The 57,671-nt window shown below is 47.5% G+C and carries 53 protein-coding genes and 1 tRNA gene (2 of these 54 cut by a window edge); 33 read left to right on the top strand and 21 right to left on the bottom strand.

Features of this window, described 5'->3' with window-relative positions:
* A protein-coding gene (locus tag DYA43_RS08950) for a YeaH/YhbH family protein (RefSeq protein WP_020327781.1) crosses the window boundary here: on the bottom strand, positions 1 to 365 show its 5' portion. The gene continues 904 nt to the left of window position 1, outside the view; the window shows 365 of its 1,269 coding nt (coding positions 1–365); the start codon lies at positions 363 to 365; its stop codon lies off the left edge, out of view.
* A 134-nt stretch (positions 366 to 499) separates the two neighbouring features.
* Entirely contained in the window at positions 500 to 2,434 is a 1,935-nt protein-coding gene (locus DYA43_RS08945; RefSeq protein WP_020327779.1) for a PrkA family serine protein kinase, read from the bottom strand.
* Between the two features lie 336 nt (positions 2,435 to 2,770).
* On the opposite strand from DYA43_RS08945, the gene DYA43_RS08940 reads away from it, so the two are divergent.
* Positions 2,771 to 3,526, top strand: coding sequence for a MipA/OmpV family protein (locus DYA43_RS08940; RefSeq protein WP_020327778.1), 756 nt, complete (start codon positions 2,771 to 2,773; stop codon positions 3,524 to 3,526).
* A 63-nt stretch (positions 3,527 to 3,589) separates the two neighbouring features.
* Here the strand turns inward: DYA43_RS08940 and DYA43_RS08935 are convergent, their stop codons facing one another.
* The 3 genes from DYA43_RS08935 to pflA all read right to left on the bottom strand — a co-directional run bounded on the left by DYA43_RS08935 (position 3,590) and on the right by pflA (position 5,765).
* Entirely contained in the window at positions 3,590 to 4,090 is a 501-nt protein-coding gene (locus DYA43_RS08935) for a YfbU family protein (RefSeq protein WP_020327777.1), read from the bottom strand.
* 205 nt (positions 4,091 to 4,295) lie between these two features.
* Positions 4,296 to 4,958, bottom strand: coding sequence for an energy-coupling factor ABC transporter permease (locus DYA43_RS08930; RefSeq protein WP_020327776.1), 663 nt, complete (start codon positions 4,956 to 4,958; stop codon positions 4,296 to 4,298).
* Between the two features lie 66 nt (positions 4,959 to 5,024).
* Positions 5,025 to 5,765 (bottom strand): pyruvate formate lyase 1-activating protein, encoded by a 741-nt coding sequence (gene pflA / locus DYA43_RS08925; RefSeq protein ID WP_020327775.1) that lies wholly within the window; start codon positions 5,763 to 5,765, stop codon positions 5,025 to 5,027.
* 226 nt (positions 5,766 to 5,991) lie between these two features.
* Here pflA and DYA43_RS08920 point away from each other — a divergent pair, with 226 nt between their 5' ends.
* A complete protein-coding gene (locus DYA43_RS08920) occupies positions 5,992 to 7,872 on the top strand; it encodes a methyl-accepting chemotaxis protein (RefSeq protein ID WP_020327774.1) in 1,881 nt (626 codons plus the stop codon).
* A gap of 10 nt (positions 7,873 to 7,882) precedes the next feature.
* Here the strand turns inward: DYA43_RS08920 and DYA43_RS08915 are convergent, their stop codons facing one another.
* The 3 genes from DYA43_RS08915 to DYA43_RS08905 all read right to left on the bottom strand — a co-directional run bounded on the left by DYA43_RS08915 (position 7,883) and on the right by DYA43_RS08905 (position 13,187).
* Positions 7,883 to 8,869, bottom strand: coding sequence for a lipid A deacylase LpxR family protein (locus tag DYA43_RS08915; RefSeq protein WP_061056667.1), 987 nt, complete (start codon positions 8,867 to 8,869; stop codon positions 7,883 to 7,885).
* A 204-nt stretch (positions 8,870 to 9,073) separates the two neighbouring features.
* The gene (gene pflB / locus DYA43_RS08910) at positions 9,074 to 11,350 is read right to left on the bottom strand and encodes a formate C-acetyltransferase (RefSeq protein WP_020327772.1); all 2,277 of its coding nucleotides are present in this window, start codon (positions 11,348 to 11,350) and stop codon (positions 9,074 to 9,076) included.
* Between the two features lie 292 nt (positions 11,351 to 11,642).
* A complete protein-coding gene (locus tag DYA43_RS08905) occupies positions 11,643 to 13,187 on the bottom strand; it encodes a DUF3360 family protein (protein WP_024373518.1) in 1,545 nt (514 codons plus the stop codon).
* Between the two features lie 611 nt (positions 13,188 to 13,798).
* Here DYA43_RS08905 and DYA43_RS08900 point away from each other — a divergent pair.
* The 4 genes from DYA43_RS08900 (at position 13,799) to DYA43_RS08885 (ending at position 16,998) form a co-directional block, all read left to right on the top strand.
* Positions 13,799 to 14,569 (top strand): ABC transporter ATP-binding protein, encoded by a 771-nt coding sequence (locus DYA43_RS08900; RefSeq protein WP_020430058.1) that lies wholly within the window; start codon positions 13,799 to 13,801, stop codon positions 14,567 to 14,569.
* Positions 14,570 to 14,675: 106 nt separating this feature from the next.
* On the top strand, positions 14,676 to 15,452 hold the full coding sequence (locus tag DYA43_RS08895; protein ID WP_020327769.1) for an ABC transporter substrate-binding protein: 777 nt from the start codon (positions 14,676 to 14,678) through the stop codon (positions 15,450 to 15,452).
* Between the two features lie 121 nt (positions 15,453 to 15,573).
* Positions 15,574 to 16,314, top strand: a complete 741-nt coding sequence (locus tag DYA43_RS08890; protein ID WP_020327768.1) for an ABC transporter permease — start codon at positions 15,574 to 15,576, stop codon at positions 16,312 to 16,314.
* A 6-nt stretch (positions 16,315 to 16,320) separates the two neighbouring features.
* Positions 16,321 to 16,998: an ABC transporter permease gene (locus tag DYA43_RS08885; protein ID WP_020327767.1), complete on the top strand. Its 678-nt coding sequence runs from the start codon at positions 16,321 to 16,323 to the stop codon at positions 16,996 to 16,998.
* An 80-nt stretch (positions 16,999 to 17,078) separates the two neighbouring features.
* Here the strand turns inward: DYA43_RS08885 and xthA are convergent, their stop codons facing one another.
* Positions 17,079 to 17,888, bottom strand: coding sequence for an exodeoxyribonuclease III (xthA, locus tag DYA43_RS08880; protein WP_020327766.1), 810 nt, complete (start codon positions 17,886 to 17,888; stop codon positions 17,079 to 17,081).
* Between the two features lie 203 nt (positions 17,889 to 18,091).
* Between xthA and DYA43_RS08875 the strand changes: the two genes are divergently transcribed.
* Positions 18,092 to 20,209, top strand: coding sequence for a methyl-accepting chemotaxis protein (locus tag DYA43_RS08875; RefSeq protein ID WP_061056666.1), 2,118 nt, complete (start codon positions 18,092 to 18,094; stop codon positions 20,207 to 20,209).
* Positions 20,210 to 20,225: 16 nt separating this feature from the next.
* Here the strand turns inward: DYA43_RS08875 and rsmS are convergent, their stop codons facing one another.
* The 3 genes from rsmS to dinG are packed head-to-tail and all read right to left on the bottom strand — an operon-like array spanning position 20,226 to position 23,055.
* A complete protein-coding gene (rsmS, locus tag DYA43_RS08870; RefSeq protein WP_020430064.1) occupies positions 20,226 to 20,393 on the bottom strand; it encodes a pleiotropic regulatory protein RsmS in 168 nt (55 codons plus the stop codon).
* Positions 20,394 to 20,942, bottom strand: coding sequence for a primosomal replication protein PriC (gene priC / locus DYA43_RS08865; protein WP_061056665.1), 549 nt, complete (start codon positions 20,940 to 20,942; stop codon positions 20,394 to 20,396).
* Positions 20,943 to 20,979: 37 nt separating this feature from the next.
* Positions 20,980 to 23,055 (bottom strand): ATP-dependent DNA helicase DinG, encoded by a 2,076-nt coding sequence (dinG, locus tag DYA43_RS08860; RefSeq protein ID WP_061056664.1) that lies wholly within the window; start codon positions 23,053 to 23,055, stop codon positions 20,980 to 20,982.
* 419 nt (positions 23,056 to 23,474) lie between these two features.
* Between dinG and DYA43_RS08855 the strand changes: the two genes are divergently transcribed.
* Together DYA43_RS08855 and DYA43_RS08850 are read left to right on the top strand one after the other, a co-directional pair.
* Positions 23,475 to 24,509, top strand: coding sequence for a porin (locus tag DYA43_RS08855; protein WP_081094774.1), 1,035 nt, complete (start codon positions 23,475 to 23,477; stop codon positions 24,507 to 24,509).
* Positions 24,510 to 24,574: 65 nt separating this feature from the next.
* Complete coding sequence (locus tag DYA43_RS08850) at positions 24,575 to 25,282, top strand: DUF2057 family protein (protein ID WP_123946165.1); 708 nt, start codon at positions 24,575 to 24,577, stop codon at positions 25,280 to 25,282.
* A 56-nt stretch (positions 25,283 to 25,338) separates the two neighbouring features.
* Here the strand turns inward: DYA43_RS08850 and DYA43_RS08845 are convergent, their stop codons facing one another.
* The 4 genes from DYA43_RS08845 to DYA43_RS08830 all read right to left on the bottom strand — a co-directional run bounded on the left by DYA43_RS08845 (position 25,339) and on the right by DYA43_RS08830 (position 28,471).
* A complete protein-coding gene (locus DYA43_RS08845; protein WP_081094773.1) occupies positions 25,339 to 25,806 on the bottom strand; it encodes a YchJ family metal-binding protein in 468 nt (155 codons plus the stop codon).
* 81 nt (positions 25,807 to 25,887) lie between these two features.
* On the bottom strand, positions 25,888 to 27,102 hold the full coding sequence (locus tag DYA43_RS08840) for an EAL and HDOD domain-containing protein (protein ID WP_020327758.1): 1,215 nt from the start codon (positions 27,100 to 27,102) through the stop codon (positions 25,888 to 25,890).
* A 98-nt stretch (positions 27,103 to 27,200) separates the two neighbouring features.
* On the bottom strand, positions 27,201 to 27,932 hold the full coding sequence (gene lpxH, locus DYA43_RS08835) for a UDP-2,3-diacylglucosamine diphosphatase (protein ID WP_061056660.1): 732 nt from the start codon (positions 27,930 to 27,932) through the stop codon (positions 27,201 to 27,203).
* 44 nt (positions 27,933 to 27,976) lie between these two features.
* On the bottom strand, positions 27,977 to 28,471 hold the full coding sequence (locus DYA43_RS08830; protein ID WP_020327756.1) for a peptidylprolyl isomerase: 495 nt from the start codon (positions 28,469 to 28,471) through the stop codon (positions 27,977 to 27,979).
* 146 nt (positions 28,472 to 28,617) lie between these two features.
* Here DYA43_RS08830 and cysS point away from each other — a divergent pair, with 146 nt between their 5' ends.
* From cysS to nadA, 16 genes are all read left to right on the top strand, one after another.
* Positions 28,618 to 30,000 carry a cysteine--tRNA ligase gene (gene cysS, locus DYA43_RS08825; RefSeq protein WP_024374576.1) on the top strand — a complete coding sequence of 461 codons (1,383 nt, stop codon included), beginning with the start codon at positions 28,618 to 28,620 and terminating at the stop codon, positions 29,998 to 30,000.
* A 105-nt stretch (positions 30,001 to 30,105) separates the two neighbouring features.
* Complete coding sequence (gene ruvC / locus DYA43_RS08820; protein WP_024374575.1) at positions 30,106 to 30,627, top strand: crossover junction endodeoxyribonuclease RuvC; 522 nt, start codon at positions 30,106 to 30,108, stop codon at positions 30,625 to 30,627.
* Positions 30,628 to 30,741: 114 nt separating this feature from the next.
* The gene (gene ruvA, locus DYA43_RS08815; RefSeq protein WP_020327753.1) at positions 30,742 to 31,359 is read left to right on the top strand and encodes a Holliday junction branch migration protein RuvA; all 618 of its coding nucleotides are present in this window, start codon (positions 30,742 to 30,744) and stop codon (positions 31,357 to 31,359) included.
* A gap of 142 nt (positions 31,360 to 31,501) precedes the next feature.
* Positions 31,502 to 32,506 carry a Holliday junction branch migration DNA helicase RuvB gene (ruvB, locus tag DYA43_RS08810; protein WP_020327752.1) on the top strand — a complete coding sequence of 335 codons (1,005 nt, stop codon included), beginning with the start codon at positions 31,502 to 31,504 and terminating at the stop codon, positions 32,504 to 32,506.
* A 460-nt stretch (positions 32,507 to 32,966) separates the two neighbouring features.
* Complete coding sequence (gene cydA, locus DYA43_RS08805; RefSeq protein WP_020327751.1) at positions 32,967 to 34,553, top strand: cytochrome ubiquinol oxidase subunit I; 1,587 nt, start codon at positions 32,967 to 32,969, stop codon at positions 34,551 to 34,553.
* 17 nt (positions 34,554 to 34,570) lie between these two features.
* Positions 34,571 to 35,707 carry a cytochrome d ubiquinol oxidase subunit II gene (gene cydB, locus DYA43_RS08800; RefSeq protein WP_020327750.1) on the top strand — a complete coding sequence of 379 codons (1,137 nt, stop codon included), beginning with the start codon at positions 34,571 to 34,573 and terminating at the stop codon, positions 35,705 to 35,707.
* Between the two features lie 12 nt (positions 35,708 to 35,719).
* Positions 35,720 to 35,827: a cytochrome bd-I oxidase subunit CydX gene (gene cydX / locus DYA43_RS08795; RefSeq protein WP_000270284.1), complete on the top strand. Its 108-nt coding sequence runs from the start codon at positions 35,720 to 35,722 to the stop codon at positions 35,825 to 35,827.
* Positions 35,820 to 36,125 carry a cyd operon protein YbgE gene (gene ybgE, locus DYA43_RS08790; protein WP_038127007.1) on the top strand — a complete coding sequence of 102 codons (306 nt, stop codon included), beginning with the start codon at positions 35,820 to 35,822 and terminating at the stop codon, positions 36,123 to 36,125. The genes cydX and ybgE overlap by 8 nt, the downstream gene beginning before the upstream one ends.
* A gap of 173 nt (positions 36,126 to 36,298) precedes the next feature.
* Positions 36,299 to 36,706 (top strand): tol-pal system-associated acyl-CoA thioesterase, encoded by a 408-nt coding sequence (ybgC, locus tag DYA43_RS08785; RefSeq protein ID WP_020327748.1) that lies wholly within the window; start codon positions 36,299 to 36,301, stop codon positions 36,704 to 36,706.
* A complete protein-coding gene (gene tolQ, locus DYA43_RS08780) occupies positions 36,696 to 37,379 on the top strand; it encodes a protein TolQ (RefSeq protein WP_020327747.1) in 684 nt (227 codons plus the stop codon). The genes ybgC and tolQ overlap by 11 nt, the downstream gene beginning before the upstream one ends.
* A gap of 3 nt (positions 37,380 to 37,382) precedes the next feature.
* On the top strand, positions 37,383 to 37,826 hold the full coding sequence (gene tolR / locus DYA43_RS08775; protein ID WP_061056659.1) for a protein TolR: 444 nt from the start codon (positions 37,383 to 37,385) through the stop codon (positions 37,824 to 37,826).
* A 14-nt stretch (positions 37,827 to 37,840) separates the two neighbouring features.
* Entirely contained in the window at positions 37,841 to 38,914 is a 1,074-nt protein-coding gene (gene tolA, locus DYA43_RS08770) for a cell envelope integrity protein TolA (protein ID WP_061056658.1), read from the top strand.
* Positions 38,915 to 38,942: 28 nt separating this feature from the next.
* Positions 38,943 to 40,280 (top strand): Tol-Pal system beta propeller repeat protein TolB, encoded by a 1,338-nt coding sequence (tolB, locus tag DYA43_RS08765; RefSeq protein WP_206384191.1) that lies wholly within the window; start codon positions 38,943 to 38,945, stop codon positions 40,278 to 40,280.
* A gap of 31 nt (positions 40,281 to 40,311) precedes the next feature.
* Entirely contained in the window at positions 40,312 to 40,851 is a 540-nt protein-coding gene (pal, locus tag DYA43_RS08760) for a peptidoglycan-associated lipoprotein Pal (protein ID WP_020327743.1), read from the top strand.
* A 15-nt stretch (positions 40,852 to 40,866) separates the two neighbouring features.
* Positions 40,867 to 41,649 carry a tol-pal system protein YbgF gene (gene ybgF / locus DYA43_RS08755; RefSeq protein WP_024374571.1) on the top strand — a complete coding sequence of 261 codons (783 nt, stop codon included), beginning with the start codon at positions 40,867 to 40,869 and terminating at the stop codon, positions 41,647 to 41,649.
* Between the two features lie 151 nt (positions 41,650 to 41,800).
* Entirely contained in the window at positions 41,801 to 42,862 is a 1,062-nt protein-coding gene (gene nadA / locus DYA43_RS08750; protein ID WP_032079980.1) for a quinolinate synthase NadA, read from the top strand.
* A gap of 56 nt (positions 42,863 to 42,918) precedes the next feature.
* On the opposite strand, the gene DYA43_RS08745 is transcribed toward nadA, so the two are convergent.
* Positions 42,919 to 43,488: a UPF0149 family protein gene (locus tag DYA43_RS08745; RefSeq protein WP_020327740.1), complete on the bottom strand. Its 570-nt coding sequence runs from the start codon at positions 43,486 to 43,488 to the stop codon at positions 42,919 to 42,921.
* Positions 43,489 to 43,686: 198 nt separating this feature from the next.
* Here DYA43_RS08745 and DYA43_RS08740 point away from each other — a divergent pair, with 198 nt between their 5' ends.
* The 4 genes from DYA43_RS08740 (at position 43,687) to DYA43_RS08725 (ending at position 48,765) form a co-directional block, all read left to right on the top strand.
* A complete protein-coding gene (locus DYA43_RS08740) occupies positions 43,687 to 46,110 on the top strand; it encodes a hybrid sensor histidine kinase/response regulator (protein ID WP_024374826.1) in 2,424 nt (807 codons plus the stop codon).
* Positions 46,111 to 46,349: 239 nt separating this feature from the next.
* A complete protein-coding gene (locus DYA43_RS08735; protein ID WP_032079983.1) occupies positions 46,350 to 46,799 on the top strand; it encodes an L-alanine exporter AlaE in 450 nt (149 codons plus the stop codon).
* 136 nt (positions 46,800 to 46,935) lie between these two features.
* Positions 46,936 to 47,023: transfer RNA gene (locus DYA43_RS08730), tRNA-Ser, on the top strand.
* Positions 47,024 to 47,313: 290 nt separating this feature from the next.
* Positions 47,314 to 48,765 (top strand): NAD-dependent succinate-semialdehyde dehydrogenase, encoded by a 1,452-nt coding sequence (locus tag DYA43_RS08725; RefSeq protein WP_061056656.1) that lies wholly within the window; start codon positions 47,314 to 47,316, stop codon positions 48,763 to 48,765.
* Between the two features lie 5 nt (positions 48,766 to 48,770).
* Here DYA43_RS08725 and DYA43_RS08720 read toward each other — a convergent pair whose 3' ends face one another.
* Together DYA43_RS08720 and DYA43_RS08715 are read right to left on the bottom strand one after the other, a co-directional pair.
* Positions 48,771 to 49,040: a YnjH family protein gene (locus DYA43_RS08720; RefSeq protein WP_020430104.1), complete on the bottom strand. Its 270-nt coding sequence runs from the start codon at positions 49,038 to 49,040 to the stop codon at positions 48,771 to 48,773.
* A 24-nt stretch (positions 49,041 to 49,064) separates the two neighbouring features.
* Complete coding sequence (locus tag DYA43_RS08715; protein WP_061056655.1) at positions 49,065 to 49,976, bottom strand: 1-aminocyclopropane-1-carboxylate deaminase/D-cysteine desulfhydrase; 912 nt, start codon at positions 49,974 to 49,976, stop codon at positions 49,065 to 49,067.
* A 392-nt stretch (positions 49,977 to 50,368) separates the two neighbouring features.
* Between DYA43_RS08715 and psrA the strand changes: the two genes are divergently transcribed.
* The 3 genes from psrA to fabV all read left to right on the top strand — a co-directional run bounded on the left by psrA (position 50,369) and on the right by fabV (position 54,744).
* Positions 50,369 to 50,995, top strand: coding sequence for a TetR family transcriptional repressor PsrA (gene psrA, locus DYA43_RS08710; protein ID WP_024374313.1), 627 nt, complete (start codon positions 50,369 to 50,371; stop codon positions 50,993 to 50,995).
* Between the two features lie 56 nt (positions 50,996 to 51,051).
* Positions 51,052 to 53,334, top strand: a complete 2,283-nt coding sequence (locus DYA43_RS08705) for an acyl-CoA dehydrogenase (protein WP_047458749.1) — start codon at positions 51,052 to 51,054, stop codon at positions 53,332 to 53,334.
* A 207-nt stretch (positions 53,335 to 53,541) separates the two neighbouring features.
* Positions 53,542 to 54,744, top strand: a complete 1,203-nt coding sequence (fabV, locus tag DYA43_RS08700; protein ID WP_024374315.1) for an enoyl-ACP reductase FabV — start codon at positions 53,542 to 53,544, stop codon at positions 54,742 to 54,744.
* 100 nt (positions 54,745 to 54,844) lie between these two features.
* Here the strand turns inward: fabV and DYA43_RS08695 are convergent, their stop codons facing one another.
* The gene (locus DYA43_RS08695) at positions 54,845 to 56,527 is read right to left on the bottom strand and encodes an aspartate:alanine antiporter (RefSeq protein WP_020327721.1); all 1,683 of its coding nucleotides are present in this window, start codon (positions 56,525 to 56,527) and stop codon (positions 54,845 to 54,847) included.
* A gap of 167 nt (positions 56,528 to 56,694) precedes the next feature.
* Positions 56,695 to 56,961 carry a GrxA family glutaredoxin gene (locus DYA43_RS08690; protein ID WP_020327720.1) on the bottom strand — a complete coding sequence of 89 codons (267 nt, stop codon included), beginning with the start codon at positions 56,959 to 56,961 and terminating at the stop codon, positions 56,695 to 56,697.
* A 308-nt stretch (positions 56,962 to 57,269) separates the two neighbouring features.
* Here DYA43_RS08690 and DYA43_RS08685 point away from each other — a divergent pair, with 308 nt between their 5' ends.
* Positions 57,270 to 57,671 carry the beginning of an iron-containing alcohol dehydrogenase gene (locus tag DYA43_RS08685; RefSeq protein ID WP_061056654.1) on the top strand. Its footprint extends 849 nt past the window's final position, so only the first 402 of its 1,251 coding nucleotides appear in the window; its start codon is at positions 57,270 to 57,272; its stop codon lies off the right edge, out of view.

Raw genomic sequence — 57,671 nt, 5'->3', positions numbered from 1 at the left:
TCGTCTTTTGAAATCTGAAATACAAAATCATCCTGACCTTCGCCGTCGGGACTCGCTTCACCTTCACCTGAACCGCCTCCCTGACCGCCTTTCGGGCGTTCGATTTTGTCGCCGCGAATGAACTGGTCGTTACCCGGATGCACGCGTTCACGCAGGCCGCCTTTGCCTTGATGGAAAACCGGTTCCTTAATGTCACGATGCGGAATGGAAACATCTTCGCCCGTTTCTGTGTTGGTGATGGAACGACGATTTACGGCATCGGCGACCGATTCCTTGATCTGCTCTTTGTAACGGCGTAAGAAACGCTGTCTGTTGACTGCGCTCTTGTTCTTGCCGTTCAACCTTCTGTCGATAAATTGCGCCATGAGATTCTCCCTGTAAACGTCCCCCAGTGAGCGTTGTTCGCTCATACGACTTCGGGCCTGCCCTGAGTGTTAGACCAGCAGAAGTGGCATCCTATCCGAATGCCACCGCCACTTATGCCAGGGCTGATTGACTGTTAAGAGGATTTACGAACGCGTAAATACCACTCAGACAGCAATCGGACTTGCTTCTCTGTGTAGCCCTTCTCCATCATACGGGCGACAAAGTCGTCGTGTTTCTTCTGATCATCAGAAGAGGTTTTCGCATTGAAGGAGATAACAGGAAGTAACTCTTCGGTATTCGAGAACATTTTTTTCTCGATCACGGTGCGTAGTTTTTCGTAGCTGGTCCAAACCGGGTTCTGACCATTGTTGTTGGCACGGGCACGCAACACGAAATTGACGATTTCGTTGCGGAAATCTTTCGGGTTACTGATGCCTGCGGTTTTCTCAATTTTCTCCAGTTCACTGTTCAGGGCTGAACGGTCAAACAGCTGGCCGGTTTCAGGGTCGCGGTATTCCTGATCCTGAATCCAGAAGTCAGCGTAGGTGACATAACGGTCGAAAATATTCTGACCGTACTCCGAGTAAGACTCGAGGTAAGCGGTCTGAATTTCTTTGCCAATAAATTCCACATAACGCGGAACCAGATAGCCTTTGAGGAATTCCAGATAGCGATCGGCGGTTTCTTGCGGGAACTGCTCACGTTCGACTTGTTGCTCAATAACGTAGAACAGATGAACCGGGTTTGCGGCCACTTCGCTGTGGTCGAAGTTGAACACGCGTGACAGGATCTTGAACGCGAAACGGGTCGACAGACCGGACATCCCTTCATCCACTCCGGCGTAATCGCGATACTCCTGATAGCTTTTCGCTTTCGGGTCGGTATCTTTGAGTGTTTCACCATCGTAGACTCGCATTTTGGAGAACACGGACGAGTTTTCTGGTGTTTTCAGACGAGAGAGCACGCTGAACTGGGCCAATAGATCCAAGGTACTTGGCGCGCATGGCGCTTGCGACAGTTCACTATGGTCGAGCAGTTTCTGATAAATTTTGACTTCTTCCGATACACGCAGACAGTAAGGCACTTTGACGATGTACACACGGTCAAGGAAGGCCTCATTGTTTTTGTTGTTGCGGAAAGTTTGCCATTCAGATTCGTTCGAGTGCGCCAGAATCATGCCATCAAACGGCAGGGCAGACAGGCCTTCAGTACCGTTATAGTTGCCTTCCTGCGTTGCGGTCAGCAACGGGTGGAGGACTTTGATTGGTGCTTTGAACATCTCAACGAATTCCATCAAGCCTTGGTTGGCTCGGCATAGCGCACCTGAGTAGCTATACGCATCCGGGTCATCCTGAGAGAAATGTTCCAGTTTACGAATGTCGACTTTACCCACCAGTGATGAAATATCCTGATTGTTCTCATCGCCCGGCTCAGTTTTGGCAACCGCGATTTGGTCCAGAATGGAAGGGCGCACTTTGACGACTTTGAACTTAGTAATATCACCACCGAATTCATGCAGGCGTTTTGCCGCCCAAGGAGACATGATGGAGCGCAGGTAACGTTTCTCGATACCATATTCCTGTTTCAGCAGGTCGCCGTCTTCGTTGACGTCAAACAGACAGAATGGATGATCGTTTACCGGGCTGCGTTGCCCGTTGACTGACAACACATAAATTGGCATTTGCTGCATCAGAGCTTTCAGCTTTTCTGCCAGCGATGATTTACCGCCGCCCACCGGGCCGAGTAAATACAAGATCTGTTTACGCTCTTCCAGTCCTTGGGCAGCGTGTTTGAGGTAAGAAACGATTTGTTCGATAGCGTCTTCCATACCGTAGAAGTCTTCGAACGTTTTGTAGCGAGAAATCACACGGTTTGAAAAAATTCGACTGAGACGCGGGTGTTTTGATGTATCGACAAACTCGGGTTCGCCGATAGCGATTAGCAAGCGCTCCGCTGCGTTGGCGTAAGCACTTTTGTCTTCTTTACACAGAGCTAGAAATTCCTGAATGGAAAGCTCTTCGTCCTTGGCTGCTTCATAGCGTGCCTGAAAGTGGTCAAAAATACTCATAGTGATTCCCCTCTGAAAATGTCGTGATGACATACAACCGCTTAAAAACACAAATCCCTAACGATCTAAGCCTAGTTCGCAATTGTCTATTTTGCTTAGAGATTATGTGTTTATTTCAAAATCGTGACTGATTTAGCGCCTTTTCTTACGTGTATTTTTACGGTGAATGTTCACAGATCGTTCAATAAGATTTTCGAAGGATTAAGAGAGTTAACAGAAGATAGGTCGAGAATCGATGGCGAAAAACGGTGAAAGTCCGAGCAAAGATTGTGAGTGGAACGCACTCGTCGTATCATCAAAATCCAATTTTAATTAGAACGATTTCACAAGGTCAGTATGCGTTATTCAATTTTTAAGGCAGCCTGGGCACTACCTGTCCTGGCTGTATCTACCTTTGCGCACGCGGAAATGTCTCAGTGGTCACTGGGCGTTGCGGCGGCGTATTCACCCGCAGTGTACAAAGACACTCCATCAGACCGCACCGTTATCCCCTTGATTGGTTACGAAGGAGAACATCTGTTCCTGCGCGGGTTTACCGCAGGCTATCGCTTGTTTCCCATGGGTTCAGACCACAATATCGTGTTTCGCTTGGCGTATGATCCTCGGACACTGAAGCCGGAGGACTCGGATGATCCACAAATTCGTTTGCTGGATAAACGTAAGTCAACGGTGCTGGGTGGTGTGAGTTATCAAATGCGCACCTTCGTGGGTATGTGGGAAGCCTCAGTTGGCGCTGATGTCGCTGGGCGTCATGACGGTATGTATGCGGAGATAGCCTGGCGTTTACCCTTGCGGTTTGATAACTGGGGCATTACTCCGGCGATTGGTTACTCGTACAATTCTGACAAACTGAATAATCACTTGTATGGCGTCTCGGCCGAAGAGTCTGCGCGCAGTGGTTTGGCGGAATATGAAGCCGATTGGGATGGTCAGTACTTTATTGGTGCCACGGCATACTGGTCAGTGACCCGAAGCATTCGCGTCAGCGGTGGCATTCGTTATTCGAACTTAGACGGCGATCTGTCGGCGAGTCCGGTCGTTGGCCGTGACACCAGCACGATGGGAACGCTGGGTATTGCTTACGTCTTCTAAACGTAAGATCGTTGCTAGGTCAGGCATGAAAAAGGCTGGTTAAACCAGCCTTTTCTCATTGATTTATGCGTTGAAAATTTGTCTTAACTCGCTCGCAGACAAATGGTACTGACGAGGGCAGTTGCGCCAGGTAGTCAGCATGCGGCGGTATTTTTCCTGCATTGGCGTTTGGCTATTAAAGTGATGGTCGCCTTTGTCAAACTGCGGATACAGACCTTCAGAATTGGTCAGGAAGCGGACGTAATTCACCAATTGCGATTCTGAAGCGTTGTCGTAGCCCAGGAAGTTCAGGCGGCGAGCATCCACGTCTTTACGTTCATGCTCTTCAAGCATGTTGAAGGACTCTTGCATCGCGTGGTACATCTCCATGATGTCGATGACTTCACGGCATTGTGCTTCAGAGATGCAGCCAAATTCTTTGTTGAGCTCGCACATTTGCAGCTCATAACCGCGCTCAACGATCGTTTGTAGGCGTTGGTACTTGGCTGCATTTTCCGGATCAAGCTGAGACATTAATGTGTACTGGTTAGACAGGATCAGACGTTGTGCGTTTGTCATTTCCATAGCTGGCCTCACTAAAGTTAAACTGTGTAATTTTTCTGAGTTAAGGTTAACAGCATTGGGTAACTCTGAAACATGATCTCAACACGGATTTAATGGAGAAAGTACAAAATATCTGCAACTTTTCTTATCAAAGTTTAGTCCCGCGCGCTGAAGTATCTGAGCGGTGATATCTCTTTCAATGTGAGATTGGTGCGTATCAGTCTCATTACTTATGGTAGTGGTTGTAGATATAGTCTCTGTCAGAGAAAACGCGCAACCATTCCGGCTTAAATACCGACAAAATGGCCAGAGCCATGCCATTAAGTAACCCTTCAGGAAAGGCCAGCAAAGGGACGAAGATGAGGTAGTTATCGTAAATGGTGTGCCAGTCGTGTGAGCCAAACGTGAGTTGGTAAAGCGTGTTGAGCAGCAGATGTAAACTCCCCGTCATGCCGCCGTTAAAGAAACCTGCAACAAAAATAAACACAAAAATGTTCCGTGGCAGGTAATGATAACTCAGGGCAAAAATGGCGTAACTGATCAAAATTGGCAGCAGGACGGACAGTAGCAGATATTCGGGGACATCATAGAGCCCAAGCTTGCCGACAACGACCAGCGCGACGGTGACAGGTAGTGTTAACACAAATGCACAGCGCCAGCCATACATCATGGTTAACGTTGTCAGTGCGAGAAAATGAATCTGCAAGCCTTCTTTGACACTGGCCTGAGCCGACCACAGCAAAAACAGCGCAAAAATCACGAAGTAGGTGAGATGTTGGAAAGATTTCTCGTGAGTAAATTTGGGCCAGAAGGTGCTCCTGACATCGCGTAAAGCCAGAGCGAGAAAGATTAAAACAATGATTAGGGATGCCAACTCTTCTAACTGCACATGAAATCCTCAAAAAAATACCAGCTCGACAGCTGGTATTTTTTACGATTCATGCAGCAGATTGAATCAGTATTTTACGTTTGAGTGATACTGCTCAAGGATTGAAACGATTTTGTCCATCGTTTCTTTGCTTGGTGGGTTCACTCCCTCAAGAGGATATTCTTCACCCATCGCTTCCCACTTGTGTGCGCCAAGTTTGTGATACGGCAACAACTCAATTTTCTCAACGTTGTCCATGTCCTGAATAAACTGGCCAAGCAGATGCGCTGATTCATCATCATCGGTATAGCCGGGAACGACTACGTAACGAATCCAGGTCTTCTTACCCAACTTTTGCAGGTAACGGGCAAAATCCAAAGTGCGTTTGTTGGAAACACCAATCAGGTCCTGATGAATTTCATCCTGCATCTGTTTGATATCCAGCATCACCAGATCAGTGGCTTCCAGTACTTCATCAATAACAGGGGTGTATTTGCGAATGTAGCCGTTGGTGTCAAGACAGGTATGAATCCCTTCCGCTTGCGCTGCGCGGAAAAAATCGCGCACAAATTCTGGTTGCAGCATAGATTCGCCACCCGAACAGGTCACGCCGCCGCCTGACGCGTTCATGAAATGGCGGTAGGATTTCGCTTCTGCAATGATCTCATCCACTGACACTTCTTTACCAATATGAGTGTCCCATGTATCGCGATTGTGGCAGTACTTACAACGGAATAAGCAACCTTGGAGGAAGACAATAAATCGAATACCGGGGCCATCGACAGTGCCGCAAGATTCAAACGAATGGATACGACCAATAGTAGACATAAGTTGCTCTCATTTGCTGAGTGTGTTCGTTATTTTATTACAAAAGGTAGGGTTTAAATAGGTTTTCCTTACTCAATCTGTGGGCTACTTACAACTGGTAGAAAAACAATCGATTTTGTACAAAACTGTGTTATAAGAATGTTGCAAATTATAAGAATATTTACACAAAGCACACACGTTTTCCTTGATGTCGATAGTCACTTGCACAGTGGTAAGGAATCATTACATGGAAGTACTTAATCTTTCTCAGAAACAAAAAATCAGCGTATTTATCGTTGTTCTTTGCATCGGTTTCATCGCTTTAGGACTCTATACTGCCTCGAGTCTGAAAAGCATGAGCAGCCAGTACCAAAACAGCAGTAACATCAGTTCTGGTACCGTCGCAATCCATTCAACTCAGGCCAAATTATTAACGCTGGCCGCCGAGCGTGACGACCTCAATGCCACGCAAATTGGTGAAACAACCACCCAGTTAAAAGAACTGATGATCGAAGTGGACAAAGACGTCCAGTTCCTCAAATCCATTGGTTTTGACAATGAAGCCAACCAGCTTGGTCAGGCGATTCAGTCTTTCGATGGCGCACTGCGTCCATGGATGGCGATCAAAGCCGAGTTGGGTTTCAATGTTGATGAAGGCAAACTGGGCGAGTTGAAATCATTGGCGACAACGATTGAAAAGAAAATTGAAGAAACCGGTATGGTGACCATCAATTCTGATTTTCAGGCGATGATCAAAACTCAGCAGAATTACTTACTTCAACCGAACGAACAAAATCTGAAACTCTTTAACCGTGCGATGGCGGGATTTGTCAGCTCCTCGAATTCCTATGCGATGTTGGAGCTGTATAAAAAAGAAATCGAACAGTTCAAAACCACCTTTGCGCGTGTGAGCGAATTATCCCAGCAGGTTAAAGAGCAGGAAGCGGCATTAGTCGGCAGCGAAACTCAGGCTCGCGAATTGATTGAAACAATTTCTGAAAAATTGGAGTCCATGAGCACGCAATTCCGCAATGCCGCGGAGAGTTCTGGTAACAAGACATTGTGGTCTGTGCTGGTGGCTTGTGCAGCGCTGGCGGTGATTACTATTTCTATCTTTGTCATGCTGAGCCTTTCACTCTCACGCTCTTTGGCGCAAACCAAAGCGATTCTTGAACGTTTGTCTGCCGGTGATTTGTCCCAGCGCTTGGCGATTACACGCAACACCAATGATGAGTTTAACCAGCTGGCGGTGGCCATTAACCAGAGCTGCGAAAACTTAGGCGAGCTGGTCAAGGCGGTTCAGGATCGCAGCCAAGCTTTGTCTGGTGACGCAGCTGAGCTCAATTCAGGCATCGATAACCTGGCACGCAGCCAATCCGATATTCTTGGTCAGACGCAATTGTTGGCTTCTGCGACTGAAGAGGTGAGTGTGACGACTCAAGAAGTGTCGAACTCTCTGGAGTTTGTGTCTGATGTCAGTAAATCTTCCACTCAAGCTGCGGAAGACGGTTCGAAAGTCATTGCCGCCGCGATCGGTTCGCTGGAGGAAGTGGGTAAGATCCTTAACTCCGCAGCAGGTCATATTCAGCAGTTAGAACAAGCATCGTCTAAAGTCGATTCGGTGATGGAAATCATCAATGGCATCGCTGAACAAACTAACTTGCTGGCTCTCAACGCTGCGATCGAAGCAGCGCGAGCAGGTGAGCAGGGACGCGGCTTTGCCGTCGTGGCGGATGAAGTTCGCAGCTTGGCGGTGCGCACGGTGAATGCGGTGACCGAAATTTCCGGAACGATTGAAACCATGAAAAAAGAGAGCGCCGAAGTGATTCAGTTTATCGGGCAATCTGAACACAGTATGAAAGTGGGACAGGAGCGTGGACTCGAAGCAATGGAAGCGCTGACTCACATTACGGAAAAGGCTGAACAAGCAGCGCACCAGACGGAAGTGATTTTTGCGTCGATGAAAGAGTTAGCGACCACCAGTCAGTCCATGGCAGACAGTATGATTCAGATTTCGGTGGCAATGAAACAATTGGAAGACAATAATGAGCAGTTACGCTCGACCAGCCAAGTGGTGGATCAGCGTTCAACCAGCCTCAATAGCGATTGTCAGCGATTCACCATTTAGCGATTACCGATCAGAAAAACGCATAAAGCGTAAATGAGCCAGTACCGTGGATATTGCGAGAGCTTTCTTTGTACTCTGCGGTATTGGCCGTTGTTGCGATACTCGCGCCAATCAGTGACCCATACCAAGCGGCACCCAGTACCGCAGTGGCCTGCCAAGGTTCTAAAGTCACATCATAGTAGTTCGCTTCATGTTCCAACCCATTCAGCGGACGATTGCCTTCAATGGTAAGGTCGTTGAACCGATAACGCCCTTCCACACCACCAAACAGGAACCAGCCGTGGGTTGAAGCGCCAATCATACCGGGAAGAAAAGGCTTTTCCGCGGAAATTTGTGCACTGCCAAAGTTGCCGGCCAGATCTTGCCCCCATCTGAGCATCACTCCGGTCGATGCATCGCTGCGAAAGTTACCCACATTCACTTCTGACACATTAGCAATGTCCCATTCGAGCCCTCCCAAAGAACGGGTGCGTATCCAGTTAAAGTGGCCAAGATAGCCGACGCTGCCAGCGATTTTGTTTTCGACCTGATAGTCCCAACCGTTGGGATCGTCTGATTTGGTAATGCCATGTACCAGTATCTGCGCTTTCTCTGCCATTGAGTTTTCACCTGTGGTGCCAATGGTTAAGTTGAATCGCTGCGCCTGCTGCGGATGCAAACTCAGATAATTGAACTCAGCATGTAAATAACCGGCGTATGGGCGTTCGTTGGGCTGCGGGGTTTCGAGAGTGATGTCTGACGGTGTCCACATCTTATGGCCGACGCTGATCTCCCACTTATCTAAGCTGTTTGCGCCCCAGGCTGAAAGACTGAGCGGTTTAGCCCACCAATATGGAGTGATGCCTTGAGAGGTGTAAGTCAGGAAAATCCCGTTGGTGTATTCTTCGTCAACACCAAAAACACCATCGTTATCTAAATGGAGTGAAAACGTTGCCTGAGAAGAGGCAATCGCAGCGCTTGAAAACAGGGCAATAGGAAACAGGCGAAAAAACTTCATAAGGTAGCTACATCATTCCGTCATTGAACGAAGATAGTAACGCAATTTACTGAATTATTGAGGAAAAGTGATATTTGAACGACAAATTTGCGGGCGGGATTGTGTTGATATGCAAGCGATTTAATTGGTCTGCGATAGGTTTGGACAGAAATGAAAATCCCCGCTCAATGAGCGGGGATTGGTTTTATCGACTCAGACTCAATCTTATAGAGATTCAGTGAAAGTACGTGCGATAACATCTTGCTGCTGTTCAGCAGTCAGAGAGTTAAAGCGAACTGCGTAACCTGATACACGGATAGTCAGTTGTGGGTACTTCTCTGGGTTCTTCACTGCGTCTAGCAGAGTGTCACGGTTCAGTACGTTCACGTTCAGGTGTTGACCACCTTCGATACCAGTCTCGTGGTGGAAGTAACCATCCATCAGACCAGCAAGGTTAGCGCGTTGTGAACCTTCGTCTTTACCCAGTGCATTTGGCACGATAGAGAAGGTGTAAGAGATACCGTCTTTAGCGTGAGCAAATGGTAGTTTACCTACTGAAGTCAGAGACGCGACTGCACCTTTCTCATCACGGCCGTGCATTGGGTTTGCACCAGGACCGAATGGAGCGCCAGCACGACGACCGTCAGGAGTGTTACCTGTTTTCTTACCGTATACCACGTTTGACGTGATAGTCAGGATAGACTGAGTTGGAATCGCGTTGCGGTAAGTTTTCAGTTCACGAATCTTGTTCATGAATACTTCAACCAGTTTGCATGCGATGTCATCAACGCGTGAATCGTTGTTACCGAATTTAGGGTAGTCACCTTCGATTTCGAAATCGACTGCAACGCCATCTTCGTCACGGATTGGTTTCACTTTAGCGTACTTGATAGCAGACAGTGAGTCAGCCGCTACAGACAGACCAGCGATACCACAAGCCATAGTACGAGTGACGTCACGATCATGCAGAGCCATCAGAGACGCTTCGTAGCTGTACTTGTCATGCATGAAGTGGATAGCGTTCAATGCAGTGACGTATTGTTTTGCCAGCCAGTCCATGAAGTGGTCCATTTTTTCCCACACTTCATTGTAATCCAGAACGTCTGAAGTGATTTTTGGCATTTTAGGACCAACTTGTGCTTTAGATTTCTCATCAACACCGCCGTTGATGGTATAAAGCATAGTTTTCGCCAAGTTTGCACGAGCACCGAAGAACTGCATTTGTTTACCAACAACCATTGGTGATACACAACATGCGATTGCGTAGTCATCAGAGTTGAAGTCTGGGCGCATCAGATCGTCGTTTTCATATTGAATAGAAGACGTGTCGATAGATACTTTTGCACAGAATTTCTTGAAGCCTTCAGGCAGTTTTTCAGACCAAAGCACAGTGATGTTTGGCTCTGGAGAAGGGCCCATGGTGTACAAGCTGTTCAGGAAGCGGAAGTTAGATTTACTAACTAGAGTACGACCGTCAAGCCCCATACCACCGATAGACTCAGTTGCCCAAATTGGGTCGCCAGAGAACAGTTCATCATACTCAGGAGTACGCAGGAAACGCACCATACGCAGTTTCATGACGAAATGGTCGATCATTTCCTGAGCTTCTGCTTCGGTGATCTTGCCTGCTTTCATGTCGCGTTCGATGTACACGTCTAGGAAAGTCGAAGTACGGCCCAGAGACATTGCAGCACCGTTTTGAGATTTCACTGCAGCCAGGTAGCCGAAGTAAGTCCACTGAATTGCTTCTTGCGCGTTTTCAGCTGGGCGACCGATGTCGCAACCGTATTTCGCTGCCATTTTCTTCATTTGGCCAAGCGCACGGTGTTGTTCTGCGATTTCTTCACGCAGTTGCATGGTCATTTGCAGATCTTCGCCGTTTTCAAATTTCTCTTGAAGAGAAGTGAATTGAGCGAATTTGTCTGCCATCAGGAAGTCGATACCGTAAAGAGCCACACGACGGTAGTCACCGATGATACGGCCACGGCCGTATGCGTCTGGAAGACCAGTCAGTACGCCTGATTTACGACACGCCATGATTTCTGGAGTGTAGATGTCAAACACGCCTTGGTTGTGTGTTTTACGGTATTCAGTAAAGATTTTCTTAACTTGAGGATCCAGTTCGCGACCGTAAGCTTGGCAAGAACTTTCAACCATGCGAATACCACCGTTAGGGATGATCGCACGTTTCAGAGGTTTTTCAGTTTGAAGACCTACGATTTTTTCCAGGTCTTTGTTGATGTAGCCTGCATCGTGAGCAGTGATGGTAGAGATAACAGAAGTGTCGAAATCAACAGGAGCGTGAGTAGAGTTCTCTTGTTTGATGCCTTCCATTACTTGTGCCCAAAGCTTGTTCGTTGCTTCGGTACCTTCAGAAACTAGGAAAGATTCGTCGCCTTCATACGGTGTGTAGTTCTTTTGAATAAAATCACGAACGTTTACTTCGTTTTGCCACTCACCTGCCGCAAAACCTTCCCAAGCTTTAGCAAATTGCTCTGCCATGACATACCTACCTTTTTAGTAGAAAAAACACGTACTGTTCGCCGTTGAGCCAGCTATCCTGCATGAGTACAGGAGTCAGTACACTCTTTGAATAACAATATCTATATTCAATCTATGTTCGAAAATTATACTCATCCGTTTGAATATAGATATTGTTATTTGTTCCCCTTGATTTTCAATTTAAGCTAAAAAAAACTCGCAAACCTTAAACTAAATCAATAAATCTTAAAAAATTAAAATAAAGTTTGGGTAGTGCAATGCACTACCCAATATTTTTTTGAATCTGGCTTACTTAGTGTAGCCAAGCTTTCAGACCGTATTGGCTTTCCAACATACCTACAGCAAGCATAGCAATTAAACAGATAACCAACACACCGCCAGGAATAACGATTTTATCGACAAACGAAAGTTTAGATGCGCGCTCTTTGTCACCGATCAGGCCGTTGTTATCCAGAAGCATGGTCAATGCCCACGCCAGTACCGGGTTGACGACCGCAGAACCAAAGATACAGATACCAGCGGCTTGTGAATCTTTTGTGTCTTTAACCATCTGCATACCGGCTTCTAATAAAGGAAGGAATACACCCACCAACAGAGCACAGCGCATCACCGGAGGCCAGACCGCGACGTCCATAGGGAAACCCAGAATCGCAATGGTCATCACCAGCAGGCCAAGAATGATCGCACCACCAGGGATTGGACGCTTCGCGATCGCTGCAGGGATCATGTACGTACCCCAAGAAGAGGTGATGTTACCGCCACCCAGAGCTGTACCCACCATCTGACGGATAGAACACATGGTCATGGTGTCATCCACATCCATCAGCACTTTTTCAGTTTTACGAGGGTAGTTCAGTTCTTGGAAGATACGGTGGCCCAGGAAGTCTGGTGACCACATCGCAACCGCCAGAATGGCAAATGGCAGTGACGCAATAAAATGCTCTACCGTTGGCATGCCTAGCATCCAGCCTTCAGTGGTTGATCCCCACCAGTACACCGGGTTCAGGTTAGGCAGACCCATTTGCGTTTCGAAACGCAGGTCGAAACCTGCCCCGAACAACAAAGCGATGATCAGTCCAGTGAATGCACACACCGGAATGGCCAGCCAGCGCAGGTTCAGCTTGGCCAGAATCGCATAAATCACGATATTCACGCCCAGAACGACAAGGCCGACATAACCCATGCTGCCCGCGACAACGTCAGCAGAATGCAGGCTGGTTGCCCATTCCTGAATGGAGGTGATCTGGCTCATGGTCCCGGTAAAACCGAGGAAAATCAGTAAGCCCCCGGCGGTCCCTTCCGAAGTGAGGTTGACCAGCTTGGAGCCGCCTTTGAAATAGCTCAGCAGCAAGCCGAACACACCAAGCAAAATTGCCAATGCAAGAGGGTGAGCACCGGCCAGTGCAATTGAGCCGATAAGAGGAATCATTGGACCATGGTTGCCTGCCAGGTTCGCACGCGGGTTTAAAAAGCCCGACGCGATGACACAGAAGAACAGAGCAGGGAATAGCATTTCTACACGCGCGACTTCAATCGCAAACTCTTTACCCAGAGTAATGTGGTCCCACGCTTGCGTCAGACCGTCGGCCCAAGACATCATAACAGCGGAGTACATCGCGATAATGCCGATGGTCCCTGCCAGTGCCGGAACTAAGTCTTCAAGTTCAAAGCGGAAGTCACGACCTGGCAGGTTCAAACCGAAGCGACGTGGCTTCATGATCTGCAGTTCGTGGTCTAGGTAATCGGAGCGGCTTGCAAACTCAGATGATGGACGGTGGAGCTCACTGTAGCTCTTTGTCTCGATGTCTGAGCGCTCTTTATTGACTACGTCTGACATAGATTCCTCATATTTATAAAAGTAAGTAATTCTTTGTTGAATTCTATAAAACTTGCCGAAGCGAAAAGGTTGAAACTGCATAACTGTTCATTTTAGCAACAACAATGCATAACCAACTGATTGAATACAGAGTTTTTATTTACTCTTTTATTTGTTGGCGAGTTTAACGTGCTAACTCTTTAGGGTGATTGATCTTGATCACTTTAAGAATAGATATGAAAGAAAACTACATTACGTAAGTAAAATCAGCCAGATAGCGGCAAATGTGAATGAAATTTTTTTTCATAATGTAAGGTTTCCTACCGGGAAAAAGTACAGTTTGAGAGATGCGTCACTAGGTGACAAATGTTGCCCAGAAATCTTGCGGCAGGTCTTGTTTTTATAAAAATGTTAATAAAGTTCGATGGGTTTTTGTTCTGATGTAATGTGATTCTATGCGTTGTTTGGAGAAGAATTGGCTAAATTATGAATTTATACTCAGATAAAACAACTAAATATCCCGCTTTTATAGGTTAATAATTTGTTGCATGTTCCTGGGGAGAGTGCTAGTTTGTATCGGAAATTGGGCTGGAATGCTCGGCAGTGATAAAAAATACAGGGAGTTAGAGCGCATGACTGATGTACCAGCGCTGGATATAAAAAACCTGCACAAAACATTTGGCCAGAACGAAGTACTGAAGGGCATTTCACTTCAGGCTCACAAAGGTGACGTGATTTCTATCATCGGCTCATCCGGTTCAGGCAAAAGTACCTTTCTTAGATGCATTAACTTACTTGAAACCCCAACCGCAGGTGAAATCTGGGTGAAAGGTGAAATGATCCAGATGAAGAAGAACCGTCAGGGTGAATCTTCTCCTGCCAACGAAAAACAGGTTCAGCGCATCCGTTCGCGCCTGGCTATGGTTTTTCAGGGATTCAACTTATGGTCACACATGACGGTGCTTGAGAACGTTATCGAAGCGCCAGTTCATGTTCTGGGTGTTCCTAAAGCTCAAGCCATTGAGAATGCAGAGATGCTGCTCAAGAAAGTGGGCCTTTATGAGCGTCGTGACTACTACCCGGGACACTTATCGGGTGGTCAGCAACAGCGTGCGGCTATCGCCCGTGCATTAGCCGTTGATCCGGAAGTGATGCTGTTCGATGAGCCGACTTCTGCGCTCGACCCGGAACTGGTTGGTGAAGTTCTTGGGGTTATGAGAGATTTGGCAGAAGAGGGGCGAACCATGTTGGTGGTGACACACGAAATGGCCTTTGCCCGCGATGTGTCTAACCATGTGATGTTCCTACATCAGGGCCTGGTGGAAGAGCAAGGCGATCCGACGAAGCTATTCAGCAATCCGGACTCGGAGCGACTCAAACAGTTTATTTCATCGATTTACTGATAATGCCCAAGATTGTGCAGTCGGACACCCTTTGATTGGTACCGTGATGCAGACTCTTCGCTGACAGAATTAACAAACACAACAATACAATCACAGGAGTATGGAAATGAAAAAGTGGTTATTAGTGACGGCTTTAGCTGCAACTGCAGTAACTGGTGTAGCCCAGGCGAAAGAATGGAAAACCGTTCGCTTTGGTATTGAAGGCGCATACCCTCCATTTAGCTGGACGGAAGCCGATGGCTCTCTAAAAGGCTTCGACGTTGATATGGCGAACGCATTGTGTAAAGAGATGCAGGTTGAATGTAAGATCGTTCCTCAAGATTGGGACGGCATCATTCCTTCTCTGCTAGCACGTAAATACGATGCGATCATCGCGGCGATGTCTATCACTGAAGAGCGTAAGAAGAAAGTCGATTTCACTCACAAGTACGCTCTGATCCCGAACAAATTTATCGCAAAGAAAGGGGCTAATCTGGACTTCACCAAAGAAGGCCTGAAAGGCGTGAAAATTGGTGTGCAACGCGCAACGACTCACGACAAATACCTGACTGATAACTATGGTGATGCCGTTGAGATTGTTCGTTACGGTTCATTTGATGAAGCGTACCTGGATCTGGCGAACGGCCGTATCGCAGCGGTTCTTGGCGATGCGTCAGCGTTGGAAGACGGCGTTCTGAACAAACCAGGTGGTGAAGGTTACGAATTCGTTGGTCCTTCTCTGACTGATCCTAAGTGGTTCGGTGATGGTTTCGGTATCGCAACACGTAAGCAAGACAAAGATCTGACTGAGAAACTGAACGCAGCGATCGATGCTCTGCGCGCGAAAGGCGAGTACCAGAAAATCGAAGCGAAATACTTCAAGTATGACGTTTACGGCCAATAATAAGCCTGACGCAACCCAACGATTCACGTTGGTATAAAAAACAAAAAGGCATTCCTGGTTGCTGGTTCCTAGTTCGTAGCAGTACCCAGCAACCAGGCTCTAAGGGACTAGGAAAATTTTTATGCTGGATTTACATGGATACGAAGCCTCCATTTTCAAAGGAGCCGTGCTGACCATCGAAGTGGCCGTGCTGTCACTGTTGCTAGCGATGTTGTTGGGCATGTTGGGCGCACTAGCCAAACTGGCGCCTTACCGTTGGGCAAGAGCCATTGCAACACTTTACACCACGATTATTCGCGGCATTCCGGACTTGGTTCTGATGATGCTGATTTTCTTTGGTGGCCAAATTCTTCTTAATAACAGTCTGTACGCCATCAATGAATGGCTCAACAACTGGTTTGCTTCAAGTGATCCAAACCATGAGTGGGTCTCATATCTGCCGGACTATATCGATGTCAGCCCGTTCATCGCCGGCGTACTCACCATCGGATTTATCTTTGGTGCTTATATGGCAGAAACCTTTCGTGGCGCGATCATGGCTGTCGATAAAGGTGAGCTGGAAGCCGCTAAAGCCTATGGCATGAGCGCTGCGCTCTCATTCCGTCGTATTCTGTTGCCACAAATGATCCGTCATGCGTTACCGGGTTTTGGTAACAACTGGTTGGTGCTGCTTAAAACCACTGCGTTGGTGTCGATCATCGGCCTGGAAGACATGGTGCGTATGAGCTCGCTGGCTGCGGGCTCAACGAAAATGCCGTTTACCTTCTATATGGCGGTCTCGATCATCTTCCTGCTGTTTACCAGTGTTTCAACCGGTCTTTTAAAGATCGTTGAACGTAAATTCAGTATTCACACGAGGTAGAGCGCTATGGATTTTTCTTTAATTATCGGAAGCTTGCCAATCTACTTCAGTGGTTTGTGGACCACGGTATGGCTGGTTGGCCTGTCTTTGGTGATTGGTCTGAGCATTGCCATTCCGTTGGCCATTGCCCGTAACAGCCGCAACTATGTAATCAGTACGCCTGCGTGGGGCTACATTTACTTTTTCCGTGGAACACCGCTGCTGGTTCAGTTGTATCTGATCTACTACGGTATGGATCAGTTCTTTCCGGTTAAAGGCACGCTATGGGAGAACGCCTGGTTCTGTGCGCTGGTCGCTTTCGTATTGAACACGTCGGCTTATACTGCGGAAATTATCCGCGGAGCCATCAATGGTTTGCCAAAAGGTGAAGTTGAAGCTGCGAAAGCATATGGCATGGGAACTTGGAAAACCTATCGTCGAGTGGTATTGCCAAGTGCACTGCGCCGTGCGCTGCCAGCCTACAGTAACGAAGTGATCTTCATGCTCCATGGTAGTGCGGTTGCGGGTATTGTTACCATCATGGATCTAACGGGCGCTGCGCGATTGGTCAACTCTCGATACTATGCGCCGTTTGAGTCGTTTCTGACCGCTGGCCTATTCTACATGTCGCTGACGTTTATGATTATTTTCTGCTTTAAGAAAGCGGAAAAGCGTTTCCTCGCGTATCTTCGTCCGCTGAGCTGAATGATAGAGCGATACAAGAAACAACTAAAAAAGCCCCGTACAACGGGGCTTTTTTGTCTGCAAATCAGTTGGGTAAAGGATTACGCCGAGAATACTGACCAGATCGGCGCATGATCAGACGGCTTATCGATGCCGCGCAGCTCGTAATCGATCCCCGCTTCCACACATTTTGCTGCCAGCGATGGTGTCGCCAGAATCACGTCGATACGCAGCCCCCGGTTGTCGTCGAAGCCTTTCGAGCGGTAATCAAACCACGAAAATTGATCGTCAACGGTTGGGTGCAACTTGCGGAACGTATCTTCAAAACCCCAATCCAGCAGCGTTTTCAGCCATTCACGCTCTTCTGGTTGGAAAGAACACTTACCCGTTTTCAGCCAGCGTTGGCGATTAGGTTCACCGATACCGATGTCGAGATCAATCGGACTGATATTGATATCACCCATGACGATCAACTGCTCATCCTGACTGTGATATTCGTTGAGGTAACCCATCAGATCTTTATAGAACTGGCGCTTGTAGGGGAATTTGGTCTCATGGCTCACGTTGTCGCCCTGAGGGAAGTAGCCGTTCATGACGGTGACTTTCTCACCTTGTTCATTAAGGAAGGTCGCCATGATCATGCGCTTTTGATGGTCATCATTGTCGGAAGGAAAACCTTTGCGAACTTCTAATGGTTCGTGCTTGCACAGCATCGCCACGCCGTAGTGTGCTTTCTGGCCGTGGAAGTAAACTTTATAACCCATCGCCTCTACGTCTTCGAGCGGAAAGGCCTCATCGTGAACTTTGATTTCCTGCAAGCCAATTACATCAGGCTGATGCTTATCAATGACGGCTTGGAGTTGGTGAAGTCGAGCGCGCAAGCCATTGATATTAAAACTAATAATTTTCATGGTTTGTCCTTTATTATGATCTTAGCGATTGATGTTACCAGCTTCGAATGCGAGTACAAGACGAAAAAACTCTGCAATACTGTCTTAGTCAGAAAGTTGTAAAATCGATGTAAACTTTCGGTTGATAAATCGATAGATTGTGGTCTAATTTCAGGCTTCCTTGTTCATTTAAAGGGCAAATGGCGCAAGCATAAGGATGTTGTATGCGAACACTATCAGTTCAGTGGAAAATTACGCTAATGGCAGGTATCTGTCTGCTCGTAACGTCACTTTCTCTTATTGGCTTCTCGGTTTATAACGCAGTCAATAATCAAAAAATTATCAAACAGCAGAGCGCAGATTCGGTAATCAGCAAGTCTCAGCAACTGCTGCAAACTCGTGCTCAATTAAACGCAACCGAAATCGCCGAGTTTCTCAACGAAGCCACCTACCGTGCCGAAATGCTGGCCTCCAATGCGCTGTTTCTGAAAACCAACGCCGAAGAGAACTTTGGTGCGAGCGAAGAACTTCGTACTTCTTTAGATGAGATGGTGCGAAAGTCTGTACTTAATTTTCCGACCATCGATGGCGCTTACTTGGTTTTTAAGCCAAACATGCTGGATAACGAGGATGGCAACTACATCAATGCCGATTATGTTGGCTCTAATGACTCCGGACGTTTTGCACCGTACTGGATGACGACGCCCAATGGTGAGAATGTCATTGCCAATGTGTTGAGCGAAAAGGCGTTAGCCGCATCAGAAGATGGAGAACGTTTCTCTTGTCCGCTTACCAGCGGGGATACCTGTGTATCGACTCCTCGCTTAATCGAACAGGAAAATGGCGGCGTTTTGGCGGCATCCATCTCTGTTCCGATTAAAATTGATGATGCGCCAGTCGGCTTCTACGGCATCGATTTAAAACTGAATCCGCTACTGAAAATCGCTCAGGATTCTGACCGCAGCTTGTTTGGCGGAAGCGGTAAAGTTTTTATCATCAGTCTGGATGGTACGCTAATCGCCAGCGATGACACGTCATTGCCTATTGGTCAGAAATTCTCGGGCTCGACACTCAGTGGTGAGCAAGTGACTGACTTATTGTTCGGCGATGCAGTAAAAACTCAATGGACACAAGATGGCCGCTGGCTAACGGTGTTTGCACCAATTCATGTCGCTAACCAAACCTGGGGCGTCATTTTTGAAATGCCGCGCAGCAGTGTGCTTGCCGATGCGAATGAGTTGGATCAAGTGATCTCAAGCCAGGTGGCCAGTGGCGTCAAAACAGAGTTGGCGGCAGGTGCCGTGTTCGTTATGTTGGGGTTATTGATTATTGCGCTGACAGCTTCCCGAATCGTTAAACCGATCCGGGCTGTGGTTGTGCGCCTGAAAGACATTGCGTCCGGAGAAGGGGACTTAACACAACGTCTTACGGTTTCATCTCAAGATGAGGTCGGCCAGTTGGCGCTGGGTTTCAACCAGTTCTTAGATAAATTGCAGGCGATCATTCGCCAGGTCGTTGATGCCACTCACTCGGTCGCTGCAACCTCAGAGCAATCTAAAGTCGCCGCTGCGCAAACGCGCTTGAGCAGCGAGTCGCAGTTCAAAGAAGTCGATTTGGTTGCGACAGCGTCTGAGGAAATGACGCAAACGGCGAGCTTGGTGGTTCACAACGCAGAAAACGCGGTGAAAGCAGCAGAGCAGGCTAATCATTCAGCTCAGCTCGGCCAGAACGTCATTGAAGCATCAGAAGCAGAAATGCGTAAACTGGTACAGAAAATGAGTGAAGCCGTTCCTGTGGTAGAAGAACTGGCGCAGAACAATGCCAATATCACGGAAATACTGGAAGTCATCGAAGGGATCTCGGAGCAGACTAACTTACTGGCTCTTAACGCAGCGATAGAAGCTGCCCGCGCTGGTGAGCAAGGTCGCGGTTTTGCGGTGGTGGCGGATGAGGTCAGAAATCTTGCCAGTCGCACGCAGGATTCGGTGGGTGAAATTCGTTTGGTGATAGAGAAAGTGCAAAAAGGAACTCGTGATGTGGTGGCGGCCATTCAGGATGGCAACCAATTGGCTAATGGCACCGCGCACCAAGTTCAGAATGCGGTCACAGAATTGAGTCAGGTATTTGAAGCGATCGCTTCCATCAACGATATGAACTCACAAATTGTGAAAGCCGCTGAAGAGCAGCAGACGGTTTCTGCTGAAGTTAACCAGAGTGTGGCTAACATCCGCGATCTCAGCGCACAAATTCTCGAGCAAGCAGGCGAGTCGGAGACGGTCGGAGCTCAAATCAGTGAATTGAGCCAAAGGCAGCAACAACTGGTTTCTCAGTTTAAGGTATGAAGATAAAAAAGAGCGCTCAGGCGCTCTTTTCTTTTAGCTTGTTCAAAAGGTCACCTTTGACGATTTCCAGCGCGGCTAATGCGACATGAGGATCCACCTCATTGCTTTCGAGCAGATAAATCAGATCGACCGCGAGTTTGATCTCGTCTGATGCGTCGTTTAAAGGAACAGATGATTGACTCATTTATTGGTGTTTCTCTCTGTAGGTTATTTGTTTCTCGATTTTCGCTTTGGCTTCCTGACAGCGCTTGAGACGCTGCTCGACGGTAAGTAACGCTTGTTGAGCTGCTAGCTTCTGAAATACCGAGGCCTGCTCTAACGCATATTGTTTGTCGCGCACCATTTCCATGAGGCGCCGTTCCCAATCCTGATGCTGCGCTAAGTCCTGATACAGGTCGCTGATGGGTTTACGATAGTAGCTGCTGTGCTTGGGTTCACTTTTACGTATGGATTGTGTCGAGAGTTCACGCTGAATCGCCGCAACCTGTGCCAGTAGTCGCTCTGTTAAGTACTCGGCCCGTTGCGAAGTGAGCTTGCCAGCTTGCTGCTCTCGGAGAATCGCACTCAGGGTGCTTTCGGCCTCTTGAACGCAAGGAGTCAGCAGTTTGCCATGGCAATGAAACAGCACGGCATCAAAAAGTGGATGATGATGTTCGCCGCGGACGCGGTCTATCTGCGCTGCACTGCGTTTCAAATCATCCAACAGAGTCGTCAATCTTGCAAAATCACTCATAATCTCACCGCTGGGTAGGCTTAGCTTGTCTTAAACATCAATACTCAATCGTCCTTTTGAACGGTGGTAGCGAATCAAGCAGCGCTTTACCGTAACGTTTTGAGACTACACGTCGATCAAGGATCACGACTCTACCACAATCTCGTTCCTTTCTCAGTAGACGGCCCGCAGACTGAATTAGTTTCTTGCTCGCTTCAGGTACCGTAATTTGCAAAAAAGGATTGCCACCACGATGCTGGATATATTCTGCATGCGCTTGTTCCACCGGGGAAGTGGGGACCGCAAACGGTATTTTGGTAATGATGAGGTTTTCCAGCAGCTCACCCGGTAGGTCCAAACCCTCAGAAAAGCTGCCAGTACCGAATAACACACTCGTTTTCCCACATTGAACAAGTGTTTTATGTTTATTTAGAATTTCTTTTCTGGATTTTTCACCTTGAACCTGCAGGGCCCAACCTTTTTTTATAAAAAGTTTAGCCACTTTTTCAGCGACTTCCTTCATTTGCCAGTAGGAAGCAAACAAAACCAGATTCGCCTTACCGTCTTGAATGTATTCTTCGACCTTATTCGCAAGATGATCTGTGTATTCAGGTGCTTGAGGCTCGTATTGCATTTTAGGGATCAGCAACTCTGCTTGATTTTGATAATCAAATGGTGACGCGAGCGCAAGGAATTGGACACCGTCTTCCGCTTTTTCGCTGATGCCTGCCTGACGACAGAAAAAATTAAATGAGTTAAGGGCTCGCATGGTTGCTGAGACCAATATTGCGCCGACACAGCGACTCCAAATTTGTTGGTCAAGTTGCCAACCAATCTCCAATGGAGAGACGTTAACTACGTAGTCGCCTTCGCGTTCTGGGCTGATTTCCAGCCAACGAGCAAGAGGCGCGCCTTTTTCCCGCTTAGGTTCAGCCATCAGGTGCCACACCTGAGCCAGATTTTCCAGTCGCTGAATGAAGAAGCCCAGTTCGGCAAGTGCTGGCTCAGCGAGACGAGGCGCCAACTCACCATCTTTAACCCTCTCAGCAATCAGATCAGCAATCTTTGCAACGGCCTGATTGGCCTTTTGGCTTTGACGTTTGAGATCTTTGGCTTCTTCCTCTAGCCAGCTTGGTAAATCGCCATGCTCAAAACGATAGCGCTTGTCTTCAAAAGCACTGGCATCAAACTGTTTGGGGAGTTGGCTCAAGCTCGGTATCAGCGCTTGTATTGCATCTTGCGCTTCATTTCGAAAGCGGGAGACACGTTTCTCGTCGGCCAGATTTGCGAGCTTAGATAAAGATTGATTGAGTTTTTCTAACCAAGCTGCTGCGCCTTTCATTGTCGCGGCTGCTGAAGCATGTTCCCGTGCTACATGCGGTAAATGGTGAGCTTCATCAAACACATAAATCGTATTTTCTGGCTCCGGCAAGATAATGCCTCCGCCGAGATCTGCATCAGCCATAACCAGACTGTGATTGGCAATGATCACGTCGGCTTTATCCAGCTCTGAACGGGCTTTTTGGAAAGGACATTGACGATGTGCGGCAAAACTTCCGTTGCAACTGTGCTTATCGCTCACAATGCTATTCCAAACGGTATCGGATATCGGCTCTGGCCAAGAATCACGATCGCCGTCCCATTTGCCTTGCGATAACTCGGTATAGAGCAGCTGGAGCTGTTCGATGTCTTTGTCTGCTGGCTTAGATTCAAACATTGCCATCTGACCCCCATCGGTGCCAGAGGCCGCCGCCAGTTTCTCGGTACAGCAATAGCGCTGACGCCCTTTAGCCAGAATAAAAGTAAATTTTTGATCGGTGATACGGCGGTAAAGAGGCAGGTCTTTGTGCACCAACTGTTCCTGTAGTGCCACGGTAGCCGTAGAGATGACGATTTTCCTGTTATTAGTCACAGCAACCGGAATCGTGGCCATCAAATAGGAAAGGGATTTACCGATGCCCGTGCCAGCTTCAGCAACAAGCATGCGTGTAGACTTGTGATAACTGCCACAAAGTGTCTTTGCAATTTCCGCAACAAGGTAATTCTGAGCTCGGCGAGGCACAAAATTGTCGAGCTGATTTTGGAGGTTTTGGTAGCTGTTGCGTATCGATTGTTGAATTTTGGTAGTAAGCATAATGTGACCTGCGTATCGGGTCCCGGATGTTAGCACAGTTTGCTAAGCGATACGTAGTTCACGAAATCGTATGCTTTTAGAACAAATCTAGATCTCGTTCACAAAAAAAAACTGAACCTTCATACACTTAAATTAATTTTGAATTATGAAAAATATAAAGCTCCGCAAAGGTGATTTTTACTATATTTTATTCTGATAGTGCTTTGTTTTTTATATTTATCAGAAATAAAAATCTATTATGTTAAAAAATTTAACATTTACCTATTCTTAGTTTTTTGATTAGAACTTCGCCGAAGCATTATGAAATTTATATGTAAAATATTGATTTTGTTTAATTTGTTCTTATTTTAGGAATATTTTTTTTCACATTTGACACGCAGCATAATCTTTTGCAATCTAAACCTCGAATTTAGTGGGCGATGGCAACCAACCGCAGAGTTGGGAAACCATCATCTAAAAAACAAAAGGGAATCGAAACGGACTTCCCAATTAAGAAAAGGCAGTGGATTAATATGAAAAAGACGCTATTAGCTCTAGCTGTTATCTCAGCAGCAAGCTCTGTAAACGCAGCAGAAGTATTTAAAACAGACGACGCATCTGTTGACTTCTATGGTCAACTACGTGAATACGTCGAGTTTTCAGATGTTGACGGTTCAGATGACGCTAAAATTAATAAAAGCTCATCTCGTTGGGGTGTGAAAGTTAACTACCAAGTGAATGACGATTTTGCTGTGCTGGGTAAAGCAGAAGTGTATGTTGAAGACTCGGGTCTTCGTCAACACTACATCGGTTTCGCTTCTGAATCGTTCGGCACAGTAACTGTTGGTCAACAACTACCGTTCTACGATGATATCTACGGTGCTATCTACCCATACCAATACGATATGGCTCCTTATGCGAACGGCTTTAACGATAACTTCTGGCAATCTAGTGCGATTGCTTACCAATTGTCGCGTGACGCTTTCTGGGTAAAAGCAATGTACAACCTACCAGAAAACGATTCTAACCCAGAGATGGGTGAAGCGTACGTAGGTACGTCATTCGGTGACCTGTCTGTGCACGTTGGTGGTGCATTCATGGATGATAAAGTTGGTACAAACGACGCTGAATCTACTTATGCAGAAGCAACGGCAGAGTACGCTATCGGTTCTGGTGTTATCGGTTTTACTTACGCTTACAACAAGCTGGACGACAAAGCTAATTCTGCAAACGATGAAAAATCAAACGGCTTCCACTTAGGTGCAAAATTTGAAGTTGCTGATAAAACGTCTGTATATGGACAGTACCAATATCTAGATTTCGATAAAAACGTAGATGAAACTCAGAACGTTGTTCTAGGTGTAGAATACATTTTTGCTTCTTGGGCTCGTTCTTACGTAGAATATAACTTCCACAAAGAAGACAGCGCAGAAGATGCTAACAACCTAGCACTGGGTGCTCGTATTTACTGGTAATTCAACTAGTTACTGTTAGTATAAAAAGCCCAGCATTGCTGGGCTTTTTAATAGGAGATAATAAAGTGACGATTTCTTCTTTAAGAAATATAAGTACTACATTTGCTGTGAGTTTGATGTTGTCAGCAGGGACTCATGCTGCTGTTGAAGTCAGTGTGCCAGAAGAAATTAACTTGCACGTTGTCAATCTGGAGAGACCAAATCTTCAAGGAAGTGTGTTTAGCTCAAGCCGCACTCTTGAGTTACCAAATGGTTTAAATCAAATTGCTTTTCGCTATTCATACAACTTTGTGAATCGTGATACCGCTGAACGTGTAAGTAGCAAACTGATTGTGATGAAGTTTGAAGCATCGGATCAAACGCTGAGTTTTACGCTTCCTAAATACCGCGATGCCAAAGAGGCGGAACGAGAAATCGACAACTTTCAATGGCACTTAGTTGATACTGATACGCAGAAAGAGATTGATGCGATTACGGATTCGATCACTGTTTCAGGTTTTGTACTCGGACAAAACTTCAACGAAGAAGTAGAAGGTTATAACAAAAAAGGCGGGAAAGCTGCAATCGGGTTGACTTACGTTACGATAGCTAACCCTTCTACAACGCCAGAAACTAGTCAGATGCAGAGCTCGTCAGCTGCCGTAACATCACAGATTGTAGATAAAAAACTGGCAGAACAGGGTAGTCTCGTGGGGTCGTTGCAATCACTGTATCTTCAAGCATCTAAAGAAGAACGCAAAGCCTTCCAGAAATGGATGATTGATCAAGAATAATGTTGCGAACTTTTGAAGAACCAAAAATATTTTTTGGTTCTTCTGATATCGGAGCCTTAAACACAACACTTTTTAGATTTTTTGCCGCTGCCGCACGGGCAAGGATCATTTCTTCCTACTTTCAGGGAAACACTTTGTTGCGGAAATTCGCCATCAATGTAGTACCACAAACCATTTTCACGTAAAAAACGTGAACGCTCTTCCAAGCAAAATTCTTGATGTTGGTCCAATAGATACGCTTTGAAGTGCACATAGCCTTCATCGTCATGGGCACCAGATGCAGTACTGACCACTTCAAGTCTTTGCCATTCGCTTTGCACCGATTCTGCAATCGCTTCGCGTTCAGATTCTGCGTTGCATGATGGGTGGTAAGTTTTGATGACAAAATCCACCAATCCGAGTACATGGGCACTATAGCGTGAACGCATCAGCTGTTCTGGAGTGTGGACTTGTTTATGATCCTGATGAATAGGTTGGCAGCAGTCGGTATAGGTCCTACCGCTACCACAATAACACGCAGTCATGGGTTACTCTCTGAAACTTGGTTGAAACGCGCACAGTCTATGAGCTTAGCCGCAGAGTGTCGAGCACGAGAACGGAATTACTTAACTATTGAGATTCAGTAAATCTGCGGTCCAGCTAACAGCTTCATCGTAGCAACTACTGAGGACTTCATCACTGATAGCCAGTTTTGTTGCAAAGACAGAGACTTTATCCCAGTCCGCCTGCTCATACGCTTTTGTCAGGGCAAGGATATCGCCGAGAGTGCCACTTTCTGCTACCAGAGCTTGCTTTACACTCTCTTCGACGGGCATCTCATTGATGATGGATTCCAAAGACTGATCAAGCAAGCTGTCGAGTAATGAAAACATGCCCGTCAGAAACGCGTTCCCCATATCTCGATTTTCACTCAGGCGCGAGTACACCAGTTCACAGTAGCGCGCGCGTTGAATGGATAAGCCATAGAGATAATCCGGCTTGTCGCTGTGTGTAGAGGCGATCGCGACCAGCGAAACAAACTTACGCAGACGCTCTTCGCCCAGATACACCAAAGCTTGTTTAAAGGACTGAATTTTAGAGCTGACAACGGCAGATGAGTTCACAAATGTCAGGAGTTTGTATGACAAGGTGACGTCTTTCGCGATCAAGGCTTCCAGCTCTTTGTAATCTATTTCGTCTTTGGCAATCTCTTTACACAGTTGAACTACGGTTAAGAACGCAGGCTCCAATGCTTTGCGTTGAATCAGTTCTGGCTTACTAAAGAAATAGCCTTGGAAATAGCGAAAGCCGGCGGCTTTTGCCTGTTCAAACTCTTCATAGGTCTCGACTTTCTCAGCAAGAAAGATGATTTTTGAGCCTTTCAATTTGTTAATGAATAGGCGGGCTTTTTCAATCGGTACGATGCGAATATCAAACTTGATGATAGAAACATAAGGCAGAAATGCTTTCCACTCCGGACTCGGTACGAAGTCATCCAGCGCAATTTTGTACCCCATGTGTGACATCTTGCGTACAGCTTCTAGCAACTCTCCCGTAGGCTCACAATCTTCCAGAACTTCGACAACCAAACTATTGGTTGGAAATAGCGTCGGAATCATATTTATCAGGCTCTGATACGGGAAATTCACAAACCCCAGATGATTACCAAGCGTGTTGTAATGAGTAGAAAGAAAGTGATCGGACAACAAGCGACTGGTCGCAAGATCCGGGTCGATTTCAGGAAAGGTATTTTTGGGCCCATCTCTGAACAGGAGTTCATAACCGACGGTTTTTCGGTCACTGTCCAGAATGGGTTGTCGTGCAATGTAAGAGTACGTCAAGGCTGAATCTTATTGTTGTTGTATTGCGATTAATATCAATACTAGAGTTCATTGCTTGGCATCATCTCAAAAGATCAGGCCGTTGTTTGCGATTCAAATCATAATTGCGATTCAAAACGACGATTTTCTAATGAATAACCGTTGTTAGAATAGACCAATACTGAGCCTTGGGTATACCAGTCACCCAGAACAATGCGTGTTTTTTGAGAACCATCATTAACCTGATGAATGGCAGGACGATGAGTATGACCGTGAATCATCAGATCTACGCCATATTTATCCATAACATGCACCACTTCGTCTGGCGTGACATCCATGATTTCCATCGCCTTTTGGCTTTTGTCAGAGCGAATATCGGTTTGAATTTTGGCAACAATTCGTTTTTTAATGAAGTAGGGCAGACGGTTAAAAATCCACTGTAACCAAGGTTGATGGACTTTTTCGCGGAATGCCAGATATCGTACGTCTTCCGTGCAAAGCGTATCGCCGTGCAGAATCACAGCTGAAGTCCCGTATAAATCAACCACGGCTTCTTCATCCAGCAAGGTGACGCCAGTTTCTTTGGCAAAACGGCGGCCAATCAGAAAATCGCGGTTGCCGTGAATAAAGTAGCAAGGCACACCGTTAGACGTCAGGTGTTTAAATTCTTGCTTTATCTGTTCAGCAAATGACGTGGGATCGTCGTCGCCAATCCAGAAATCAAACAGATCACCCAACACATACAGAGCGTCCGCTTTGATGGCTTCGCTGCGCATAAACTGAGTAAAACAGTGAGTGATGTCGGGGCGATTGGGAGTCAGGTGGAGATCTGAAATAAATAATGTATGCATAAGTTCAGGAACAAGGAACGCGCCTAGCGCACTCCTTTGATCGATTATTCTTCGATAGTCGTGCCAGTGATCACCACTTCATCCAGCGGTACATCCTGGTGCATGCCGTAAGATCCAGTGCTTACGCCTTTAATCTTGTTCACGATGTCCATGCCTTCGACAACCTCACCGAATACACAGTAGCCCCAACCATCACGGCTTTCTGAACGGAAGTCTAGGAACGTGTTGTTGTTTACGTTGATGAAGAATTGTGAACTTGCTGAATGCGGTTCCATGGTACGAGCCATCGCGATGGTGCCCACTTTGTTGCTCAGGCCATTGTTTGCTTCGTTACGGATCGGTGAACGGGTTGCTTTTTCACGCAGACCAGAGGTCATGCCGCCGCCTTGGATCATGAAGCCATCGATAACACGGTGAAACAGAGTGTTGTCGTAAAAACCGTCACGGCAGTACTGCAGAAAGTTTGCGCTGGTTTCTGGCGCTTTTTCTTCGTTCAGCTGAATTTTAATGTCACCAAAATTTGTGTGAAGGGTGATCATGTGCATTACCTTTGCTTTGTTTTGTATGAATACCGAATTTTAGCCTAACTTTTTGTTCATTCAAAACATCAAATGGATGACCTAGCGATAACAGAGTTGTTATACTGTGCCACTATTTTGGTTTTAACGGTAATTAGATAGAGATCATGTTGAAGATTTATAACTCGCTCACAAGACAGAAAGAGGAATTCAAACCCATTACTGCTGGTAAAGTTGGCATGTATGTCTGTGGAGTCACAATATACGATCTCTGTCATATCGGTCACGGCCGCACTTTTGTGTCGTTTGATGTCGTGGCCCGTTACCTGCGCTACCTTGGCTACGATTTGACCTTCGTACGCAACATTACTGATATCGATGACAAAATCATTAAACGTGCGGCGGAGAATCAGGAATCTTGCGAATCTTTGACTGAACGTCTGATTCAAGAGATGTACGCTGATTTTGATGCGCTGAACATCAAACGTCCGGACGTTGAGCCACGCGCAACAGCCTACATTCAGGAAATCATTGATTTGGTTCAGCGCCTGATTGATCGTGGTTTTGCTTATGTTGCAGACAACGGCGACGTGATGTTTGAAGTGAACAAGTTCGACGATTACGGCAAGCTGTCGAAGCAGGACTTGGATCAACTGCAAGCGGGTGCTCGTGTTGATATCGACATGGCGAAACGTAGTCCTCTAGATTTCGTGCTGTGGAAAATGTCCAAGCCCGGTGAGCCGACTTGGGAATCACCTTGGGGACCGGGTCGTCCTGGTTGGCACATTGAATGTTCTGCAATGAATTCTTCGATTCTGGGTAACCATTTTGATATTCATGGTGGCGGTTCAGATCTGCAGTTCCCACACCATGAAAATGAAATCGCTCAGTCTTGCTGCGCGCACGATACGCAGTACGTGAACACGTGGATGCACAGCGGTATGGTGATGGTCGACAAAGAGAAGATGTCGAAGTCTCTGGGTAACTTCTTCACTATTCGCGATGTGTTGAATCACTACGATGCGGAAACCGTGCGTTACTTCCTGATGTCTGGTCACTACCGCAGCCAGTTAAACTACAGTGAAGAGAACCTTAATCAGGCTCGTGCTTCTCTGGAGCGTCTCTACACGGCATTGCGCGGTCTGGATATGACCGTTCCTGCGGCGGGTGGTGAAGAGTATCTCACTCGTTTCACGACGGCGATGAATGACGACTTCAATACGCCAGAAGCTTATTCTGTTCTGTTTGATATGGCGCGTGAAGTGAACCGTCTGAAAACGGAAGACGCCGATAAAGCAAGCTCTCTTGGCGCGTTGATGCGTGAACTGGCAGATGTGATTGGTATCTTGTATCAAGATCCTGAAGCGTTCCTGAAAGGCGACGCCGGCAATGATGATGAAGTCGCAGAAATTGAAGCGCTGATCAAACTGCGTAACGATTCTCGCGCTTCCAAAGATTGGGCAAATGCTGATATGGCTCGCGACAAGCTCAACGAGATGGGTATCGTGCTGGAAGACGGCCCAAGCGGTACGACATGGCGTCGCAAATAACGATTGTGTAAAGTGGGCGGCGTCGCCCACTTTCTTTTTGTACGCCATTTTAGCAAGCACCTGCGTTATCGCTGTCGATAGCGATATCAGAAATTAGGATCACTCATGTCTATTATTCTGGGCATTGACCCGGGCTCTCGTATTACTGGTTACGGCGTTATTCGTCAGCAAGGTCGTCACCTTCAGTATTTGGGGAGTGGTTGTATCCGCACCTCCGAGAAAGAGCTGCCGCTGCGTTTGAAACAAATTTATGCTGGTGTGAGTGAAATCATCACGCAGTTTCAACCGGATGTGTTCGCCATTGAGCAAGTTTTTATGGCGAAAAACGCCGACTCTGCACTCAAACTTGGGCAGGCGAGGGGCAGTGCAATTGTTGCCGCAGTGAATGCCGATCTGCCAGTATTTGAGTACGCGGCGCGTTTGATCAAGCAGGCTGTGGTGGGCACTGGTGGGGCAGATAAAACTCAAGTGCAACACATGGTGCAGCAAATGTTGAAGTTGCCAGCCAAACCGCAGGCCGATGCGGCTGATGCGCTTGGGGTGGCTATCTGTCACGCCAACACTAACAAGACCCTGATCGCGCTCGCTGGTCATGCAACCAGCGCCAGACGCGGCCGCTACCGTTAGATCCAATCTCGGGAGGCGTTGTGCCTCCTGCATTGCCTATCTTTTACTGGCTATCCATCCAGTTATTGATTATCATCTTGGTCATTCTCATCTCATCAAAACCAAGGATTCCCAGTGATTGGACGTCTTCGCGGCACACTGATTGAAAAGCAACCTCCACAAGTTCTGATTGAAGTCGGCGGTATCGGCTATGAAGTACAAATGCCGATGAGCTGTTTTTATGAACTCGCCAATATCGGTGAAGAAGCCATTATCTATACACACTTTGTCGTACGTGAAGATGCGCAGTTGCTTTATGGTTTCAATACCGTGAACGAACGTGCGTTGTTCCGTGAAGTGATTAAAGCCAATGGTGTTGGGCCTAAAATGGGTCTGGCGATCCTTTCAGGTATGACAGCCAGCCAGTTTGTCGCTTGCGTGGAACGAGAAGACATTTCAACCTTGGTAAAATTGCCTGGCGTAGGTAAAAAAACCGCTGAACGTTTAGTTGTGGAAATGAAAGACCGCTTGAAAGGCTGGGGGGCTGGTGATTTATTTACGCCTGCAACCGATGCGGCGCCACTTGACTCGATTGCCGCCATTCAAGATCAGAATGCTGAAGAGGAAGCGGTGAGTGCGTTGTTGGCCTTGGGTTACAAACCCGCTCAAGCATCGAAAGCCGTATCTCAGGTCGCTCAGCCGGATATGAGCAGTGAACAACTGATTCGCGAAGCGCTCAAATCTATGGTTTAAACTAAACAGGCGGCTTAAGTTAGCCGTTTGTTTTTTCTCCAGCAGAGTGACGACAACACGTCACAATCCCGAGTATCTCTTTTGGTGTGAATATCTGGGTCAACGACGTTGAAGACCTCTGCAAACGAACAGGAATTGTTGAATGATTGAAGCTGATCGCCTTATTGCTCCGACCAACCCTTCATTTAAAGATGAAGAGGTGATCGATCGTGCGATTCGCCCTAAAAAGCTGGCCGATTACCGAGGTCAGGATCACGTGCGTGATCAAATGGAAATCTTTATTCAGGCCGCACAAAAGCGTAGCGAAGCGCTCGACCATTTATTGATTTTCGGTCCACCGGGTTTGGGGAAAACAACGTTGGCCAATATTGTAGCCAACGAGATGGAAGTGAATATTCGTACCACTTCTGGTCCCGTGTTGGAAAAAGCGGGTGATCTGGCTGCGCTGCTGACCAATCTGGAAGAGAACGATGTCCTGTTCATCGACGAAATTCACCGCCTCAGTCCGATGGTTGAGGAAGTGCTCTATCCAGCGATGGAAGACTATCAGTTAGACATCATGATTGGAGAGGGGCCAGCAGCGCGTTCCATTAAAATCGACTTACCTCCGTTTACGTTGATTGGTGCGACAACCCGCGCAGGTTCGCTAACCTCGCCACTGCGTGACCGTTTCGGTATCGTTCAGCGTCTTGAATATTACAAAGTGGCGGACCTTCAACATATCGTGCAGCGCAGTGCTGACTGTCTTGGGCTCTCTATGGATGCTGAAGGTGCGCTGGAAGTGGCGCGCAGAGCCCGAGGTACGCCACGTATTGCCAACCGTCTGCTGCGCCGTGTCCGCGATTATGCGGAAGTCAAAGGCAATGGGCACATCTGTGCTGACATCGCGGATAAAGCGCTCAACATGCTCGATGTGGACCATCAGGGATTTGACTACATGGACCGTAAGCTGCTGCTGGCGATTATGGAGAAATTCAGTGGTGGCCCGGTAGGGCTGGATAACCTGGCGGCCGCGATTGGTGAAGAAAAAGATACGATTGAAGATGTATTAGAACCATTTCTTATTCAACAAGGTTATCTGCAACGTACCCCTCGTGGGCGAATTGCCACCGATCGAGCGTATCTGCACTTCGGTTTAGAAAAATAACGTTACAATTAATTTTCCCCTCAAGTAAAAAAGTTGATTTGTGGATCAATGTCACACTTTTTGAAATTCCCTTACTGCTTAAGGGTTAGCTAATTTCGATGAATTGTTAACCCTTTGTTCTCGTTTTTCCGTATCTAATTGTGTTTTTTACTTAATGCTAACAAGAAAATTTATCTTTCCTTGATCTGTATCATTTTGTAGTTTTTTTATACAGTTTTGGGGAGCAAAATTTGATGTAAATCAAGGCGGTTTTCTCCCATAAACCTTTTGAAACAACTGGTTTTTGGCAGTAGTATTAGTTCCAGCTATATTAGCTGATGCTTAACAATTAACTAACCACAATGGTACATAATTGCAACAAGTTACTGCGGTAAACTAACAACTTCTCGTTGTTGTTAACCTGTCTTTTTTCTGTTGCTTTATGTCGAAAGTGTCATTCAGCCGACACAAAGGAGTTACCATGATTGACGTAGTTGATCTGTCGCGATTGCAGTTCGCAATGACAGCGATGTATCACTTCTTGTTCGTTCCATTGACTCTGGGCATGGCGTTCTTGCTTGCCATCATGGAGTCTCTGTATGTAATGACTGATAAGCAAATCTACAAGGACATGACTAAGTTCTGGGGTAAGCTTTTCGGTATTAACTTTGCTCTTGGTGTGGCAACCGGCCTGACCATGGAGTTCCAGTTCGGTACCAACTGGTCATATTATTCACATTACGTAGGCGACATTTTTGGCGCCCCTCTTGCCATCGAAGCACTTGTGGCCTTCTTTTTGGAATCCACCTTTGTCGGTTTGTTCTTCTTTGGTTGGGACCGACTGTCAAAACGTCAACACTTAGCCGTTACCTGGCTGGTGGCTCTGGGTTCTAACTTCTCTGCTTTGTGGATCCTGATCGCGAACGGCTGGATGCAGAACCCGGTTGGTGCAGACTTCAACTTCGAAACCATGCGTATGGAAATGGTGAGCTTTGCAGAAGTCGTCTTCAACCCGGTTGCTCAGGTTAAATTCGTACACACTGTGGCAGCAGGCTACACAACAGGTGCTATGTTCATCCTAGGCATCAGCGCATACTACCTGTTGAAAGGCCGCGACATTGCGTTTGCACGTCGTTCTTTTGCTATTGCCGCCTCTTTCGGTATGGCAGCAGTACTGTCTGTCATCGTACTGGGTGATGAATCAGGTTACGAAGTCGGTGAAGTTCAGAAAGTGAAACTGGCCGCTATCGAAGCTGAGTGGCACACTGAGCCAGCACCAGCAGCCTTTACTTTGTTTGGTTTACCTAACCAGGAAACCATGCACACCGATTACGCGATCAAGATCCCTTACCTAATGGGTATCATTGCAACGCGTTCTATCGACACACCCGTCACTGGTTTGCGCGACCTGCGTGAAGAACACGTTGAACGTATCCGTAACGGTATGTACGCCTATGAGCTGCTGGAAAAACTGCGTTCGGGTGACAAATCTGCTGAGAACGTTGCAGCGTTTGATGAAGTGAAAAGCGATCTGGGTTACGGCCTGTTGCTGAAGCGCTACACCGATAAAGTGACGGATGCGACTGAAGAGCAAATTCAGGCAGCAGCGGACGATTCAATTCCGACTGTATGGCCACTGTTCTGGTCGTTCCGTATCATGGTGGCGTGTGGCTTTGTGATGCTATTCGTATTTGGCGCGGCATTCGTTCAGACTTGTCGTCAGAAGATCGAACAGAAACGATGGATTCTGAAAGCGGCGTTGTTCAGTATTCCACTTCCATGGATTGCGGTTGAAACCGGTTGGTTTGTTGCCGAGTTTGGTCGCCAACCATGGGCGGTGGGTGAAATCCTGCCAGTTCATACTGCGGCATCCGCGCTAAGCGCAGCTGAAATCTGGACATCACTGTTCGCCATTCTTGCACTGTACACAGCATTCCTGATTGCCGAAGTGTATCTAATGGTTAAATTCGCTCGCAAAGGTCCAAGCAGCCTGAAAACTGGCCGCTATCACTTCGAGCAGAACGGCAACACTGTTGAAGACAGAGTTAGTCGTCAGGTCGAAGCATAAGGCAGGGAGAGAAGATTATGTTTGATTACGAAATCCTACGACTCATTTGGTGGGTACTGATCGGCGTACTGCTGGTAGGCTTCGCCATTACTGACGGTTTCGATATGGGTGTTGGTGCGCTGGTACCTGTGATCGGTAAAAACGACACAGAACGCCGCGTAATGATTAACTCTATTGCTCCACACTGGGACGGTAACCAGGTTTGGCTGATTACTGCAGGCGGCGCACTGTTTGCTGCGTGGCCTATGGTGTACGCAACATCGTTCTCGGGTTTCTATCTGGCGATGATCGTGACGTTGGCTGCTCTGTGGCTGCGCCCGATTGGTTTGGATTACCGTTCAAAGATCGAAGATCCGAAATGGCGTAATACTTGGGATATCTGTATCTCCATCAGCGGCTTTGTTCCGCCGATCATCTTCGGTGTGGCGTTTGGTAACCTGCTGCAAGGTGTACCGTTCCAGTTGAACGAGTTCGCAATGCCTACTTACCATGGTTCATTCTTTGGTCTGCTGAATCCGTTCGGTCTGCTGTGTGGTCTGGTTAGCCTGTTCATGATCCTGATGCAAGGTGCAACATGGCTACAAATGAAGACGACAGGTCCTGTTCATGTACGTGCTCGCAACATTGCACAATTGACAGGGTTACTGACGGTAATTCTATTCGTGGTGGCAGGTTTCTGGGTTCAGAACATTGATGGCTACGTGATTACCAGTGCAATCGATACGATGGGTCCATCCAACCCACTGAATAAAGAAGTGGCGCGTGAAGCGGGCGCTTGGATGCATAACTTTGAGCAGTACCCACTGTTGTGGGCCGCTCCTGCACTTGGTGTGGTGATGCCTTTGCTGGCGGTTCTGGCTTCTCGTATCGAGAAAGGCGGCATTGCATTCCTGGCTTCAAGCCTAGGCAACGCAGGTGTGATCTTCACTGCTGGCTTTGCCATGTTCCCATTCGTGATGCCATCGAGCCTGATGCCTGATCACAGCTTGACCATGTGGGATGCAACCTCAAGTGAACTGACTCTGAATCTGATGACAGGTGTGGCGTTTGTGATGGTTCCAATTATTCTGGGTTACACCACTTGGTGTTACTACAAAATGTTTGGTCGTCTGGACGACAAGTTCATCGAAGACAACAAAAACTCACTGTACTAAGGAGCTCAGACTATGTGGTATTTTGCATGGATTCTTGGCGTATTGCTCGCCTGTGCATTCGGCATCATCAACGCTCTTTGGTTAGAGCACTCAGAAATGATGGATAAAGATAGTGAGTAATTGGTCTGTTCAGATTGCCAATTTACACGCTCCAGTGGACAAAACCGTATTGAAGGTTTTGTCCCTGATACTCGGTTTCTACCACGTTGCGATGGTGATGTGGGATCCTGAGGCTTACAGTGCAAGCATTGGCGGTTTTAACGCCTTGATTGCGCCGCTGCTGATTTGGGCCATTTGCTCAAGTATGGTATTCGGTGTTGGCTTCAGACCGCGTAAGTGGATTTGGCAACTGGTATTCAGCCCTTACATCTCGCTGCCTATTCTGTGTTATCTGCTGGTGGTTCGCCTTATCGGATAACAAAGCAGCATCATTGATGATGATTTATGCGAATTAGCGCTGTCTCTTTGAGTCAGCGCTAATTTTTTGTCAGTAGCCTGCGAATTCTTTCCTCTACCTTGTACTAACAACAACGAGATGCGTTATAGTAACCCACTCATTCAGACACTTATTGAGACGGTTACGCCCTTATTATGCGAGTTTTTAACTGGCCAATTACCATTTACTACGAAGATACCGACGCCGGTGGCGTAGTTTACCATTCCAATTACCTCAAATTTTTCGAACGGGCGCGTACAGAAATGTTGCGTGCTATCGGAGTGTCACAGCAGGTTCTGCTGGAACAAAGAATCGGCTTCGTTGTCCGACATGCTGAGATCGACTTTAAGCAAGGGGCGCGTCTTGACGATCAATTGACAGTCGTGACCTCAATCGCAGAGCTTAAAAAGGCGTCGCTAACCTTCTGTCAAGAGCTCGTCAATCCTGAAGGGCAACTATTGTGTAAAGCAATAGTTAAGGTAGCATGTATCGACAATGAGAAAATGAAACCCAAGGCGATGCCTCAATCAATAATTTTGGAGTTAACCCACAGTGACAGCTGATATTTCAATTCTCGACTTATTTTTGCAAGCCAGCTTCCTCGTTAAGGTGGTGATGCTGATCCTTTTAGGGATGTCGATTGTCTCATGGGCGATGATCATCAAGCGCAGTAAGGTGTTGTCTCAGGCTTCACGCAGCGCAGAAGCATTTGAAGACAAATTCTGGTCTGGTGCCGATCTGTCTGTGCTGTATCAGGATGTGAAGAAACGCAAAGACGAGATTTCCGGCACTGAAGAAATCTTCTATTCAGGCTTTACCGAGTTTGCGCGTCTGCGCAAAACCAACGCAGCTTCTCCTGACTTCGTTATGGAAGGAACGGGTCGCGCCATGCGTGTTGCGGTGGCCCGTGAAGTTGATGAGCTGGAAACTAACCTGCCGTTCTTGGCAACCGTAGGTTCTATCAGCCCTTACATCGGTCTGTTTGGTACCGTTTGGGGGATCATGCACGCCTTTATCGCGCTAGGTCAGGTAAAGCAAGCCACACTGGCCATGGTGGCTCCGGGTATTGCTGAAGCACTCGTGGCAACGGCGATGGGTCTGTTTGCAGCAATTCCAGCGGTAATGGCATACAACCGTCTGAGCAACAAGGTGGGCAAACTAGAACATGGTTACGCCACGTTCTCAGAAGAGTTCCACAGCATTCTTCATCGTCAGGCGATGGCGGGTAGGGAATAAGATATGGCGGGTTATCAACCGAAAAAGCGGAAGATGACGGCTGAGATTAACGTGGTACCTTACATCGATGTCATGTTGGTACTGTTAATCATCTTTATGGTGACGTCGCCTTTTGTAACTCAGGGTGTGGATGTTGAGCTGCCTCAAACGACGACGGCCAAATCGATGTCTGATATGGCGGGAGAAAGCGATGCCAGCTTTATCATCGTTGAAATCGACAAAGAGGGTAACCTCGGTTTGAGTGTGAACGATGAAGAGGTACAGCGCGGCCTGTCGTTGCAGGATGTCATCGTACGTATCAAAGCCGAACTGTCTCTGAAGCCGAATTCCCCAGTTGCAGTAGGCGGTGACCGCGCCACGCCGTACGCGGATGTGGTGCTGGTGTTGGATGAACTGAGCCGAGCAGGTATTCCTAAAGTTGGCTTGTTAACGGATATCAAGGAATAGGCTTAATACTGTTCATGAAAGATCAGAAGTCGAAGAAAAACGATGTTAAAAAGCCTCTTGCCATCTCGGTTGGGTTACACGTGGCATTGGTCGCTGCTCTGTTGTGGGGCACTGATTTCACGATGTCTAAGCCGGAAACGAGCGGACACATGGTTGAAGCCGTAGTCATTGACCCGAATTTGGTCAAACAACAGGCTCAGCAGATCCGTAGTCAGCGTGAAGCTGCTGCCAAGCAAGAGCAAGAAAGGTTAGACAAACTGCGCCGCGAAAGTGAGCAGCTTGAAAAGAACCGCAAAGCAGAAGAAGAGCGCATTCGTCAGCTGAAAGAGCAGCAGGCTAAAGAAGCAAAAGCCGCTCGGGAAGCTGAGAAGGTTCGTCAGCAGAAAGAGCAGGAACAGAAAGCTGCTGCAGAAAAAGCGCGTCAGGAACAGGAACGTGCGGCTAAAGCTGAGGCGGAGCGCAAACTGAAAGAAGAGGCGGCGAAAAAGGCGGAAGCCGAACGTGTCGCCAAAGAGGCCGCTGCTGCGAAAGCTGAACAAGAGCGAGTAGCACGTGAGAAAGCCGCTCAGGAAGCGCAAGAGAAAGCGCGTAAAGAGCGTGAAGCGGCCGTCAAAGCGGAACAGGAACGCATCGCGAAAGAGAAGGCCGCCAAAGCGGCAGCAGAGAAGGCTCGACTGGAAAAAGAACGAGCAGAACGTGCTGAGCGTGAACGTAAAGAGCAGGAAGCCGCACTGAACAATATCTTTGCTGGCCTTGAGACTGAGTCACAAAATAACTCAGTGGCTCGTTCGCAGCACGTTACCAGCGAAGCACAACGCTGGGGTGCCATCTACACTCAGTTGATTCAGCAAAACTTATTGTTGGAAGATAGCTTTAAGGGAAAGCAGTGTAGGGTGAATCTGCGCCTTATCCCTACCGGAACAGGCGCGATTGTGGGCGATCTCCGAATTCTCGATGGTGACAGCAGATTGTGCGCAGCAACGAAACGTGCGGTCGCTCAGGTGGGGACTTTTCCACTGCCGAAAAAAGACGAATCCGACGTGATTGAAAAGCTTAAGAACATCAATTTAACCGTAGTACCAGAGTAAAAAGGAAAAGCTTGTGTTAAAGCGATTAATGTTAGGATGCCTGCTTGTAGTTACAAGTAGCATGCAATTTGCCAACGCGGCGCTGGAACTGGTGATTACCGATGGTATCAACTCTGCACGCCCGATTGCGATTGTTCCTTTCAAATGGGAAGGAAAGACCAAGCTGCCGCAAGACGTTTCTGGCGTCATTGCATCAGACTTGCAGCGCAGTGGTAAATTCAGCCCAATTCCAACCAGCAAAATGCCTCAGACTCCCTACAGCGAAGCGGATGTAAAATTCGACGCGTGGACTGGTATTGGTGTCGATGCACTGCTGACAGGCAGCATCACACAGAATGCAGAAGGCAACTACGTGATCAACTACCAGTTAGTGGATGTAGTACGTGGTCAACTGACACAAGGCCAGAGCCGTGCACTGAGCTCGGATGGCCAGCTCGTGATGTCAAAAGATCATGTTCTGTTTAACAAAGTCGCGACTGTGCCAGCCAAACGCATGCGTGAGTATGCGCACCGCATTGCGGATTTGGTTTATGAAGAACTGACGGGAGAGCGCGGTGCTTTCCTGACCCGTATCGCTTACGTGGTGGTCAACGACAAAGATGCTTATCCATATCAGCTGCGAGTGGCCGATTACGATGGCTACAACGAACGTTTGGTATTGCGCTCTAAACAGCCTTTGATGTCTCCTGCCTGGTCGCCGGATGGCAAGAAGCTGGCCTACGTGAGCTTCCAGAACGGTCAGGCTGAAATCTACATCATGAACATTTATACCGGTGAGCGTGAAAAGGTGACGTCATACCCACGTCATAATGGCGCACCAAGATTCTCACCGGATGGCAAAACACTAGCGCTGGTACTCTCAAAAACGGGTAGTCTGCAGGTGTATACGCTGGATCTGACCAGTCGGAAGCTGACGCAAATTACGAGTGGTCGATCAAATAACACAGAACCTTTCTGGAATCCTGATGGTAAATCCCTGATATTTACATCGGATCGGGGTGGTAAACCACAGATATATCAAGTAAATTTGACAGACGGTGCGACCAAACGTCTGACCTGGCAAGGTAGCCAAAACTTAGGTGGTCAAATTACACCGGACGGACGATTCCTGGTTATGGTGAATCGCAGCAACTCTGGCTTTAACTTGGCAAAACAAGATTTGGAAACGGGTTCTGTGCAAATTCTGACGAAGACTTTGCTCGACGAGTCTCCAAGCATTGCACCTAATGGTGGTATGGTCATTTACAGTTCCATCTATAACAAGACAAACGTGTTGTCGATGGTGTCGATAGATGGACGATTTAAAGCTAGATTACCGGCAACTAATGGGCGCGTTAGAGCACCTGCTTGGTCTCCGTTTTTATAGCAACTAACTATTACATAGTAAGGAAAATAAGATGCAACTTAACAAAGTTCTTAAAGGGCTACTGATTGCGCTACCAGTACTAGCAGTGACTGCATGTAGTTCAAGCGATGAAGCAGCAAACGCTTCTGGTTCTGAAACTAACCAAACTACGTCAGGTACAGCAGGCAACGTTGACACAACAGTTGTTTCGCCAATGGACGAGAATGCACAACTTTCTGAGCAAGAGTTGAAAGAGCAAGCGCTTCGTGAAACTCAAACCATTTACTTCGCATTCGATAACGCAACGATCGCAAGCGACTACGAAGAAATGCTGGCAGCTCACGCAGCTTACCTGACTAAGAACCCAAGCTTGAAAGTGACTATCGAAGGTCACGCAGACGAGCGTGGTACTCCAGAGTACAACATCGCTCTGGGCGAGCGTCGTGCACAAGCTGTTGCTAAATACCTAGAAGCTCTGGGTGTTCAAGCTGACCAAATCTCTATCGTAAGCTACGGTGAAGAGAAGCCTCTACTTCTTGGTCAAACTGAAGAAGTATACGCTAAGAACCGCCGTGCAGTTCTAGTGTACTAATCGAGGATGAACCTCATGTTCAGTAACCTAAAGCGCGTTGTCACGCTTACGTTACTGGCAAGTGCAGCGAGCGCTTCGTTCGCTGCACCAGCTCCAGTATCTGACCTCAGCAACAGCAGCAATCAAACTTCCGCTACACGTTCGGGATCTTCAGAAAGTGAAGTCGCTCGTTTGGAACGATTGTTGGAAAACCGTAATCGCATGCAGTTGCAAATGCAGAAGCAGCTGGATGATATGTCCCTGGAAATTAATGATTTACGTGGGCAAATAGAAAAAAATAACTACGACATGCAGCAAATGCTGCAACGCCAGCGCGAACTGTTTGTGGAGCTGGATAATGTTCGTAGTGAAATGAAATCACGCCCAGCCGACGCTGTGGCGAGCAATGCTGCTCAGAGTGAAGATATTCCGGCTGGCACGTTCAGCAGTGATGCCGACGAGCAAGCCGCCTATGAAAATGCTGTCGATCTGATCCTTAAAAAGCGAGATTACGCCGGAGCGATCGCTGCGTTTCAACAATTTCAGAAAGATTACCCAAATTCCAACTTTGCGCCAAACTCGCACTATTGGTTAGGTCAGCTCTATTTTGCGAAGAAGCAAGATCAAGACGCCGTGAAAAGTTTTGCTGCGGTGTTGACGTATAAAGACTCCAATAAACGCGCTGATGCCATGGTCAAATTGGGTGATATCGCTAAGCGCAACAACAATGCTGCGCAAGCCAAAAAATATTATCAGCAAGTTGTGGATGAGTATCCGGACAGTGCTTCTGCCAAAGTGGCAAGAGAAAATCTCAAATAATCAAAAGGTCGCGTTAGCGGCCTTTTTGCTTATAACGTCTCATGGTTTAAGCATTGCTGCGCGCTGTTTTTCTCGCCCAATCACTTTTGCCTATCGAACAATTTACGGTGTACAATGCCCGGATTAAAGGAAGTTGCGTAGAGCAAGAGCAATGAGTCATATACTGGATAAGATCGAGACGGTTTACCCGTTCCCTCCAAAACCTATTCCGTTAACAGAACAAGAAAAACAAACCTACATCGCGAGCATCAAACAACTGCTTAAAGACAAAGACGCAGTGCTGATCGCCCACTACTACACCGATCCTGAAATTCAGGCATTGGCAGAAGAGACTGGCGGCTTTGTCGGCGATTCGCTGGAAATGGCCAAATTTGGTAATCGCCACCCAGCCAGTACATTGATTATTGCCGGTGTACGTTTTATGGGTGAGTCAGCGAAAATCCTGACCCCAGAGAAGCGCATTTTAATGCCAACGCTCGATGCAGAGTGTTCTCTGGATTTGGGCTGCCCTGCAGACAAATTTACTGAGTTCTGCGATGCCCATCCGGATCATACGGTGGTGGTCTACGCGAATACGTCCGCAGCGGTAAAAGCACGCGCAGACTGGGTTGTAACGTCCAGTATCGCGCTGGAAATCGTTGAACATCTGGATGCAGAAGATAAGAAAATTATCTGGGGTCCAGATCGCCATCTAGGTTCATACATTGCCAATAAAACTGGTGCAGACATGCTACTTTGGCAGGGCGAATGTGTGGTACACGATGAGTTCTCAGCTGATGCACTGAAGAAAATGAAATCTCTGTATCCAGATGCAGCAATTCTGGTGCACCCGGAGTCACCGTCAAGCGTGGTGGAACTGGCAGATGCCGTCGGCTCGACCAGTCAATTGATCAAGGCCGCGAAGTCTTTACCACATAAGAAAATGATTGTGGCGACTGACAAAGGCATCTTCTTTAAGATGCAGCAAATGGTACCAGAGAAAGAACTCATTGAAGCGCCAACGGCAGGTGCCGGTGCAACGTGTCGTAGCTGTGCCCACTGTCCGTGGATGGCAATGAACGGACTCAAAGCGATTGAAAAAGCATTGTGTGATGGCGGTGAAGAGCACGAAATCTTTGTGGATGAAGCACTGCGTGTCAAATCCCTGATTCCGTTGAACCGTATGCTGGATTTTGCAGAACAATTGAATATGCAGGTTAAAGGCAACGCTTAACTTGCTGATATACATTAAAAAGCCCGCCGATTGGCGGGCTTTTTCTATTCGACGGATTATTGCTGTTCGGCCAGCGTTACACCGCGCTGAGTCAGTCCACACAACATGACCGGAACCGCGTTATAGATTTCTTCAAATTGATCTAAACCTTCCATTCCTTGCTCAGACAGTGTCGCCAGAGAAGTTTCAGGATCGTACAGCATAGCCAGCGACAGTAACACGCCGCCAAGCAGAGCATTATCCTGGCTCTCTTCGGGCATTAAGACTTCCCAATCGTCCCGGGCCAATTGCCAGCCTTGTAGAGTTCCTTCACAGAAATCACGTGCGTTCTGGTTGATGATCTCTTCTTCGTCCAGCTCACAACCTTCCGGCCATGCCCAACTGCCGTTTAATAACGCAGGACGGTAAACGTTCCACATATCGATGATGTGTTGAAAGTAGCTTTCCATCACCTCAGCGTCAGTAAACGGTGCAACTTCATCACCGCCCCACAAAAAGGGTAGCCACTCTTCAGGCGGAAGAATGTTAGGTGCCGAAGCCATCGCTGTCACAAAACCACGGGTTTTTGCTTCGTTCAGCAGACGATCTTCTAGTTCAGGTAAGGTTAGAATGTCGTGTAACGTCAAAATAGAGTTCCATACTTATCTGGAAAAATAGGCGCCCATCTTACCCTCAAACGGTGTCTAAAGGCGAATTTGTTACGTTATTTCTTCGACTTTTACAGGAGAGCAGAACGCTGTATGGGTCACGAAACCCGTGAATAAAACATTTTCCTCAATAACTTATTCACTATACTTGTACAAACGGAAAAATTTCAAAGGCTTATGGAAATACGTTCCTCGTTAAAGCGCAAAAGTATGCTTGCTCTGGGCGTCTACTTATTCTTCTTCCTCGCGACGATAGGAACGGTAACCTATTGGGTGGTAGAAGCGCCTTTCAGACAAGAGGTGCAACAAAACCTCGATTTACGTGCCACGCTCATGGCAACGCAAGTGCGCGAACCTTTGAACAGCTCAATTGGCGTCTTGCAGAGTATTGTCAGCATCGGCCAGAGTGGCCAAGGACAGGAAGAACAAGGCCGCATGCTGCGTTCCCTGTTCTCCATTCTGGATGGTGTCGTGATCAGCGGCGGTCTTTGGCCGAAACCCAACAGTATTGTTCCCAGTGTGAAGTACTCGAGTCTGTTTTTTAACCGGGCAACGGATGGCAAAGTTGACCAATTGATCTCCTGGAATAACCCTGCCGCTGGTGGGTATGACAGCGAGAGTTGGTATCTGTCTGCTGTCGATGAAGCCAAAGGCAGTGTCACTTGGTCGCCAGTGTATGTGGACTCCTACACTCAGGTTCAGATGGTGACTGCGTCCGCACCATATTATGTTAATGGTCAGTTCGCGGGAGTCGCGACAGTCGATTTATCATTGCAGGGTTTCGTCGATTTCATTGCCAATCACGCCGAGCAATATGGTCTAGGTGTTAAACTCCACGACGCCTATGGCTCGATCATCAGTGAACATAACTTCCACTTAAGACGTGGTGCGTATGTCAGCCGTTATCCGTTTGGTGATTTCCACTGGCAGCTTGAGGTGGTGAATGCGCGACGCTTAGTCAACGATCAAGTATATGAGCTGATCACTGGCGTGGAACGCGGATTGATTCCACTTTTGCTACTGTGTGTAATGCTTGGTTATTACTTGCTGAACCGCTACCTCATCAAGCCCATTGTCGTTATCGCGCAAAAAGTGGATGAGTCGATGGAAGGCGGCATCATTGATGTGCCATATCACAGCCAGGATGAAATCCGTTATCTGATTGATACGTTTAATCAAAAAACGATTTATCTCGAAGCAGAAAAGGTCAAAGCTCAGGCATCAACTAAAGCAAAAAGTGCATTTCTGGCGACGCTGTCCCATGAAATTCGTACACCGATGAATGGAGTTTTAGGCACCGCTCAAATCCTGCTCAAAAGCGATCTCAAACCACGTCAGCGTCAGCAGATGAAGAGCCTGTATGAATCGGGCGAGCACATGATGACACTGCTGAATGAAATTCTCGACTTCTCCAAAATAGAGCAGGGGCACCTAGAACTTGATCGCAGTAGCTTCCCGCTTGAATCCATCATTGGCAGCGTCACCAGCGTCTATTCAACCTTGTGCAATGAAAAAGGGTTGCAGTTCAAAGTGTATTCTCAGGTTGAAGAAAACCGTTGGTATTACTCCGATAAAGCGCGCCTGCGCCAGATACTATTCAACTTGCTCAACAACGCGGTCAAGTTCACTTATCGTGGCTTGGTTGAGGTGATCCTCGAAGAGGAGACGATTGGAGAGCAGCTCTATCTGATCATTCAGGTACGCGATACCGGGATAGGCATTCCCAAAGACGCGCAAAGCAAGATTTTCAAGCCGTTTGAGCAAGCAGAATCGTCAACTACGCGCCGTTTTGGTGGCACAGGGTTGGGATTGGCGATTGTTAAGCAAATTACCGAGCTGATGCGCGGTACCGTCAGCGTCGTGAGTGAGGTTGGCATCGGAACCAGTTTTCGTGTCAGTGTCGCGATCGATGCGACGGATGCGCAAACAACGACAGCAAAACCGCTGCGCCATGTCAGTTATACCGGGCTGCGGGTTCTGATTGTTGAAGACAACAGAACCAATACCATCATTCTTGAAACCTTCATGAAAAACAAAGGGTTTGAATGTACTTGTGTAGAAAACGGCGCGTTGGCGATTAAAGCGGTGAAAGAGGGCAGCTATGATTTAGTTTTGATGGACAACCATATGCCCGTCAAAGATGGTGTGGAGGCAATCCGTGGCATTCGTCAATTGCCAGAAACCAAATCCAAAGTACTGATTTTTGGCTGCACCGCAGATGTTTTCAAAGAGACTCGTGAGCAGATGCTCAACGCAGGAGCCGATTTCATCATTGCAAAACCGATCGACGAAAATGAGTTGGATGACGCACTCTACCGCCATTCAACGGCGCTTTATCAGTATCAAACTCATTATCGCAAGCCCGTATTCTCGGGAACGATTGAAGAGATTCTGGTGAGGCTTTACATTGCCCTGGACAACAAAGCGGTTGCGGATGCGTTGGAAATCACCGAATCACTACAACAATCTCTACCACTTCCTGCAGATCATCAGATTGTCCACGTTTTGGAAAGCACCCTCGAATGTTTACGACGCGGCAGGATACCGCCTCAGGAAGAGATAGACCTACTCACCGTCCTGCTTACGGAATTCTGTAATTAATTTACATTTATCGTTGTTGTTTAAACGATCTTGTTGTTAATTGGTTGTAAATTCAGCGATAGCTGCTACTTTTCTCTTACTTTTTGGTAGTTTATTTACCAGTCAAATTAAAAAACGGAACCTAAAACTAATATTTGTATGATTTAATAGCGTCATAATCTGGATGTGATTCTATATCTAGTTATCTGTTTTATTTAATTGCTATTTATATAGTCAAATATTTTATGTAGAGGGTGTAAATGAAACCACGTGGTCCGTTTTGTATCAGACACGCAGCTGCGGATACATTTGCCATGGTTGTGTTCTGTTTTGTCGCTGGGATGATCATCGAGATTTTTATTTCAGGTATGACTTTTGAGCAGTCGCTGGCTTCGCGTACGCTCTCTATTCCGGTTAACATCGCGATTGCTTGGCCATATGGTGTTTTTCGTGACTTTGTACTGCGTCAGGGAAGAAAGATCTCTGCGGGCAGCATGATGAAAAATATCTCTGATCTAGTGGCTTATGTTCTATTCCAGTCACCAGTCTATGCCGCTATCCTCTACACCGTTGGTGCTTCAAGCGAACAGATCGTGACCGCTGTGGCCAGTAACGCATTGGTTTCCTGTGGCATGGGTGTGTTGTACGGTTACTTTTTGGATATGTGCCGCCGCTGGTTTAAAGTTCCGGGTTACTACCAAAGTATTTGAGCGCGTTGATTTTGTGCTAATTAGCCAATTAGTAAGCAAACAAACTGCATAGCACTCTTTTTTTCGGTTTTGCACTTGACCATCTTAAGCAGAATCATTAAATTAGCGCCTCGTTAGCCGATGAGGTTAACACCCCGGTGAGTTGTCCGAGTGGCTGAAGGAGCACGCCTGGAAAGTGTGTATACGGCAACGTATCGAGAGTTCGAATCTCTTGCTCACCGCCAAATTTTAAGCCCCAGCAGAAATGCTGGGGCTTTTTCGTTTCTGTCTTTTTCGTTTCTGTAATTTCTCACCTCAAATAATCTGACGTTGTATCGCTGATGTTTGGATTAATTTGCATTCTGAATTAGTTGGGTTGATCCATTTTTGTAGATAATGTCACTGCCGAGCTTTTACGCTCTTGCACGTGAACTCCCCATTTCATTCGGACGGCGTTTCTGATTAGTGCTATAACTGATGCCATACTCTGAAACATGATTTCAGCGCTCTAAGATTCACTATTCAGGAGATGGGAATGCAATTATCAGATTCTGCGTTGTTCCGGCAGCAGTGTTTTATTGATGGCCATTGGGTGGCCAGTGAGAATGGAAAAACGTCGACGGTGACGAATCCGTTCGATGGTGCAGTGCTTGGCACGGTGCCGGAGCTAACGCCCAATCAAGTAAAGCGTGCGATTGCCTCGGCTCAGGAAGCGCAGCGCTCATGGGCGAAAGAAACAGCGGCTACCCGTTCTGGTGTGCTGCGTCGTTGGTTCAATCTGATTGAGCAGCACAAAGACGACTTGGCTTATCTGATGACTTGTGAACAGGGCAAAGCGTTATCCGAAGCCAAAGGCGAGATAGGTTATGCAGCCAGCTTTGTTGAGTGGTATGCCGAAGAGGCCAAACGTGCTTATGGCGAAATGATTCCGACGCATAAAGCGGATGCGCGTATTCTGGTCTCTCGTGAGCCTGTCGGTGTGGTTGCCGCGATTACCCCGTGGAACTTTCCCGCCGCGATGATCACACGAAAAGCGGCACCTGCATTCGCAGCAGGCTGCGCAGTGATACTCAAACCTGCTCCTGATACACCGTTCACTGCTCTTGCGTTAGCAGAACTCGCTAAACGTGCGGGTTTGCCGGATGGCTTATTGCAAGTTGTGACGGGAGATGCAATTTCGATTGGTGAAGTACTGACAAAGAGCAAAACCGTTCGCAAGCTGTCGTTCACGGGGTCGACTCGAGTCGGCAAAATTCTGATGGAGCAATCGGCCTCCAACGTCAAAAAGCTATCGTTGGAACTCGGTGGCAATGCGCCATTTATTGTGTTTGATGATGCTGATATCAACGCGGCTGTGGATGGAGCGATGATCGCCAAATTCCGCAATGCTGGACAAACCTGTGTATGTGCTAACCGTATTTACGTCCATGACAACGTGTATGAACAATTTGCCGCGAAATTGGTGGATCGGGTGCGTAAGTTGAAAGTGGGGAATGGGTTAGATCCGGACACGCAAATTGGTCCACTGATCAATGATGCAGCGGTTGCGAAAGTACGTAGCCACATCAAAGATGCGGTAGAAAAGGGCGCTAAAGTGGCGTTTGGGACCTTGCCTCAAGATGGCAGTCGTATACTCGTTCCGCATGTGCTGACTGAAATGAGCGATGATATGCTGGTGACTCGCGAAGAGACATTCGGTCCGCTTGCGGCTCTGTTCCGTTTTAGCAGCGAAGAGGAAGTGGTTGAACGCGCGAACGATACAGACTTTGGTCTTGCCGCCTATTGTTATACGCAGTCACTGGCACGAGCCTGGAGAATGAGTGAAGCGTTGGAAAGCGGTATTGTTGGGATTAATGAAGGGCTGATCTCAACCACGCTGGCACCGTTTGGCGGTGTGAAAGAGTCAGGCTTGGGACGCGAAGGAGCCAAGCACGGACTGGAAGAATATCTGGAAGTAAAATACACCTTGATGGGTGGATTGAATTAACCGATTTAAGGCGCTTTCGGCTTTTCCTGTTGTAACACCACCCATTTCAGCGGGCCATTGGTTTCAAAATCATTGGCTCGCTGACATATCATATACACTTGCCCTATCTGAACGACCGAACCTTCTGAATACGCTTTATCTTCGTAATAGCAAACGCGCTTGCCGATGCTGCCATCCATCAACAGTGTATTTTGTTGGGTAGACGTAGACACCGTATTTGCCTGAACAGTGCTTGCTATAACGATAGCTGTAAATACACCAATGGATTTGATCATAAACGGGCTCCTTTTGCGCCTAGATTACTCTTGCTGTTCATTTTTGCCAAATTGACGCCGATAGCGTGGAAGCATGCTCTCATTACCCAGCAATCCACCCTGATGGATGTAAATCAATGACTTATGTGGCTGAGTAGGCAGCCATTCCAGCAGGCTGCGCCACATTAGCGGGTCATAGAGTAAATCAAATTCGACACCTGTCTGATTGTGTAGAGCCAGCCAAATCTCGTAGTCCTGCTGATAAAGGCGACCAAAGCGGTGCTTGGATGAAGCATTGATGATCACTGGATGGGATGTCTCCCCCAGCTCGATACATTGCTCAACAAGATAAGCCTCGCCACCTACGCAAGGGCAGGTCACCACTTCTATATCGTACTCGGATAGGGCTTTATGCAGGAACAACGCTGTGGTACCGGTACCTGACGGCAACGCCACCCGCCACGCCTGTTTTGGCTGCTGCTCTATCCATGCCAATAATTCATTGGCAAGTTGAATGACACCTTGTTCGGCGATAGTGCTGCGTCCACCTTCCTCAACAAAAAGACACGAGTCATCCGGTTGGCGAATTTGAGCAATATAGTCACGCGGATGATGCTCACCCAAAGGCCGGGTCTCGATGATTCGTGCGCCCAGCTCCTGTGCGGCCCGGTAGTTGCCAATCGGCGTAGCTTTCAGCCAAGCGGGGATATGGTCGACATAGAACTCCAGTTGCCAGTTTCGCAGGCGGGCGAGGGCTGCTAAAGAATAGAGCGAGTTAGCTTGCGCGGAACCGTAACTGATCAACGTGGTTATTGTTGAATACTGGCCCTCAAACAGCGCCATGAATTTACGCGCTTTGTTGCCACTGAACTGAGGATGAAGCAGGTCGTCTCGCTTGAGGTGAAACGAAAGATTGGCAAAGTGGTGATAAGTGATAGGGCTGTGGGCGAGCTTCATGTTTATCCGTCAGCAAAAACAGTGATGTGTAGTGTGCCTTGATCGCCAGATGAAAAAAAGCCCGGAACAAAGTCGATCCGGGCTGATACAAACATAGGAGTTAATAAGAAAAAGCAGCGTAAATGTCAGTTGTCAGTGAAAGAAGAAAGTTCGACGGCCTGTAAAACTCTTAAAGCTCTGCCAACTACGATAATTCAGACCGGGCTTCACAAAAAGAGTTCCCAGAAAAGATAAAAAAACTTCACTTTTTTATGAATTAGAGCTGGATCAAAAAGTTGCGTGTAGAAAATGTCTCCTGGTCGGACCATGAGTAAAAAATGTGATGTTAACTACTTGTTAACCATGTGTGTCAAAGGTATATTTTAAACATATGTTTGATACGAGTGATTGAAATGGCACCAAGAAGTAGTACGAAGGATAAGATACTGGACGTCGCAGAAGGATTGTTTGCGGAATACGGGTTTAACGATACATCGCTGAGGACCATTACCAGCAAAGCGAACGTGAACTTGGCGTCGGTCAATTACCACTTTGGTGACAAAAAAACATTGGTGCGTGCAGTATTGAACCGCTATCTAGAAGCATTCATGCCTGCGGTGCACGATGCCTTGATAAATCTGAATCTGCGTGATGAATACAGCATGGCAGATGTGTTTGAATCGCTGCGCGGTCCGCTGCGTGCACTCAACGATATTCGTCCGAACGGTACCAGCCGTTTTATGTTGCTGATTGGACGTGGCTATACCGATGTACAGGGTCACCTGCGTTGGTTTATCACCACCCGTTACGATGATGTGTTGTCGCTGTTCATTGAATCGGTGATGAAAGCCAATCCGAACCTGACGCGTGAAACCCTGTTCTGGCGACTGCATTTTACGCTGGGTACGTGTGTATTCACGATGGCATCGAGCCAGGCTCTGGCCGAGATTGCCGAAAACGATTTTGGAAATAAGGTGGATGCGAAAACCGTTGTCGACCAGATCATTCCATACTTAGCGGCCGGAGTAGCCGCACAATAACGAAACTATAATTTAAATAACGTGATTTAAGACCAGTGAACAAAAGGATCTGAACAATGTGCTCTCTACGAAGAAAATGGATTAGCGACCCCGCTTTTAAACTGTTTAAACAGGTACTGCCACCGCTTTCGAACACCGAAAAAGAAGCGATGGAAGCGGGGAGCGTTTGGTGGGATGGTGAGCTGTTCTCTGGCAAGCCAGATTTCAAAAAACTGCATCACTACCCGAAACCGACTCTGAGTGCGGAGGAGCAATCCTTCATGGACAATGAGTTGGAAACCCTGCTGTCCATGCTTGATGATCATAAGATTGTTAAGCACGATCGCGATTTGCCTAAAGAAGTTTGGGATTACCTGCGTAAAGAGCGTTTCTTTTCTTTGATTATCTCCAAAGAGTACGGTGGCCGTCAGTTTTCTGCTCTGGCGAACTCAACCATCGTAACTCGCATTGCAACGCGCAGCATCAGTACTGCGGTCTCCGTCATGGTGCCAAACTCATTGGGTCCGGGTGAGCTGCTTTCACACTACGGTACTCAAGAACAAAAAGATTACTGGCTGCCGCGTCTTGCTGACGGTACGGATATTCCGTGTTTCGCACTGACTGGCCCAGAAGCGGGCTCTGACGCTGGTGGTATTCCGGATCAGGGTATCGTGTGTTACGGCAAGCACGAAGGCAAGGAAGTACTGGGTGTTCGCATCAGTTGGAATAAACGCTACATCACCTTGGCTCCTGTTGCGACGGTGCTGGGTCTGGCGTTTAAGATGAGCGATCCGGATAAACTGCTGGGAGACAAAGTCGATATCGGTATTACCTGTGCACTGATTCCTGCCGACCACGAAGGTGTTGAAATCGGTGAGCGTCATGATCCGCTTGGTTTGGCTTTCATGAACGGTCCAACGCGCGGTCAGGATGTGTTTATCCCGATGGAATGGCTGATCGGTGGTGTGGATTACGCCGGTAAAGGTTGGCGTATGCTGGTGGAATGTCTGTCTGCGGGTCGTGGTATTTCGCTACCAGCACTAGGTACGGCCATCGGCCATCTGACGGCGCGAACCACAGGTGCTTATGCTTATGTGCGCAAACAGTTCGGCATGTCGATCGGTAAGTTTGAAGGTGTTGCCGAAGCCATGGGCCGCATCGGTGGTTTGACTTATTTGTTGGAAGCGACGCGCACACTGACCACCACGTCGTTGGATCTGAAAGAAAAACCGGGGATTGTGACGGCAATTGCCAAATATCACATGACGGAGATCGCGCGGACTATTCTGAATGATTCGATGGATATTCACTCTGGGCGTGCGATTCAGGAAGGCCCGATGAACTACTTGTCGAGTCATTATCTCGGTGTGCCAGTGGCGATTACCGTTGAAGGCGCCAACATTCTGACCCGTAACCTGATGATCTTTGGTCAGGGAGCCACTCGTTGTCATCCTTATGTTTTGAAAGAGATGGAAGCTGCGGCGAACCCGGATGAGAAACAAGGTGCGAAAGAGTTTGATGAGCTGTTGTTCAAGCACATTGCTCATGCAACCAAAAACACCTTTGGCGCGTTTGGTGCGGCGGTGACAGGTTCGCGCTTTATCAAAGCCGATATGAGTGGCCCAACGAAACAGTACTACAAGCAAATGACCCGCCTGAGCCGCGCTTTAGCGGTGAGTGCAGATTTCGCCATGCTGACACTGGGTGGTGAGCTGAAACGTAAAGAGATGATTTCAGCGCGTCTGGGGGATGGTCTGAGCTATCTGTACATGGCGTCTGCCGTCTTGAAACGCTATGAAGACGAAGGTCGTCAGCAGGCGGATCTGAATTACGTACACTACTCAATGCAATACTGTTTGCACCACGCGGCGAAGTCGTTGAATGAAGCGTATCGTAACTATCCGATTAAGTCTGTTGGCAAACTGCTCAAAGGCCTGTTGTTCCCATTTGGTAACCATTTCGATGCGCCAAGCGACAATCTGACGCTGAACATTGCAGATAGCCTGATGACTCCGGGGGCGCACCGTGATCGTCTGACACAGTTGTGCTACATCGGTAAAGATGAGAATGACAGTGTCGGTCTGATGGAAAAAGCTTTCCTGGCGATGTACAGCATCAAAGGGCTGGAACGTCAGTTGGCAAAAGGTGTGAAAGAAGGCAAGGTGGCTCGCAAAGGTTTGTTGGGTGACCGTCTTGAGCAAGCCAAAGCGGCAGGTGTGCTGACAGCGGATGAAGTTGAAGCGATTCTGGCTGCCGACAAACTGCGCTACAAAGCGATACAGGTTGACCACTTTAGTCACGATTTCTCCGAAGTTTTGACCAATAAGAATAGTAAACCTAAGCTAAATAACGTCGCTTAATTGAATCGTTCGTGTCCATCCAAGAAGGCTTCCTCATCGAAGCCTTCTTTAGTTTGTAAGCCGCACTCGGAAAAACAGGGTAACTTGCTGGAAATTTCAGCGTCGAGTGCTCCAACCACTTGCTAAATGAAGGCATTTTTACAGAAATAGGATGCGAACTGCGGGCGAAACTTTTATCCTAGCGAAGATTTTTGAAGGAAGTTGAATATGATCATCAAACCTAAAATTCGCGGATTTATCTGTACAACAACGCACCCAGTGGGTTGTGAAGCTAACGTAAAAGAACAAATTGCTTACACTAAAGCACAAGGTCCAATCAAGAACGCGCCTAAGCGTGTGCTTGTTGTCGGCTCTTCTAGTGGTTATGGTCTCTCTTCTCGTATCGCGGCGGCATTCGGCGGCGGTGCAGCGACTATCGGTGTATTCTTCGAAAAACCAGGTACAGACAAGAAACCTGGTACAGCGGGTTTCTACAACGCAGCAGCGTTTGACAAACTGGCTCACGAAGCAGGCCTGTACGCAAAAAGCCTGAATGGCGATGCGTTTTCGAACGAAGCTAAACAGAAAGCGATTGAACTGATTAAACAAGATCTGGGTCAGATTGACCTGGTGGTTTACTCACTGGCATCTCCAGTGCGTAAAATGCCGGAAACCGGTGAACTGGTTCGTTCTGCACTGAAGCCGATTGGCGAAACTTACACCTCTACAGCGGTTGATACCAACAAAGATGTGATCATCGAAGCCAGCGTTGAGCCAGCAACTGAACAGGAAATCGAAGATACGATTACTGTCATGGGCGGTCAGGACTGGGAGCTGTGGATGCAAGCGCTGGAAGAAGCGGGCGTTCTGGCAGACGGTTGTAAGACGGTGGCATACAGCTACATCGGTACTGAGCTGACTTGGCCTATCTACTGGGATGGTGCTCTGGGTCGTGCGAAGATGGATCTGGACCGTGCATCTGCGGCCCTGAATGCGAAACTGGCTGCGAAAGGCGGCTCGGCAAACGTAGCGGTACTGAAATCTGTTGTGACTCAGGCAAGCTCAGCGATTCCTGTTATGCCTCTGTACATCGCAATGGTCTTCAAGAAAATGCGTGAAGAAGGCATTCACGAAGGCTGTATGGAGCAGATTTTCCGTCTGTTCAATGAGCGTCTTTACAAAGAAGACGGCAGCGCGCCAGAAACTGACGAGAAGAACCGTCTGCGCCTGGATGACTGGGAACTGCGTGATGACATTCAACAGCACTGCCGTAACCTGTGGCCACAAATCACTTCTGAAAACCTGAAAGAACTGACAGATTACGAACTGTATAAAGAAGAGTTCCTGAAACTGTTCGGTTTTGGTATCGAAGGCGTGGACTACGATGCAGACGTTAACCCAGAGGTTAGCTTCGACGTTATCGACATCTAATGCGATAGATACATAAAAAAAGGCGCTGAAATCAGCGCCTTTTTTATTGCTTCTCGGGCAATGCGATACAGAGAAACGTTGCCCGAGAAAGGAAAAAACACTAGCTGAGCAGGATCAGTATCGTACCTGCCAGCGTCATCAGAATGTTGGCGATAGCGTAAGTACCGGCATAACCCAATGCCGGAATGGTGGACTTAGCGTACTCGTTCACGATGTCCATTGCTGGCGCACAGGTGCGGGCACCGATGATGGCACCAAACAGCAGTGCGCGGTTCATCTTCAGAATGTGCGCGCCCACCAGATAGGCAAACACTACGGGCAGAACACTGACGATAAATGCCAGGCCAATAACCTGAGGACCGACTTCGGACAGATGTTCAAACATTTTGCCGCCGGCACTCAGACCGATACCGACCATAAAGAACATTAAGCCGAGATCTTTAACCATATTCAGGGCACCTTGTGGTACATAACCAAAGGTTGGGTGGTTAGCACGCAAGAAACCGAGTGTGATGCCCGACAACAGAAGTCCTACCGCGTTACCCAGGCTGAATGACACCTGACCAAAGGTCATGGTCACCAGACCGAACAGAATACCCAGAATAAAGAAACTACAGAATGCCAGCAGGTCGGCCATTTGGCTGTGAATCGAGATAAAACCGATTTTATCCGCCAGACCTTTCACGCGGCTTTTCTCGCCACTGACCTGCAATACATCACCTTTTGCCAAGACGATGTCGAGGTCCATTGGCATCTCAATCTGCGCGCGGACTACGCGGTTTAAGAAACAGCCGTATTCTGACAGGTTAAGATCCGACAGACGTTTGCCCGCAATGCTGTCACTTTTCACCACGATCTCTTCTTCCGAAATGCGCAGGTCGAGTAGGTTACGGTCAAATACTTCTTTGCCGTTACGAAAGCTTGGGTCGAGACGCGCATGGCTGTCTGGGAAACCCACCAAAGCAATCTCGTCACCTTCCTGCAAAATGGCATCGCCATCGGGATGGGCAAGAATACCGTTGCGACGGATACGTTCGATGTAACAGCCTGTTTGGCGATAAACGCCAAGTTCACGCAGATTTCGACCGTCTACCCAGTTGATAAGCTCCGGACCGACGCGATAAGCGCGAATAATCGGCAGATAGACTTTACGTTGGCTGCTGCCCCCAAGGCCGCGCTCCTGCGCAATCTGTTGAGCGGAATCGGATAAATTCTGTTTTTGAATCTTTGGCAGCAGCTTGGCGAACATGATCATACTAATAAGACCAATCAGGTAAGCCATCGCGTAGCCAACAGAGACATTTTCCAGCACCAACGACAGATCCATATTGCGCGGAATCGAGGAAAGGCCAGAGTTCAGGGCATCCTGCGCACCAACTAATACAGGCGTTGATGTCAGAGCGCCCGCCATCATGCCGGCAGCAAGACCGAAATCGAGATTGAAATAGTGACTTGAGATATACGTCAGAACCGTTGCGGTAACCAGAACCACAAGACTGAGTACGAGGTAGTGTTTACCGTCGCGAAAAAAGATGCCAAAAAAGTTCGGACCCGCTTCAATGCCTACACAGTAAATGAACAGCATGAAGCCTATCGTCAACGCCTCGGCGTTAAACGTAAAACCGAGATGTCCCATGATCAGGGCCGTGATCAGAACACCAATAGAGTTACCTAACTGCAGGCTGCCAAAGCGGATTTTTCCGAAAGCAAGCCCGATAGCCAGAACAACAAAAATCAGCAGAATAGGGTTTTGGTCTAGCAAAAGTACGACGTCGATATTCACAATTTAGCTCGATTCAAGCGCGCAACAAGAGAATGGTTAAAGTGTGAGGATTGTATCGTAAATATGCAAAAAGATAAGTGAAATTTTTGCGGTTTGACATTTCTCTGAAGGAAATCCACAAATAAAAAACCCGCTATATATCAGCGGGTTCTAATGCATTCTGCAACTTACTCGTCAAACAGACCCAGATGCTCTTTTGCGTATGCTTCAAAGTCTGTACAACCGCCAATGTGTTGTTGATCGATGAAGATTTGTGGCACGGTTTCAACTGGTTTGCCGACAGTTTTCTCTAGATCAGCTTTAGTGATGCCTTCTGCGTGAATATCAACATAACGGTAGTTGAAGTCGTCACGTTTCGCTTTCAACGTTTCTGCGTGCTCTTTTGCACGTACACAGTAAGGGCAACCAGGGCGGCCAAAAATCACTACGAACATAACTTTCTCCTTTATTTCGATTGTTGCCACTATGCCCGATCCAAATTAGAAAATAAAGTGGCAATTACCTGTTCTTTTGATAGGCAAAAGCTATCGCATAAATTTGCTTCAGTCGCTGTTTAATCACTAATCTGCTTCTGACTCCAAGCCGTACTGAAAGATAACGATTTGCAGCTGGCGTTTGTGATGCTCTGCAAAAACCTGCTTTTTTATTGTGGTTATTTACAGCAAGTTGCACTGCATCAAACAATTTTTTTCGTGATACGAGCAATCTAAAACGCATCGCACGCATTCAGCCCGGAGGCCTCATGTTTCAGTTCATGACATCAAGTCGGATTATCTTTGGTGAAGGAGCGCTGCAAAGTTCCTTATCGGTGATTAGCCAATACGGATACAGCGTGCTTTTGGTGTCAGGTAAACGAACTGAACGCGCGAATGTTGTTGTGGATTACCTGCAGCAACAGAATATGCGTTACCAACATTTGGCAGTCAGTGGTGAGCCCAACATCACGATGGTGGAAGAGGCGGCTGTAGGAGGGCGTCGGTTCAGCCCTGATGTAGTGGTGGCGATCGGTGGAGGCAGTGTGCTCGACATGGGCAAAGCACTGGCTGCAATCATTCCCAATCAGGGAAATGTTTATGACTATGTGGAAGTGGTCGGCCGCAATGTTCCGCTTAAATCCAAGCCTTTACCCTTTATTGCTATACCA

The organism is Vibrio fluvialis, assembly GCF_900460245.1.
Classification (GTDB): domain Bacteria; phylum Pseudomonadota; class Gammaproteobacteria; order Enterobacterales; family Vibrionaceae; genus Vibrio; species Vibrio fluvialis.
The sequence above is the reverse complement of the archived record's forward strand: the minus strand, read 5'-3'. Positions and strand labels throughout refer to the sequence as shown.

Bases quoted from the DNA above. Each gene is read 5' to 3' on its own strand.
- DYA43_RS08945 (WP_020327779.1), bottom strand. From the start codon at position 2,434: ATGAGTATTTTTGACCACTTTCAGGCACGCTATGAAGCAGCCAAGGAC.
- DYA43_RS08940 (WP_020327778.1), top strand. From the start codon at position 2,771: ATGCGTTATTCAATTTTTAAGGCAGCCTGGGCACTACCTGTCCTGGCT.
- DYA43_RS08935 (WP_020327777.1), bottom strand. From the start codon at position 4,090: ATGGAAATGACAAACGCACAACGTCTGATCCTGTCTAACCAGTACACA.
- pflA (WP_020327775.1), bottom strand. From the start codon at position 5,765: ATGTCTACTATTGGTCGTATCCATTCGTTTGAATCTTGCGGCACTGTC.
- DYA43_RS08920 (WP_020327774.1), top strand. From the start codon at position 5,992: ATGGAAGTACTTAATCTTTCTCAGAAACAAAAAATCAGCGTATTTATC.
- DYA43_RS08915 (WP_061056667.1), bottom strand. From the start codon at position 8,869: ATGAAGTTTTTTCGCCTGTTTCCTATTGCCCTGTTTTCAAGCGCTGCG.
- pflB (WP_020327772.1), bottom strand. From the start codon at position 11,350: ATGGCAGAGCAATTTGCTAAAGCTTGGGAAGGTTTTGCGGCAGGTGAG.
- DYA43_RS08905 (WP_024373518.1), bottom strand. From the start codon at position 13,187: ATGTCAGACGTAGTCAATAAAGAGCGCTCAGACATCGAGACAAAGAGC.
- DYA43_RS08900 (WP_020430058.1), top strand. From the start codon at position 13,799: ATGACTGATGTACCAGCGCTGGATATAAAAAACCTGCACAAAACATTT.
- DYA43_RS08895 (WP_020327769.1), top strand. From the start codon at position 14,676: ATGAAAAAGTGGTTATTAGTGACGGCTTTAGCTGCAACTGCAGTAACT.
- DYA43_RS08890 (WP_020327768.1), top strand. From the start codon at position 15,574: ATGCTGGATTTACATGGATACGAAGCCTCCATTTTCAAAGGAGCCGTG.
- DYA43_RS08885 (WP_020327767.1), top strand. From the start codon at position 16,321: ATGGATTTTTCTTTAATTATCGGAAGCTTGCCAATCTACTTCAGTGGT.
- xthA (WP_020327766.1), bottom strand. From the start codon at position 17,888: ATGAAAATTATTAGTTTTAATATCAATGGCTTGCGCGCTCGACTTCAC.
- DYA43_RS08875 (WP_061056666.1), top strand. From the start codon at position 18,092: ATGCGAACACTATCAGTTCAGTGGAAAATTACGCTAATGGCAGGTATC.
- rsmS (WP_020430064.1), bottom strand. From the start codon at position 20,393: ATGAGTCAATCATCTGTTCCTTTAAACGACGCATCAGACGAGATCAAA.
- priC (WP_061056665.1), bottom strand. From the start codon at position 20,942: ATGAGTGATTTTGCAAGATTGACGACTCTGTTGGATGATTTGAAACGC.
- dinG (WP_061056664.1), bottom strand. From the start codon at position 23,055: ATGCTTACTACCAAAATTCAACAATCGATACGCAACAGCTACCAAAAC.
- DYA43_RS08855 (WP_081094774.1), top strand. From the start codon at position 23,475: ATGGCAACCAACCGCAGAGTTGGGAAACCATCATCTAAAAAACAAAAG.
- DYA43_RS08845 (WP_081094773.1), bottom strand. From the start codon at position 25,806: ATGACTGCGTGTTATTGTGGTAGCGGTAGGACCTATACCGACTGCTGC.
- lpxH (WP_061056660.1), bottom strand. From the start codon at position 27,932: ATGCATACATTATTTATTTCAGATCTCCACCTGACTCCCAATCGCCCC.
- DYA43_RS08830 (WP_020327756.1), bottom strand. From the start codon at position 28,471: ATGATCACCCTTCACACAAATTTTGGTGACATTAAAATTCAGCTGAAC.
- cysS (WP_024374576.1), top strand. From the start codon at position 28,618: ATGTTGAAGATTTATAACTCGCTCACAAGACAGAAAGAGGAATTCAAA.
- ruvC (WP_024374575.1), top strand. From the start codon at position 30,106: ATGTCTATTATTCTGGGCATTGACCCGGGCTCTCGTATTACTGGTTAC.
- ruvB (WP_020327752.1), top strand. From the start codon at position 31,502: ATGATTGAAGCTGATCGCCTTATTGCTCCGACCAACCCTTCATTTAAA.
- cydA (WP_020327751.1), top strand. From the start codon at position 32,967: ATGATTGACGTAGTTGATCTGTCGCGATTGCAGTTCGCAATGACAGCG.
- cydB (WP_020327750.1), top strand. From the start codon at position 34,571: ATGTTTGATTACGAAATCCTACGACTCATTTGGTGGGTACTGATCGGC.
- cydX (WP_000270284.1), top strand. From the start codon at position 35,720: ATGTGGTATTTTGCATGGATTCTTGGCGTATTGCTCGCCTGTGCATTC.
- ybgC (WP_020327748.1), top strand. From the start codon at position 36,299: ATGCGAGTTTTTAACTGGCCAATTACCATTTACTACGAAGATACCGAC.
- tolR (WP_061056659.1), top strand. From the start codon at position 37,383: ATGGCGGGTTATCAACCGAAAAAGCGGAAGATGACGGCTGAGATTAAC.
- tolA (WP_061056658.1), top strand. From the start codon at position 37,841: ATGAAAGATCAGAAGTCGAAGAAAAACGATGTTAAAAAGCCTCTTGCC.
- tolB (WP_206384191.1), top strand. From the start codon at position 38,943: ATGTTAGGATGCCTGCTTGTAGTTACAAGTAGCATGCAATTTGCCAAC.
- pal (WP_020327743.1), top strand. From the start codon at position 40,312: ATGCAACTTAACAAAGTTCTTAAAGGGCTACTGATTGCGCTACCAGTA.
- ybgF (WP_024374571.1), top strand. From the start codon at position 40,867: ATGTTCAGTAACCTAAAGCGCGTTGTCACGCTTACGTTACTGGCAAGT.
- nadA (WP_032079980.1), top strand. From the start codon at position 41,801: ATGAGTCATATACTGGATAAGATCGAGACGGTTTACCCGTTCCCTCCA.
- DYA43_RS08740 (WP_024374826.1), top strand. From the start codon at position 43,687: ATGGAAATACGTTCCTCGTTAAAGCGCAAAAGTATGCTTGCTCTGGGC.
- DYA43_RS08735 (WP_032079983.1), top strand. From the start codon at position 46,350: ATGAAACCACGTGGTCCGTTTTGTATCAGACACGCAGCTGCGGATACA.
- DYA43_RS08725 (WP_061056656.1), top strand. From the start codon at position 47,314: ATGCAATTATCAGATTCTGCGTTGTTCCGGCAGCAGTGTTTTATTGAT.
- DYA43_RS08720 (WP_020430104.1), bottom strand. From the start codon at position 49,040: ATGATCAAATCCATTGGTGTATTTACAGCTATCGTTATAGCAAGCACT.
- DYA43_RS08715 (WP_061056655.1), bottom strand. From the start codon at position 49,976: ATGAAGCTCGCCCACAGCCCTATCACTTATCACCACTTTGCCAATCTT.
- psrA (WP_024374313.1), top strand. From the start codon at position 50,369: ATGGCACCAAGAAGTAGTACGAAGGATAAGATACTGGACGTCGCAGAA.
- DYA43_RS08705 (WP_047458749.1), top strand. From the start codon at position 51,052: ATGTGCTCTCTACGAAGAAAATGGATTAGCGACCCCGCTTTTAAACTG.
- fabV (WP_024374315.1), top strand. From the start codon at position 53,542: ATGATCATCAAACCTAAAATTCGCGGATTTATCTGTACAACAACGCAC.
- DYA43_RS08690 (WP_020327720.1), bottom strand. From the start codon at position 56,961: ATGTTCGTAGTGATTTTTGGCCGCCCTGGTTGCCCTTACTGTGTACGT.